The sequence below is a fragment of the ANME-2 cluster archaeon genome, from assembly GCA_019429385.1.
In the GTDB taxonomy this organism is placed as follows: domain Archaea; phylum Halobacteriota; class Methanosarcinia; order Methanosarcinales; family Methanocomedenaceae; genus Methanocomedens_B.
In genome coordinates this window covers 1-50,896 of record JAHYIS010000014.1, presented here as the reverse complement: position 1 = coordinate 50,896, position 50,896 = coordinate 1, and the positions used below count along the sequence as shown (strand labels likewise).

The window sequence follows — 50,896 nt, the reverse complement described above, 5'->3', positions numbered from 1 at the left end:
ATCACCTGTTCTAAGGGCTAGGGGATTGGGCTAAGATATTTAAAATTTATGATTCTTATCTGAGAAATGGACAGAGTGATCGACACTGTTGCACTCGCACTCCTTCAATATTCATATATACCGGCAGAATAAGACACACTTCTATGGCACAACTCGGAGTGGCATTTATCAGAGGGCTGAACATGTTCGGTCGCAACCGCATAACCGTAGAAGAGATGCAAACCCGGCTGATGGATATCGAGGACGACAGCCTGCGCATCATTGACCTGTACAAACCTGACAACATCATCTTCGTGAAGACAGGCATCCACTATGCTGAAGTCGGACTGCGCATCCAGGCAGTACTCCAAGACCTGTTCGGCAAAGAGATGATGGTAACCACCCGCTCGTTCAATACCCTGAACGGCCTGATGAAAAAGATACATGAAAAAGAGTATCAGAACCTGTAGTCGATCCCGAACTCGGGCAACCGCTTCTTTGCAGCCTCACGCTTCTTCTGGTGGTCGACCAGGAACTCTTCCATAAGCCCTGCTGCCCGCTTCTTGCAGGTACCGCACATCAAATCCCCGGCAAGGCACTGCTGTTTGACCTCCAGCACCTCGTTATCGTCCTCCACCAGATGGTAGAGCATCAATTCATACACGGTACACTTATCAGGTTCGCCACCCTGCTCTTTTTGCTCTTCCAGCGTCATGCGCCCGCCGGTCTTGGCACGCATTACCTTCTTGCCAGCAGCCTTAGGCTCCTCGGCCAGGGCAATGATACTGTCAGGTATGCTGCTGCTCATCTTTCCCCCCTGCAACCCGGTCATGAACTTGTGGTACGTTGAGGCAGGGGGTAAGAATGCATAACCTCCAACCAGCAGTTCCACATCCCTGACCGCATCCCGGACATGGCCGATATCGCCTTTCACATCGATATGTCCCTGGAACATTGTTATACCACTGTCATCAAAATCTACGCTAAGACGTTTTGCAAGGGTCTTAAATGCCTTCTCTGGTGCCGATTTGGAATATATCTTAACCAACCCGTCCTTTTGGAACACATGGAACATGTTCACCTTATCGGCCAGACCCCTGGTCAGCCTGATATGGGGGTCCTGGTCCGCACCTACCGGAATAACTACCGGGCGCGGTCCTCCGAACTCCTGAAGTTGAGGGTGCAGGATATCAGCACTCTGCACGGTGGCTGAGACCATGTGTGCGATATTGGTCTCGCCATTGAATCCGTAGATGGCACTCAGCTCAGAAAAGTTCGCCTTCACACCCAGTTCAAAGGCCAGGTCACGGACCTCATGACTGGTGGACTGGGAATAGATACGACCGCCTTCTGGCTCGAATCCCAGGGCGATGAGGCTGAGAATGTATTCCTCTACCCCGATACGTTTGCAATCTTCCCACGAAATACCCCTGACACTGTGTGCCTCCATATCAGCCACGGCCATGAACACGGTCCCGCCCTGCTGCTGGTGCCAGATGATCTCCTCCATCACCATCTTATGGCCCAGGTGGACGCGGCCCGAAGGCATGAATCCGCTCATGGCGCTAAAGGGTTTCCCTGAGTTCATGGCATCCACTATAGAATCGTAACTGCGGTGCCCGAAGATGATACCCCGGCGCATGAAGCGGTGGGGATTCTTGATTAGGGGCAGCAGCTCGTCAAACCGGGATATCCCGAATTCTTCGAACAGTTTCTGGTAGTCGTCAATGGAGGTGGATTTCCAGGGGTTTAGTTCATTCATGTCTGGAGGGAATTAATAGTCGGTTGATAGATAATTGTTTCTGTTACCGGATTAGTATCATGACTCTTATCATTGCAGTACCCTCAATTTACGCATCCTATCATACTCTTGAAAAATAGGTTTAAAATCAAGATACCTGCTGATCACAGAAGTTTCAAACTCGATCCTTTTCTTTTCATCCCTGCAGAACAACAGTTTGCCTTTTAAAACCTGATGAAGAAACCTCAAGGTCCCATTATTCAGTATTCTAACATCTATGTCCCGTTTCGTCTTACAGGCATCTCTTAATTCTCTTGCGATCTGCATGGGATACATTCCACTACCCGACCGGTCATCTGAAAGTAATATCCCAACATCTATATCGCTGTCGTTTCTGGCATATCCTCTCGCATGGGAACCGAATAAATATGCTGCTACAATTTCATCGTGCTGTAAAAGGACATTTTTCAGAACATTTGTAGCAATATCGGTCATTTTCCTGCACCTGGACTAAAGTTATTTTATCTTGGAAACGTAAAAACATGTTGTCTATTCTTATGATTTGAATGCACCGGATGTGCACCCGTTAACTGTACATATCGTAATGGTCTGCGGGTTTAGCAGCCTGCTCCCTGAGGCTTTTCAGGTATTTTTCCACACCTTCAGCTTCCTGATACAATGGCTTGAGGTCTATCTTGATGGTAGGTATCATCTTATCAATTATTTCAACTACCCTTGCAGCAGTCCTGGCATCTGAAGTATCAGGTCCCCGCTGTGCAACGGGTACTATCACATTTAAGTTGCGTAGCCTTCCTTCATTAAGCAAAACACCCGAGATACCTGCGATCATACTATGCACCAGTTGATCCATTTTCATATCTGCCAACTCTTTCCGGGAAGCATCGGTACTCCCTACACCAAGAAGTTTGAATCCGTCATTCTCAATTATCTGGGTCTCAGGAGATAGTATCCGGCTGCACCCCTTATCCTCGGCAAAAGACAACATAAACCTGGCAATATCCCTGGCCATCTCAGGAAGTGGTGTGAACTCTGAAAGGAATACAACCAGTTTTGCCTCCTCATTAGCATATATCCGGGCAGGGAATTTGGGTTTTGAATCATATATCATAGCAATCGGCGGGAACTCATCAGCATCAAGACCACATATCTGGTCCAGGTCCATAGCATTTACCAGGTAACTGGCTACGATAGAGTTCATCAAACTGCTGGAAGGGAAACCATTGATGAGCGTCGCACCTTTCAGGTCCATGTCCTTGTACTTATGCATAGTTATTTCCATTTATTTCACCTTTTTTTTATGTATTGTTATCAACATATTCTATTCAACCACTTAAATGTATCAAAATGATGGTCAAATGTAACAATGTATTGAATCCCATTTTTTTTAGAAAAGACTGCCGAAGTGCAGTCAGTAAAACTGTAATGGTACTTCTTGAACAGGTCCCATGTTTCCCTGAAAAGTGCATCATTTACCTGGAATAATTCAATTTCAGAATCCAGTATGTAGTCACCTAATCTTTCAATCTCAGGTGTATTATTGACCCGGTGCATGCAGGTGGTTATGGTCTCATCGAAAATATGGTCGGTAACCACTGTCGGGCCGTATTTACCCGCGAAAATGTCAGGTGATAGTTCCCTTGAACGCTGGTGGTTCCTGTCGCGGCTGTTGATATATGCTACAAAGTAACTGGTGTCGAGCAGGACTGCCATTTATTCACCATACAGATACTTATCGTGCTCTTCACTGAGATTCTCGGTCCCGGGTCCGAAATCCATTGACTCAAGTTCAAGGAAAGAACGCCCTGGTCTTACCTGTGCACGTTTGCGGTTCAACCACAACCTGATTGCGCTGTTTATGGCTGTGCCTATGTTGATGCCTTCACGAGTGGCTTCGGCTTTTATTTCACGGTATAGCTGGGTGTCAATGTTACGGATGGTTATGTTCATATGTCACCATTGTATGATATGTGTTACAGGGTATTTAGTAATTTTGGATTTGAGTGTTTTTTGTAAGAGAAATAATACTTGACAGAGATTATTTTTCAGTCGGCTTCCATCCCCCGCTCCACAGCATCCCTGATAATATACCCCGCCTCATGCAGAATAGTATCCCCAAGCTCAGTGTCCCGCTCCATACTTCCCGTGCACGGGTAAGCATGGTGAGCCTCTGACACCGTCTCCTTATAACCTGCAACATCAGACCACTTCAACTTCTTTGCAACATACCATGTGCAACCACAGGGGGCATCCCGCAACACCCGTACATGCGTAAAGGTCTGCCCATCGTCGCCGAGACATATTTCCAGTTCAGGCCTGCCGAATCCCATTTCCACAAACTCATCAATAACAGGCTTGCCAGTCTTCGTAAGGGCACAGAACGGCTTGGGAAATTCGCATTCCACACCCATAGATTCCAGCTTTCCACGCAGTTGCTTCTGCAATCCCAGCGGTGCCCATCCCGGCTCTTCCACCGGCACTATCACTGCTTTCGCTCCCGTGGAATTCACCACCACAGGCAGGGCCGCCAGCAGGTCAGGGTGAATTCCCATGGCCAATATCAGGTCACACGCACCCATCTCTGGAAGGAACTCACCCGCATCTTCGATAAATTCAGGCAATCCGGCAGGCAGTTCATGTATCTCATACACCATATCCCCGAAAGACAACCTGCCACCCCTGCACTTATCACACAGGTCACCACAGGATGTGCAAAAACTGCCCGGATTCACCAGGTTACCCACCACTTTAGCTCCGAACTCACCCGTATACAGGATGCAAATCCGCATCTCATACCTCAGCTTTGATGATTGCGATATATTCAGGGTCGATTATCCAGTTAGCCCACACCTTTTCTTCAATGACCACGTTGTCCCGGTAAGGTATATTTATCCACATAGCCTCCCTCTCGTCAAATAACAGGTGAATAGCTATGAACCTGTTACCGTGAACATCTTTTAGGAAATCTTCCTTTGACTTGGCAGTGGGTGTGGTCATAGGGAAGTTCTTGCACCGGGCTTCAAAATTCGGACGTTTTACCAGTATGCGCTTTTTAAGACCAGGATCCATATCCACAATAGGCGGCCCCATTATCTGTACACTCACCGGAACATTTAAAGGTGTACATTTGAACAAACGGTTGAAGGTAGTATCATCGATAGGACCGGTTATCTTCCCGAATATCCCCTGTTTCGTTCTCTCACCCATCTCCTGCAGCTTGCGGATAACATTGTCCAGCCCGCGTACGGTCCACAACTCCTGGCGCAACATTTCCTGGTTATCATCATACACCGGTTCCAGCAATTCGCTGACCAGCCCCACCGATTCATTTACCTTTGAGATAAGCGCATTTCCTGCAGACTCGGCCGCAGTTTTCGGCTGTTTTGCCCGGTACTTCTTAGGACGGTCAGTAGTGGAATCTATCCATCCCTTATTTCTCAAACTCTCTAATGTCCTGTACACTATAGCGTGCTGCACCTGTATGACTTTACTGATATCTTCAGCAGTCATTACTCCCCTGATCACCAGTGCATAATAGGCCTGGGCTTCCTTATGGGTCAGGGCAAGAACAAGGAATGCACTCAATAATTGCTTGTCCACCTGGTGGCGTGAATTTTTTATCATTATTATGTTGATAATTAATGGTTACGTATATAATTAATAGTTAAGTATATATCCTTTTTTGTTCATGTACAATACCAGGGAAGTAGTCAAATTGGATACCAACACGATTATATAATCTGATTGACAAAATCCCTGTTAACAAGTAGTGGAGGTTATTGAAAATGGCAGTAATGGAGAAAGGCGAAAAGTATCGATGCAATATCTGTGGTAATGAAGTGACGGTGACTAAAGTCGGTGGCGGGACCCTGGTCTGCTGTGGCGAGGATATGGAACTCCTGAAATGAACTATATCAACCTGATTGGAGAATTGCCAGAATGACCGAACAAAAGAAGATTATCAAGGATATCGAAAATAAATTGGGTTTTGAACCTCAAGTATTGCACACTATCGGTGATCTTGACCCGGATTTCCTTCAAGCATACCATAAATGTGATAAGAAACTTCTCTCAGACGGTGCCCTTACAGCAAAGGCAAAAGTGTTGATGGCACTGGCGGTAGTAGCGTCCCAGCGTTGTGAATCCTGTACCGTCGCACAGATGAGAAGTGCCCTGAAACAGGGTGCAACAAAAGAAGAGATCATGGAAACTATGGAAGTGGTCTTCCTCACATCAGGCGCTCCAGGCGTGGCTTCATGTAGAGAAGCGCTGAAATTGGTGAAATAACTGAATAAAGTAGGTGAAATTATGACAGAAAAGAATTTTTTTAATGGAATGAACCGACCAGTTGATGCGGCAGATCTGACCGAAGCGGAAAAGAAACATGTCCCTGTGATCGTATCTCCCGGCAGTGTAAAGCCAGGCGAACCATTTGAAGTGAGTGTTACCGTGGGGAGCATACCTCATGTAATGGAACCGGCACATCACATCCAGTGGGTGGAACTTTATGCAGGAGAGGATTTCCTGGCCAGGATTGCGTTTACCCCTGGTTTTACGAAAGCCAGTATTACTTTGACTGTTGTGTTGGAAGCGGCAGGAAGGGCAACATTGAGAGTTATAGAGCGATGTAATATTCACGGATTGTGGGAGAGTACCAGAGATATTACTGTAGGTTAATACATTTGAATTGATTTGAGTGTATTAAGGATCAAACCCTCTAGAGGCAATAATTCGGAAAAGGAGAGTTGTTCAATGAAGTTAAGAAGAATGGTGATACTAGTTTTATCTTTGATATTAGCAATCCAAATCCAGGGTTTGGCCGAAACTGCACCAGGAGAATTCAGTTCAGACCAGTTTGCGGACCCTTTGAAAAAGTGCCAGTCATGCCATGCTGAAATATACAAACAGTGGGATGGTTCCATGCATTCAAAGGCCGTTATAGACCCATACTACCTGGCACTGTCAAAAATGGCAAGTAAAGAAACCGACGGGCTTACCGATACATACTGTGCAAGATGTCACACACCTATCGGGGTCGTCTCAGGGGAAGTGCCGCCAGCGGACGGCTCCAACCTGAGTGAAATAGCCAAAAAGGGTGTACAGTGCGATTTCTGTCACACGGTATCTGAGAGCGACGGCACAGCAAACGCGAAATTTACCGTATCACCAGATGGTATAAAGCGGGGTCCTTTCGCTGACTCAAGGTCGCCAGCCCACGAAACGGAATACTCCGAACTCCATACAAAGGCCGAATTCTGCGGTATGTGTCATGATGTTAACCATCCTATAAACGGGCTCCCTCTTGAAGCCACTTATACAGAATGGAAGAACGGCCCCTATGCAACCGAAGGTATCCAGTGCCAGGATTGTCACATGACTCCGGGTATTACAAAATACCAGGCTAATCCCGGTCCAGCATCCGGATTAAGTGCGAGTCGGGAACATATATGGACCCATTTCGGTGTAGGTGGGAATGTATTCATGACCGAATTCCTGGGTTCCAAGACCCATGCAGACATGTCAGTGGAAAGATTGCAAAGAGCGGCACAGGTAAAAGTGATACCTGGTGGCTCAGTGGTGCCGGGTGAGTCTTATGAGTTCGAGGTTACCATAAAGAATATCGGAGCCGGGCATTATCTGCCAACCGGCCTGACCGAATCAAGGGAAATGTGGCTGGATATAACTATGATCGATGGGCAAGGGAATGAAATTTATCGCTCGGGTGCCCTGGACGACCATGGCAATATTGACCCTGAGGCAATTGTGTACCATACTATAGTAGGCGATGCAAATGGCAATCCTACTCATAAGATATGGGAAGCCGAGAGCATCCTGTCAGACCACAGGATACCACCAAAAGGTGAAGATACCGAAACCCATGGATTTACAATGCCTGAGGATGTGACCTTACCCGTTTCTATCACTGCAGTACTAAAATATCGCTCTGCTCCCCAGGAATTCATCAATGATTTATTGGGAGAAGAGTTCGTGGTGCCTGTAGTCGATATGACACAGGATTCGGAAACACTTGGGGATAACGATACAAGCATGCCCGGGTTCCAGATAACAATTCCGATGACATTGGGGTTCATGCTATTAGTATACATAATGAAAGGGAATAAAAAGTGAACCACACACCAGAAACACATCCATATAAGACACTGGACTGCATAGGTCTGTTCTGTCCTATTCCTGTGTTCAACACTACAGAGGCCATTAATACTATTGAGGTTGGCGAGGTACTGGAAGTGCTTACCGACGACCCGGCCTCGACCCAGGATATTCCCAGATGGGCTAAACGGACCGGACATAAATTGCTGAAATTCGAGGACCAGGGAGACAATTTCCGGTTCCTTATCGAGAGAACTAAATGAACAAGGAGATAGGAAAGATGGCTGACGAAAAATTATTATATGTCCAGACCAGCGGAGTGAACACACCAGAAAGATTGTATTCCCCTCTAGTGCTTGCTCAGACTGCCAAAGCTATGGGTATTGATGCTACCGTGTATTTTTTGGGTATGGGTATCACCGTGGTTAAGAAAGGAGAAGCCGAAAAAGTGCAGGTCGGGATTTTTCCTGACCTAAAACAGGTGCTTGACCAGACCGCAGCTGCCGGGGTTAAGCTATATGTCTGCGAAGCCAGCACCCAGTTGATAGGTCTTGATAGAGGCGAGTTCATACCTGAAGTTGAAATCGTTGGGGCGGCAACCCTTAACGACCTGGTATTGGAAGCTGATGGGACAATGTGGTTTTAGAAAGGTGGCTCGGATTGGACAGAGTATATATGGATAATGCCTCTGGTGCGCCAGTGGACAAACGCGTGGTTGAAGCTATGCTTCCCTATTTTGAGTACAGTGTGGGCAATCCCGCTTCACTTCATGAATCCGGTGCTGAGGCCAGAAAGGCATTAGAAGGTGCCAGGGAGTCAGTAGCCGCTCTTATCGGGGCCCAAAGTAAGGAAATCATCTTCACGTCTGGCGGTACTGAATCGAACAATATTGCCATAAGGGGCGCTGTACAACGTCTGAAGAAAAAAGGAAACCATATCATAATCTCGGCCATCGAGCACATGTCAGTGGTCAATACCTGTAAAGACCTGCAGCGTGAAGGGTTTGAGGTGACCACGGTACCTGTGGATAAAGATGGAGTGGTTGACCCCACCCGCATTGCACAGGAGGTTACTGACCAGACTATCCTGATATCATGCATGTACGCTAATGGTGAGATAGGGACAATCCAGCCTGTACCGGAAATCGGTGCTATGGCCAGGGAGAAGAATATTATATTTCATGTGGATGCTGTGGCAGCTGCCGGTAAGATACCCATTGATGTGCAAAAAGACACTATTGACCTGCTGTCCCTCGCTTCCAATGACCTGTACGGTCCAAAAGGTGTCGGTGCATTGTACATACGGTCGGGTGTGGCGCTGCGGCCTGTCATGACAGGCGGGGGCCAGGAACGCGGATTGCGCTCTGGTTCTGAGAATATTTCCGGTATTGTTGGAATGGGCAAGGCATGCGAACTGGCAAAAGAGGAAATGGAACTTGATGCCAGACAGATGAAAGCACTCAGGGAGAAATTGATCGAAGAAATACTTGGAAAGATAAAGTATTCATATCTTACCGGTCACAGGACAAAGCGGCTTCCCCATATCGCCACGTTCCGGTTCAGTTTCATTGAGGGCGAGAGTATTATCATGAGCCTCAGCGACCTTGGGGTGGAGGCATCCACCGGCTCTGCCTGTTCTGTCAAGACCCTGGAGCCGTCCCATGTGCTTATTGCCATCGGACTGAGGCATGAAGAAGCTCACGGGTCGCTGTTGCTGTCCCTTAACAAGTGGAACACCCAGGAAGAGGTTAACCATGTGCTTGAGAGTTTACCTCAGGTTGTGGAACGGTTGCGTGCTTTGTCACCACTCTATCAGGGAGATTGATCATCATGACAATAGAATATTCGGAAAAAGTAAAGGACCATTTCAGGAATCCCAGGAACGTGGGAACTATCAAGGATGCGGATGCCATTGGCCGGGTAGGAAATCCGGTTTGCGGCGACATGATGGAGATACAGCTTAAGGTTGAGAACAATATCATCAAGGATATCAAGTTCAAGACCTTCGGGTGCGCTTCTGCTATCGCGACCAGTAGCATGGTCACAGAAATCGCGATGGGCAAGACCCTTGAAGCGGCTCTTGAGATTACCAGACAGGATGTGGCAGATGAACTGGAAGGCCTGCCGCCGATTAAAATGCACTGCTCGAACCTGGCTGCGGATGCGCTTCATGCTGCCATTAAAGATTACATGGATAAGCAGGAGAAGGGTATTGCGAAATTGGGCGAGAACGAGTATGAAGTGGCGATAATCGGCGGTGGTGCAGCCGGACTGGCAGCTGCTACCATGTCTTCGTATGTTGGTCTTAAGACTGTGATATTCGATGGCGGGCAGTGGGGTGGCTTGCTCAACAAGCTCTGTCCTGATAAATTGATAGAGAATTATCCGGGTATGACCGATACTATGACCACCCGTGAGGTGACCCGGTCACTGATGGATGATGTAAGCGCACAGGACGCAAAGATGGTCAATGAATACGTGAATGATATTGAGATTGATGGTGATTCCAAGTCTTTGAAAACGGATTCGGGGACATATAAGGCCAGGGTGCTGGTGCTGGCTTCAGGCAGTTCGCCTGCCAAATCCGATATAGAAGGCGTTGAGAAGTTTGTATCGAACGAAGGAGGTATTTATTACCTGACTGCAGACCCTTCAAAACTGACTGGTAAGCGGGTGCTGGTGTATGGCAGGGGGTATAATGCTCTGTCTACGGCCGGCTGTATTGGCGGGATTGCTGACAGTATTACATTGGTGACAGATGAGGCGTCGTTCATGGTCCCGGAGCGGGAGATGGATAAAGTGAAGTGCATCGAGGGGCTCAAGATGCTGACTTCGACCACCCTTATTGAGGTCAAGGGCGGTACAAAAGTTGAGAAAGCAATAATGGAAGACCAGACAGAAGGCGAGAAGCTGGAGATTGTCGTGGATGCTGTGGTGCTGGCTACCGAGATGGTGCCGAATGTTGGTCTTATGGAGAAGCTGGGTGTTGAGATGGATGAATCAGGATTTGTAAAGACTGATAAGTACCAGCGGACTAACCTGGATGGTGTGTATGCTATTGGGAATGTGGCATCAGAGATCGATTTGCTGGTTGTGGCCGAGGCTCAGGGGGCGATTGTGGAGCGTGATGCTTATAAACGGTTGAGGACATAACAAGTTATTGTAATGGATATATTGCAGAAAAATGTGAACATGAGGCTGAGAAATGACAACAGAAAATAATCTTAAAGCGGCATTTGCCGGAGAATCGCAGGCTAACCGGAAATACACGGCCTTTGCCAGGAGAGCTGACCAGAAAGGGTACCACCAGGTAGCAAAACTCTTCAGGGCTGCTGCTGAAGCTGAAACCGTGCACGCCCTGAACCATCTGGAAGCACTGGAAGCCGTTGGTAATACTGAAGAGAACCTGAAGGCGGCTATTGAAGGAGAGATCGAGGAATTCAGGAACATGTATCCTGCTTTTATCAAGGAGGCAAAAGGTGAGTTGCTTCAGGATTCTGCAGTCCTGAGCTTTGAAATTGCAAACAAGGTGGAAGAGATCCATGCCGGCCTGTTCCAAAAAGCTTTGAAGGACCTTGGCAGCAATAAGGAAGTTGACTATTACGTGTGCCAGATATGCGGCAATACGGTGGAGAAGCATCCGCCTGACAGATGCCCGATCTGCAATGCACCAAAAGAAATGTTCAATAAGATAGATTGAGGTATGGGAAATGGCACGACTGGCAATAATATACGGGACAGGATTTGGGAATACCGGGCTGATGGCCCAGGCCATTGAAGAGGGGGCTAAAAGTGCAGGTGTTGAAGTTATCATTAAGAACGTGAAAGAGTCGGGCATTGCTGATGTGGAAGGAGCTGATGCTATAGCCATTGGTTCTGCCACATATAAAGGTGAAGCCATGCCTGCAGTTATTGAGTTCGTGAAAGGGATGGCAGGCCTGTCACTGAAAGGAAAGGTTGGTACTGCGTTTGGTTCCTATGGTTGGAGCGGGGAGGCATCAAAGGTTATCACCGGGATGCTCAAGGGGTATGGCATGGATGTCATGGAACCGCCACTGCGCATTAAACGCCGGCCGGCAGATGCAGGACTGGAAGAGTGCCGGCAGCTTGGGGTACAGATAGCCGGAAAACTGAAGTGACGATGAGCTACTCGGGTACGTTTAGTCGTTGAACGCGGGTATGTGGTCGTACAGGTCTTTGTGTACTTCCAGTATCCCCGGACAACGTCCCTGGTAGAGGTTCGACACCTGGGAGGCCATATTTCATTCAGTACGCATCCGATAATGGATTTAATGGCCATAAGAGTGAATTGCAGGTAAGTATTTAACCATTGGTCAACTTAAAATTATAGGGAAGTGGGTCAATAATTTTGAAGACCGGTTATGCAGGGGGTATTGCATGGAAGTATATGAAGCTATCCAGAAAAGGAAAAGCATCAGGAAATTCAGGTCAGAGCCTGTGCCTGATGAAACTATAACAAAAATCCTTCGGGCAGGCACACAGGCACCCAATGCCTTCAATAAGGAGCAATGGGAATTCATCCTGATAACAGACAGGGCATTGCAGAATGCTATTGCACAAACAAGGGCCAGGATACCACCCCAGAGAATTGCTCTTGAGACTGCACCCCTGATACTGGTCGTATGTTACGAGAATGAACTTGGGGTGGATGGTATGGCTTCAGCGTACACATGTATCGAGAATATCCTGCTGGCTGCTACAGCAGAAGGATTGGGGTCGGTCACATTAACATCAAGGGGCGGTAAGATCAAGGAACTGTTGAACATACCCGAAGGATATGATGTTGCTGCCATAATGCCAATCGGATATCCTGACGAAGAACCTGAAAAACCTGTCAGGGTCCCTGTTGAACGTAAAATACACATTAACAGGTTTTAATAATTGGTCGAAGGGAGGTGAAATACAGGGAATTGAACAAATGTACAGCTGACCGGGTCATCCGGGTAATCCTGGGAATTGTATTGTTATATATTGGAGCTGTATACATGGGACTGACCGGAATAGTGTCCTACATCGTTGTACTGTTAGGACTATTGCTCCTGGTTACCGGTATCATTGGGTTCTGCCCGCTCTATACAATATTTAAGTTCAGTACCTGCAAGGTTAAACCATAATCGTGAAAGCGGTAGAACTGAATCGTGATAGTATTTATGGAACCGGTAATGAAATAATGGAAAGGATAATGGAACGATGATGAAATACGCGAACTGGATTCGTTCCATTTTTTCCTGGTCCCCTGTTGACGATGAACCAAAAACCTGAGAATATAATGAACAGTGTACCTGGATTACGAATCGGTATCAATGCCCATTGCAGTTTTCCCGTATTGCATGTGAATGTACCTGAATGGGGAAAATTTATTTGTTATAGGGAAGATATATTTTAAGGAAGGGGGCTGGAGGTCAGCAACGGTATTGAATTCAGAGGTGATATACATGGCAATAGATCCGATATGCAAGATGGAAGTCGACGAGGCAACTGCAAAATTCAAATCTGAACATAAAGGCAGGAAGTTCTTTTTCTGTGCTCCAGGTTGCAAGAAAGAATTTGATAAAAACCCAGACAAATATGTGTAACAATGATCAAAGGAAAAAAGGTGGTAATAATGGTTGAAGATATAATGCAGGATATTGATAAATTAATCGGGGACTTAAAGACCATTGATGATGCTTTCCGTGTAGCATTGTCAATTGAAAAGCAGGGACGCAATTTCTATCTTGGAAAAATTGAGACTTCGACCAGTATATCAGCTAAGGACCTGTTCGTGTACCTGGCAGCACAGGAGGATAAGCATATTGAATACCTCAATGATTTCATGAACACAGGTCAGGCATCTGAGACAAATGAGAATGTACCACCTGATTTTTCACAGGCTTTTGCCAGTGAATATTCAAGTGACAATCCAGGTGAAATGGATGTGTTGATGAGTGCGCTACGGTTTGAACAGAAGAACGAGAAATTCTACAAGGAACTGGCAGTATGGGCAGATGAACCTGGACAAAAAGCATTCTTTGAAAGACTGGCAGTTTTTGAACACGGGCACATGGAACTCATAGACGGATTTATCGATGATGCATCACAGTTCCGGATGCAGACATAATGTGAGGTGAATAAATGGGGAAAGAAAGGGGGCCGGTAACACTCACAAAAGGAGTGTACTGGGTAGGTGCCATTGACTGGAACATCCGTGACTTCCACGGATATGTAACTCCAATGGGTACTACATACAACGCATATCTCATTGTGGATGAGAAGGTCGCACTTGTGGATACTGTCAAGGCAGAGTTTGCAGGTGAAATGTTAGAACGTATACGTGATATCATAGACCCTGCCAGGATAGATTATGTGGTAGCGAACCACGTGGAAATGGACCATTCAGGTTCCCTGCCCGCTGTCATGGAAGCAATACCCAATGCAAAGATATACGGCACACGGCAGTGTAAGAACGGCCTGTCACAATATTATCATGCACAGGGATGTGACAAATGGGACTTTGAAATTGTTGAGACCGGGACTGAACTGAACCTTGGTACCAAAACATTGATGTTCATCGAAGCAGCGATGCTGCACTGGCCTGACAGCATGCACACCTACATCAAGGAAGATAAAATTCTGCTATCAAACGACGCTTTCGGACAGCACGTGGCAACGTCGAAGCGGTTCAACGATGAGGTGGACGATGTGATGGAAGATGCCGCCGAATATTATGCCAATATCCTGATGCCGTTCGGGAAACAGATATTGAATTATGTCGGGACTGTCGGGGAACTGGGTATCGAAGTCGATATGATTGCACCCTGTCATGGTGTCATATGGCGGCGGGACCCGGGTCAGATAATCCAGGCATACGGGCGCTGGGCACAGGGTGAGAACGCAAAGAAGGTGCTTGTCATCTATGATACCATGTGGGGTAGCACCTATATGATGGCAAAGGCAATCGTTGAAGGGGTGACGTCAGCCGGAGTCGATGTGAAACTGATGGCTATCAGGAAGAATGAGCTGAGCAAGATCATCAAGGAATTACTGGATGCACCTGTGATAGTGATAGGCTCACCCACACTGAACAACGGCATGTTCCCCTCCGTGGGGGGATTCCTGACCTACCTGAAGGGACTGCGACCCGGTGGTAAAAAAGCCGCTGTGTTCGGGTCATTCGGCTGGGGAGGCGGTGCTGTGAAGGCTGTTGAGAAAGAACTTGAGGCCACAGGATTTGAACTTGTAGAGCCGGGGCTGCAGATACGGTACCGGCCTGATAAAGAAGGACTTGAAAAATGCCGGCAGCTGGGTGAACGGATAGCAGGTAAAGTTTAAATTGAATCAAAAGAAAGAATAATCGAGGAGGAGAAAAATGGCACAATTCGATGATATTGAAACCCAAATATATGAATTCGCAAAGCAGAATGCTGAAAAGACCGGCTGTAAACTGAACCCGGATTATGACATTGTTGCAATGGCGATAAAAGGGATAGCCAATAACAAGAAAAAATACGGTGAACAGTATTGCAGCTGCCGGGAGATAACGCGGAATAAAGAGACTGACCGGAAGATCATCTGTCCGTGTGTATATCGTTCCAGGGAATTAGAACAGCGGGGGGCCTGTAAATGTGCCTTGTTCGTTAGATAGCAATTACAATCCACAAAAATCCGATACGAATGGCACATAGAGAATATTAAATACTACAAAGTATCGGGATTTCAGGATAGTGTCAATGCAGTCATTTATCATTGTTATGTTGATAATATTCGGGAATCCTTATATTAATTTTGAATAAACTAGGGAGTGGTGATTTAATGGAAACGGTAAGTGTACATGAATCTATTCGAAAAATGCATAACGTTATGCAGGCAGACGGCGTGGGAAATACCTTCGATCGTTTTGAAGCGCAAGGGAAACGCTGTACTTTTTGCAGCACAGGAGTGAGCTGCCAGCTGTGCAGCAACGGACCCTGCCGCTTGTCAGAGAAAGCACCTCTGGGAGCTTGCGGTATTGATGCGGATGCCATGGCAATGCGCAACCTCCTCCATCTGAACGTGATGGGGACTACGGCATACACGTACCATGCCAAGGAACTGGCAAATACCCTGATAGCCACGGGAAAAGGCCAGACGCCATTTACCATCAAGGATGAAGGAAAACTGCTCATGCTTGCAGGGAAACTGGGTATACAGGAGCAGGATGTCAATACAATGGCCGTGAGTGTGGGCAAGGCCATACTTGATAGCATCCACAGCGATTCTGATGGAGTGCTCAACATGGTCGAACTTTTTGCCCCGGAATCAAGGATTAAGGTATGGAAAGGGCTGGGAATCCTGCCGGGAGGGCCACTGGACGAGTCAATGGACATGCATACCTCCAGCATGACCAATATTGACGGGAATTATGTATCCCTGGCTGTCAAAGCAATGCGGCTGGGTATTTCCACGATCTACGGTTCACAGGTACCTCTTGAACTGGGGCAGGATATCCTGTTCGGCACACCAACGCCGCATGAACATGATGTGGACCTGGGGATCATTGACCCGGAATATATCAATGTGGTGGTAAACGGACATGAGCCGTTTATCGGCGCTGCATTGATAGGGGTTGCACACAAGCCAGAGAACCAGAAAATAGCAAAGACTGCCGGAGCAAAGGGCCTGCGGGTCATAGGTTCCATTGAAACCGGACAGGAACTGCTGCAGCGCTTTGAAAAGGACGAGGTGTTCGTAGGACTTACCGGCAACTGGCTCAGTATTGAAGCCGCACTGGCAACAGGCGGTATCGATGTGTTTGCCATGGATATGAACTGCTCACCACCTGCTCTTGCAGATTTCCAGGACAAGTATCATGTGACCCTGGTCTCGGTGTCCAAGCTCGTATCCATGCCGGGTGTTGACAGGCAGATAGTGTACAAACCTGAAAAGGTTGAAGCCCAGGCACAGGAGCTCGTTGACCTTGCAATTGATAATTTCAAAACGCGAAAGGCTGCCGGGTTCGTCAGGCACGACCTGCCCACACAGAAGACCATTACCGGTTTTTCGACCGAGGCCATCCTGGCGGCACTCGGCGGCACCCTGGACCCGTTCCTGGATGCAGTGAAAGCGGGCAGTATCAAAGGTTGTGCGGCCCTGGTAAGTTGTACCACATTGAACGGCGGCGGGCAGGATGTCAATACTGTTGCAGTTGCTAAGGAACTCATCAAGAGGGACATTTTGGTGTTAAGTGCCGGATGCGGTAATGCAGCCCTGCAGGTGGCAGGACTGACCACTATCGAGGCGCAGGAACTTGCCGGTCCGGGCCTGAAGGCCGTGTGCCAGTCACTGGGTATCCCCCCGGTATTGAGCTTTGGCACCTGCACCGATACCGGTCGGCTGACAATGCTGGCCAATGCCATTGCAGATGCATTGGGCATTGACCCGTCTGCCCTGCCGATTGTGGTGACCGCGCCTGAATATATGGAACAGAAAGCTACTATCGATGCCATATTTGCCCTGGCGAACGGTTGGTATACCCATGTAGCACCCCTGCCGCCCGTGGCAGGAGCTCCAAATCTGGTCAAACTGCTCACACAGGACCTCGAGGGGCTCACAGGCGGAAAGCTGGCTGTTGAGGCTGACCCTGTGGAAGCGGTGGACGGTATGGAAGCACATATAATGAAAAAGCGAAAGGCTTTGGGGATTTAAGGAGCAGGGATTTCCCTGCTCTTTTTTTTGGGGGATAGAGGAGTTTAATTTGTATTATATATCTCTGTGCAGACTTATTTATTGTCCATAAGTACATTGACAACTGCCACTACAATAGCAATTACAGCGAGATAAACACCAACGTCCCCGAAGTTATTCCCGCCCAGGATCTGATATGGCATCCTGTTGACTGAATAGTCAAGTACGAATGATACACCTGCAAGCGCCAGTACAATGGCCAGGTTGTCCAGTGATTTTTTTTTCATACAATATAGATACAGTGAGATGGACATTTATATTTTTCTGTAAATGAGACTCTGATTGAAAAAATAGGATGTACTGTCATTTATCGATCATCCCCTCTTTGTTATTTCATCAGCAATCAATTCCGCCTGTTTGAGCACAGTTTCTGTAGCAAGTGCCTCCATATCCGGAGGATAACCATAGTGTCTTAATGTCCGTTTTACAATCACCTTCAATTTGGCCCTGACACTTTCTTTAATCGTCCAGTCTATCGATGCATTTTGTTTGACTTTTTCGAATAAGACGACAGCTAATTCCCGTAGCTTCTCTTTTTGCATCAATTCTCTTGCACTGTCATTCTCTGCAATTGCAGTGTAAAACGCATATTCAAATTCAGACAATCCCATATCCTGAGGCTCTTTGTCCATTCGCGTTATCTCTTTACTGAGGTCTATCAATTCTTCAATAACTTCAGCTGCAGTGATAACTTTATTATGATATTTCCTGATAGAATCTTCCAGCAGTTCCATTAATGATCTGCTTTGAACCAGGTTTTTCTTTACCCGGGCTTTTATTTCATCGTTGAGCAACTTTTTCAGGACTTCCAGAGCGATATTTTTGTGCTCCATATTCTGGACTTCTAACAGAAAATCTTCTGACAATATGGAAATGTCAGGTTTTTTGATTCCAGCGGCACCAAACACATCTATCACCTGTTCAGTAACAAGGGCTTGATCGATGACTTGCCTGATTGCGGTTTCAATCTCTTCGTCTGTTTTTCCTGTTCCCGTGCTGTCAAATTTAACTAGTCTGGCTTTTATCGCCTGGTAGAACGAGATTTCGTCCTTTACATCCATTGCCTGCTCGTGTGGAATGGCTATGGAAAAAGCTCTTGATAATGCAGTTACTTCATCGATGTATCTTTTTTTACCATTTTCGAGACCCAGAATATGGTCTTCTGCTGCAAGTATTATTGACAGCTTCGCAGAAGTATCCGCTGTACAGTAATGTTCGTAGGAAAATCCATAAAACATCTGGGATACGATCTCCAGTTTTTCGAGCATAAATTGAACTGCCTGCTCCTGAAGGACAGCGGGGTCGCCTTTCCCGCCGCTGTCAGAATAGAACGATAAGGCTTCTTTCAGGTCGGAAGCTATTCCAAGGTAATCAACAACCAGACCACCCGGTTTGTCTTTATAGACTCTGTTCACCCGCGCAATTGCCTGCATAAGGGTATGCCCTTTCATTGGCTTGTCAATGTACATCGTATGCAGACAGGGGACATCAAAACCTGTAAGCCACATATCCCGAACGATGACCAGTTTCAATTCATCTTGCGGGTCTTTCATTCGCTCTGCAAGAGCTCTCCTCTGCTCTTTTGTCGTATGATGGTTTGATATTTTGGGTCCGTCAGAGGATGCAGAGGTCATCACAATCTTGATATCACCTTTTTTACGGTCATCATTATGCCATTGCGGTTTGATCTTAACAATCTCATCGTACAGGTTGGCCGCTATCCTTCGTGACATTGCGACAATGATTCCCTTGCCTTCAAACACTTCCTGTCTTTGGCCGAAATGAGTTACAATATCCTGTGCAATCTGCCTTGTCCGGTCTTCGCTGCCGATCAAGGCTTCCAGTTGTGTCCATTTCGTTTTGGCTTTCTGGGTTTCTGCAAGGTCTTCTTTTTCCAGTTCTTCATCTAATTCTGCGACCAGTTTTTTACCTTCCTTGCTAAGAGTGATCTTTGCCAGCCTGCTCTCGTAATAGATCTTTACTGTGGCGCCGTCCTCAACAGCCTGTGATATGTCGTAAATGTCAACATAATTGCCAAAAACAGCAGGCGTGTTCACGTCTGTTTTTTCTATCGGCGTACCGGTGAATCCCAGATACGTTGCATTGGGCAGGGCGTCGCGAGTGTATTTCGCAAAACCGTACACGATCTTTTGACCGATTACGTTTCCCTTTTCATCTTTTACATCAATGGTTTTGGCCTTGAAGCCGTATTGTGTCCGGTGAGCTTCGTCAGCTATCACAATGATGTTTTTCCGGTCTGATAGTTTCGGGTAAACGTTTCCTTCTTCGGGCTGGAACTTCTGGATGGTGGTAAATACTACGCCACCCGATGCGACGTTTAGCAGTTCTTTCAAATGCCCCCTGTTTTCTGCCTGCACAGGTTCCTGCCTGAGCAGTTGTTTTGAAGCAGCAAAGGTATCAAAAAGCTGGTCGTCTAAATCGTTGCGGTCCGTTATCATCACTATGGTGGGATTATCCATTACCAGGACAATTTTACCTGTGTAAAAAACCATGGAAAGGGACTTCCCGCTTCCCTGCGTGTGCCAGACCACACCGCCTTTTCTGTCTCCGACAGGCTGTTGCTTCACCCCGGGCAGGTCATAACTTTTAGGGTCCTCAACAATCGAAACGGTATCCTGCCAGTCTTCAGTTGCAGCATAACCCGATGCCCTGAGTGTGGATTCTACTGCCCGGTTAACAGCATAGTACTGATGATAGGTTGCGAGCTTCTTTACGGTTTGAATAGTTATAATGCCAGTGTCTTTGTCTTCTTTTTTCGATTTTTCAAATACTATGAAGTGGCGGATAAGGTCTAAGAGCGTTGTTTTATTCAGCATCCCATTAATGAGCGTTTCCAGCTGACCAACTAAAGGTGAAGCCTCAACCTTGCCGTCTGAGCTTTTCCATGCCATAAAACGGCTAAAACCTGCTGATAGGGAACCTGCTTTTGCTTCCAGGCCGTCGGAGATGATTATAAAACCATTATAAGCAAATAAAGACGGGATTGCCTGTTTGTAGGTCTGGAACTGTCTGAATGCAGACCTTACGGTTGCGTTCTCATCGGCAGGGTTTTTCAGCTCGATAACGACCAGGGGCAGGCCGTTAACAAAAAGGATGATGTCTGGGCGTTTGTTCACGTTATTTTCTACAACAGTGAATTGATTGGCGACAAGAAATTCGTTGTTTTCAGGATCGTTAAAATCTATGAGCCAGACCAGGTCGCCCCTGTCGGCTCCATCCTTCTGGTAGCTTACCTTTATGCCTTCGGTAAGCATCCTGTGGAATGCTTCGTTGTTGGCGATAAGTTCGGGCGGATTGAGGCGCTGTATCTGCTTGATGGCATCTTCTCTCGAATCTGGTGGAATATTTGGGTTGATCCGGCTGAGGGCTGTGCGCAGGCGATCAAAAAGGAGAACATCTTCAAATCGGTTCCGTTCCGGTATGTTGCTATCCGGGGCAATGTCGGGAGCATAGATGTACTGGTATCCCTTATGTTCAAGGAGTTCGATGGCGAATTTTTCTATTTCTGATTCGGTGATTAGATTCATTGTTACAAAATGTTAAGCTGTTCCTCTTTAAAAAAAGTCTGCAATAACTTATCTGAGGTAAAAAAAATACATTTCTCATCCCTCAAAGTTAAGGCTGCTGCTAATTGAAGTGAATCCAGGGTTCTCAAACCACGATTGCCATATTTCATCAACAAGTATGAAGCTGATTCGACAATATCAGATTGCAGCATTATCCAATGGAAATTATCACCGTCATTTTGAAAACATTTGATAACTTCGATGGCGGTATTTTCCATTATCTCCTTTTCTCTCATTTTCTTCCATAAGGCAGAACGGAATTCCAAAATTGCAAGCTCTGAAAGGAAAATTTCTCTGATATCGTGGGAAAGAGCATTCATTACAAAATCAGACCCTACCTCCGTGTGGTAGAGCTTAATGAGAGAAGAGGTATCAAGAAATGCTTTCATACAGCGCTCCTGCGCTCTTCAATAATCGCATCGCTTAACGACCCCTCATAGCTTTCCAACAGCTTCCTGGCTTTTTTAAACGAGAATTTGCTCATATCAAGTTTTTCTTCAACCGGTACCTTTACGTCTTCCAAAAATGTTATTATCACATTAACCGGCTTTTCTGTTTTTATCTTCTCCCGAATAATCACTATTCCGTCCTTATAAACGCCTTTAACTGAAAGCATTTTGCACCTCCTGTTTATCAGTCATATTGTACAAGTATATCATAAATGTCATAACCCCAAATACTTTACTCTGACTTTATCGCTCATTAATTTCGGCAGTATGTGCAAAACTTGCACGTACTGAATTATTCTCATTCTGAACTGTCGAGAAATCCTCGGCAGTTGCCAATTCATCGAGTTCCTTCTTCTTGTAGATGTTTTTAAGGTGCAAATAGAGATTATTTGTAGTCATCTTTACCCTCCCTGATACGCCACACCTCTTTGTCAAAATCGGAAATATAATTTTCATCCTGTATTACCCGATATTCGTCATATTCCTGCTCGGCTTTTAGCTTCGCTTGCAGTGCGCTGACTTTACCTTTATCCTGCAATACGGGATAGCTGGATAATTCCAGGAAACTATGGAGAAATTGCCCCCAGTCCTGCATTTTCATAAGAATCTGCCGATGTGCCCGGTTTTCCGCCAGATCGAGATATGCGGAAACGATTTGATTCAATTCCTTGATGTGAGTTTTACCCAGGTAATTTTTAGCAATAGAAACATCGGATTTCATGATCTTCCCGTCCGGTGCCTGCTTCCAGTTTGTCAAACCCATGTGTATCTTTGTTGCATCTGCCGAATCGTAAATTATCTCTGCTGCGGTTTTTCCGGTGATTGCCCAGTGGAGCTTGTTCTGGACGGTTGCGAAAAAATCCTTTGTTGCGGGCGCATTTTTGTCATAATCCGCAGAAAGGGCGTAGATGTCTGTGATCTTTTGATAAAACCGCCGCTCACTTGCGCGGATCTCACGGATGCGCTCAAGGAGTTCTTCGAAATAGTCCTTGCCGAAAACTTTATTTCCCTGCTTGAGTCTTTCATCATCCAGCACAAATCCTTTGATGATGTATTCTTTCAGGGTTCTGGTTGCCCAGATACGGAACTGGGTGGCCTGGTAGGAGTTTACGCGGTAGCCTACTGAGATGATGGCGTCGAGGTTGTAGAAGTCCAGTTTTCTTGTTACCTGCCTTTCGCCTTCATTTTGAACTACTCGAATTTTTCGAGTGGTTGCTTTTTCATCAAGTTCACCTGACTTGAATATCTCTTTTAAATGATAGGTAATCGTGTGACTTTCAACGCCGAAAAGTAAGCCCATAGCCTTTTGTGTCAGCCAGACGTTTTCATCCTGCACAAAAACATCGATATTTACTTTTCCGTCGTTTCCGGTATAGAGGATAAAATCGGATTGTTGCTTTGCAATTTCATCTTTGCTCATGTGGCTGCCTCCCCTTGAGTTAATTGTATTCTGACTTCACCGCTCATGAGTTTTGGGAAAGGGGGGGTCGCGCAATTTTTCGAGGAGTTCGATGGAGGATTCGGTTATTCTAGTCATACCAATTCTGGTTCTTGTTCTATGGTTTGAGTTACATCTATTTCCAATATTTCTTCAATTTCATTAAAGAACCATTCCCAACGCTCGGCCATAGCTTCCAACGTCCACAATCCATCATTTTTATCAGCTTCATAATCTCTTACTATGGATTGGGTGATTAGGAAAGAAGTAATTTTATCGTTTTTGTTATCGTATTTTCCTTTCCCTTTATAAACTTCCATCTTCACATTGAAAGGATTATTACTCGCTTCAATGTTTTTTGCTCCACTCAATAACGTGATATTACCTGCGCTGTTAAGCCACTTTGAAGCTATTTCATTGGTTATATGGTCCCATTCTGAAAAGTTTTTATATTTTATTGGTAGAACGTGTTCCAGATGCAAATCCTTGTTTAATTCAATGAAAGCCAACTTGCTATTGTCAGTTACATTGTATTCCATCATTAGCAACAAAGGTTTAATCCATGGCTCTGTTGTTATGTTTGCTGATGTGAGATTTCTAATTGCTATACTTTCTATTCCATCATTTTTGAGCTTATTGTTCAGTTCATCTTCAATATCAGAAATGGGCTTATTTTCCTTCACCCATTTGATTAAATTGAATGATGTCTGTTTTATTTGTGATAATGTTTTTCCAGCAATCCAATACAAGTAATAAAATCTGCGCAATTGTTTTTTCAATTTATCATAATCTGGATACTCCATATGCAATGCGGTTAAGAGAATACTCTTCCAGTACATATTCCAGCGTATGTACCAAAACGAAAACAACATTTTATCCTCTTTCTCGTAGATTTCTTTGAAATAGGTATCTGCTATTTGTTTAATATCACTAATTACTTCGTTAGGTTCTTTATCAGTAAAAGCATTCTGTAATTCGTCGTATAGTGATTTCTTTGGATTTTGGCCAAGAATATGATATTCATATATGATGAATAAATCATTGAGTGAAATATCACACGCTTTGACGCTTTGCTCCATATCCCGCCAATCAGAAATGAATTGTTCTTCTTTCATTTTTGAAGTTTCCTTATCATCTCGACATTTGCTATATAGTTTTTCAAGCAAAAAACTCTTGATCAAATCTGCCGCGGTTAGATCCATTCCACGAGCATTTAATACTTGAAATAGTCTGATTGCAAAATCCCTATTCTTACAATCAATCCTAATGATTTTTACCTGATTGAAAAGGTAATTAATAAATTCTTCAGAACCACCCTCACCAAGTTCTTTTAATTTTTCGCGGAAAATACATGCTGTGTTGATAAACTTATACTTTGGCTCTTCATCACTTCTTATCTGATATTTAAAGGGTTTTTTTACTTCTAAGGTATTTCCTTTTAATATCAGCTCTTCAAAATCGCTCTGGTACTGTCTATGAGTATAAAGTTTTAAACGATTTGTCTTGCCATGCAAAGCTATTGAAGCGTAAATAGTATCGATATCCACTGCAAAAGGATTTTCTTCGATGTTTTTAGCATTTATGTCTGGGCATAAATCACGAACAACACAAAACATAATCATTAGGGTTGTTAATCTTTGCTGTCCATCTACCACATCCACATAAGCAGATTTTTCGTCATCTCTTGGTTTTGCGGTAATGATTGAGCCAAGAAAATAATTTGCTTCTTCATTTTGAAAAGCCTCGTATACGTCATCCCACAGTTGATCAATCTGTTCATCTTCCCATTTGTAAGGCCGCTGGTATTGGGGAATCTTATATAGCGCATCTGCGTTTCCAAACAATTCCCGTATCGACAAGCTCAGAGGTTTAAATGGTTCTTCCATGAAATCATATCTCCTTTATTTATTCTCATTATCTACTCTAACTTTACAGCTAATCTATTTGGGCAACAAGCGTATCCCGTAGTTTTTCGAGGGTGCGGATTTTGATATGTGGTTCACTTAAAATCCATCCCAAGCTTCTCGAAAAATGCCTTATGGCGTTGTTTCACATCAATAATTATCTTATCAAAGGCAATAATTTCGATGTGTGTGTTTAATGTCTGATTATAACGGTAGTATCCTCTCTCCCCATTCAAAGTTGCATAATCACCGTTTTCAACAAATCTTTTTATTTTATCAGTAATATCACAAACAACATAACAATAAAATCGAGTTGTATCATTTACCTCTAATGGTCGTCCATTTTTTAATTTTACCTTATTACCACGAATCGACCTTACATGATCGAACACTTTTTCCGTTGGATTATCATTAAATGATTCTCGCTGTGGTTTTTTTAGTTCAAGTATTGAAACGGCTTTTGCAATTCTATCATCATCCATCTCCGAAAAAATAACCACATCTGGCCGATCTGTGCTCCCAGAAGTTGTTAGATTGTTTATTGGTATGTCAGAAGCAGCAAGTTCATGAAACGTCAACCGTTCATCAATAAGCCATAAATTGTGGTCTTCGTATCGTAATGTATCTGTCGTTGTTTTTCTAGGTATAATAATATCATGTATGATATCTTCATTTGGATATTTACCTTCATCGTTAAATTGAAGTTTTTTGTCAAGCAATTCAATAATCATTTTCCTAAAAACAATATATCCCGCAAGTTGATCTTTTTGGAAAGCCTCCAATTTTTCTACAATTTCTTCATATTTATCTTCGATTTCCGAAATAGAGTCTACCTGAGTTTTTAATAATTTATGGCTCTGCTCCTTAATTTGATATTCTGTTTTTCCTTTGTACTTAAAAAGTACTTCATTTACTTTTTCATCCGATGAATTAGGTTCGATGTCTTCATAAAGTTCTGGACAATATATGGGGATAGCTCTTAGAGAAGGATTTTCTTGTGATATAAATCTATGAACGTTTTCCTTTTTTTGCTCATTAATGATTTCTAGGTATCTCGATAAATACATTCTTGATTTTTCAGTTACTTCCGTCTTAATTTCTTCTATTGAAATTGGAAAATCATCGGCAAATAATGTACCAGGGGTTTCAGGTATCTCAAATTCCATTCTGCTGCTATCTACATGTTTATCGAGGTATGAACTAGAAACGTAAACACAGTATACAAATTTATTACCATCTTCATCGAATTGCAATGATGTCCCTAAAAGTTTTGCTATTTCAAATGATTTTACCTCTCTATTTTTAGCAGTCAATACAATTTTATGCATTTTTGAATGAGTTAAATATAGTTTGAGGTGTGATATTAAAAAATCTTGACCATTTTTTGAGATTATTTCTGTAATAATGCCCTGGTTTATATCGTCAAATTTTTTATTGATTGAATAATTTGCCCCCACATCAACTAAATTTATTTTTAATTTTGTTCCTCCAATAAAGTAAGAAATGCAATGCTCAAGAATGCGCTGGGCGATGGTATCACCTTTTTTGTAAGCACTCTGTAGTTCCCTGTATTCTTTTTTGAATCCAATTAACTTGACAACAGTTTTCTGTTCTCTTTCAGTTCGAAAATTTTCTTTATGATCTATGCCATTTTTCAAAGTAAATTCTATTTTACGGAGATATCTTTCATTTCCTTTTGTATAAACACTTTCTATAGCCACTTTTTCAAAGGCTTTCAACCACGTAAATCGTCCTACACCTTTACCCCCTCTTTCCATTTTATATGTAGTGTCAGCTGTTTGGAATGATTCGTAATTATTATCATTGAAACCAATACCATTGTCTTCTATCTCGAAACCAGTTATCTGTTTTTGAACTTCATCAACCTCCATTCCAGTAAGTGCTTGTTGTTTATCTCGTATTACACGTACCGTTATTTTTCCCTCAGACATGTTACCTCTTTCTTCAATAGCTTCAATGGAATTTGCTATAGCTTCAAATAAAGGCAAGAGAGCTTCAGTTTTGAAATGTTTTAGGTTATTTATTTTTCCAGCAAGATCAGTTTTTAAATATTTGGTCAATTAATCACCCCATCAAAAGTATTCAATATAATCAAGTCTTATTTGTCCAGAAATAAGTTTAGGTAACAGTGTATCCCGCAGTTTTTCGAGGGTGCGGATTTGAGTATGATTGTATTCAATCTTATTCCATGCGTCATCAGCATATTCAGAAAAAGCATCCAACTTTTCCTTAGAAGGCAATTGAAATTCCAAGCCCTCAATATCAGATGGCTTTAAAGACGGGTATGTTGAGGTAGAACCTTCCGCGATTGAATGCAGATATTCGGTCATTTCATCTGTGGTTAAAAGAATGTAGATAAAGTGAGGATTGATTTTATCACAGGTTATGACACAAAATCCAGTAGAAACAATTACATTTTCTGCTGGATTTTTTAATATTCCATAATGCTTTTGATTTGGTCTCACTGTTGATATTAAAATATCATTATTTTTAACAATCCGGCGTGCTCTGCTGGGTGCATCGGCAATATCCAATATTTGATACCCGTCAATTTTGCCTTCTGTAAGTGAACCCGTGTCCAAATATCTAATTGTTTTGAGAGCATTGTCTTTGTTAATGCTTGAAACATTTGTATGAACAAAGTCGCCAACTCTAACAGAATTCCACCCCTCATCCGCCTCCTCCACAAACCACTGCCGGAACAGCGCCTCAGCCATGCCCTCCAGGGTCCTGTTCTGGCGGTGCAGCAGGTCGATCTTGTCATCGAGGCTGGATAGGACTGAGGCGATGGCGCGCTGTTCGGGGAGAGGGGGAAGCAAGATTTCCTGTGAATAAGCAGTATTGCGATTTAATCCAGGGACTGCACTATCCTCATTAAGTTCTGCAAGTCCAATAGTTTTTAATAGATAATATATGAAATTTAAACTATATTTTTCTTTATCTGGCAAAATATAATAAGCAGTATCAATGCAAAAGAAAGGATTCTTTGAATAGTAAATCTTACCAACAGTTCCTTTTCGCCCAATAATTAACCCTTCAGAATTGACTAATGGTTTATTATGATAACCTGTTAGACCAGCAGAGCTATAAACAGGAACATTACCTTCAATTCTTTTTTGTTCAGGCAAACCTTTTCCATAATTTAAAACTACCACATCCCCCAATTTAAATTCCTTCCACTCACTCATCCCGAACCACCCTCCTGATCACAACCGCCTCGAACAATAAAAAAACCGCGGATGAACACAAATGCATGAACTCACATCTGCGTTCATCTGCGTTTATCTGCGGTTCCATCTCATCTGACAACTTACATTCTTCCCACCAATTCAACATTTAGCACCCCTACAATACTCTTTTCCTTTGAAAAGGCCGAATTCCATATTTATAATTTTAACCGCGGATGAACGCAGATAAACGCAGATTTGTTTCATGGGTATCAGATATTATTAACGATTCTTTTTATTTCCACTCTTGGTTTACTGAAATTCAGCAAAAGGCAGAGTTTCAAATCTGTGATTCTAAGATAGTTCAAACATTGTGCAAAATGAACTGTATCGATTTCTTTTACTGCTTTTACTTCAATTATTATCTCATCTTCAACCAGAATATCTGCTATGTAATCACCAACCAATTTATCCTTGTAGAATACTTTCAATGGCGCCTGTTGAAATGTTTTCAATCCTCTGAAATTTAGCTCAGCATTCAGAGCATTTTCATAAACTTTTTCCAGAAAACCATTTCCCAGAACATTACTTACTTCAAAAGCAGCGCCTATTATCTGTTCAGACAATGCATTTAATCTGCGTTCATCTGCGTTTATCTGCGGTTCCATATTATCTGACAACATACACTCCTTCCACTCACACATCCCGAACCACCCGCCTGATTGCCACCGCATCAAACGCACCCTCCTCCCCCTCCTCAGCAACCTGAAATTCACCATCATAGTACGGATTTTCAGGCTCATGCTTCACCTTAACAACAACAGGTTCATAAAAATTCTCAAACCCCCCCTCATACCCGCTGGTCAATACCGGCATCTCCTGAGGCAGGGTCTTTAATAAGTCAACTAACTGGCCGACTGTGGAATGGAATTCTTCTTTTTCACTCATACCAGCTTCACCCGTTTCAAATTCTCAGCAATCAGCACATTAAGCTTCTCTTCCTCTTTTAACTGCTCCTCAAATTCCGCTTTCAGTCTGGTAAACCGCTCATTAAAATCAAAATCATCTTCCTCATCAGGCAAACCCACATACCGCCCCGGTGTCACCACATAATCCAGCTCGCGCACCCGCTCAATTGAGGTCGTATTGCAAAATCCCTTCACATCTTCATAATTTCCATCCGGATTGCGCCAGTTATGGTAGGTGTCCGCAATCGTCTGTATATCTTCAGGTGAGAATTCAAGGGTTCTGCGGTTTATCAAATGCCCCAGGTTCCGGGCATCGATGAACAGTATCTCATCTGTCCTGTCCCGATACTTCCCATTGGTCTTATTCCTGCTCAAGAACCACAGGCAAGCGGGTATCTGGGTATTCAGGAACAATTTTGGCGGCAGGTTCACGATGCAGTCGACCAGTCGGTCCTCCACAAGTCCTTTTCTGATATCTCCCTCACCAGACGATTTGGAGGTCAACGATCCCTTGGCCAGCACAAAACCTGCCTGACCCTCTGGATTTAAATGATAGAGAAAGTGCTGTATCCAGGCATAATTGGCGTTTCCGGCGGGCGGAACACCATATTTCCATCTCCCGTCCTTGCGCAGCATATCACCGCTCCAGTCGCTGTCGTTGAACGGAGGATTGGCTATGACATAATCCGCTTTCAGATCTTTATGGGTATCGTTTAAAAAGGAGCCTTCATTGTTCCATTTGACCTGTGAACTATCTATGCTTCTGATAGCGAGGTTCATTTTTGCCAGCCGCCAGGTGGTCTGGTTGCTCTCCTGCCCGTAGATCGATATGTCGTTCACTTTTCCCTGATGGTCGGCTACAAACTTCTCAGACTGCACAAACATACCGCCTGAACCGCAGCAGGGGTCAAAAACTCTTCCCTTGTAGGGTTCCAGCATTTCCACCAGTAATTGAACAACACTTCTTGGCGTGTAGAACTGTCCTCCCTTTTTGCCTTCTGCCAGGGCGAACTCACCAAGGAAATACTCGAACACATGACCGAGAACATCAGCACTCCGGGCTTTGGCATCGCCAAGAGCAATGTTGCCAACAAGGTCGATCAAACCGCCTAGACTTGTCGGGTCGAGATTGCCCCGTGCAAAGACCTTTGCAGCACACCTTTGAGCAAAGGATTCTCTTTTTCAATGACATCCATCGCGTTATCAACTTCTTTCCCGATATCCGGCTGTTTAGCTTTTGATTGCAGATATGACCAGCGGGCAATTGCAGGGACAAAAAAGATATTTTCCGCTTTGTATTCGTCCCTGTCTTCAGGATCAGCACCGGTATAATCGCCTTCGCCTTGTTGCAGTCTGTTATACATCTCCTCGAAAGCATCAGAGATATATTTTAAAAATATCAAGCCAAGAACTATATGTTTGTATTCAGCAGCGTCAATGTTCTTTCTGAGTTTGTCCGCTGCTTTCCAAAGTTGTTTTTCAAGAGGTTCTTCTTGATTGTTATTATTTTTCTGTACCATTGTATCAATCCCTCTTTATTTTCATTGATGTTCATTCGGGATTATGTGCGTATCGTGTAAACACGTTGATTATATCGTTTCATCACAATCGTTATTGAAGTGTTAATTCCCCATAATTCCTTTGACATTTTGCAGTACATACATTAAAAATGTTATGGTAAAGTTCATATAACAGAAAAACAACCATGCAATCCCACCATCCAACCTTAAATACCTTAAATCTAAACACTCCCCCGGATAAAAATGAACTGACCTCCATAAATGCGGGCTGAACTTCATGGCAGAAAATATCTATTACTATGAGGAGACAAAGGGCAGGATTGACGGGAAGTACAGGTTCCTGTCTAACTTCTACAATGCCAGGATGGTCATACACAAAAAGGAATACGCAACTGCGGAACACTATTTCCAGTCTATGAAGCTTAGCAGTACCGACCTTGAAATGAAGATACGGCTGGCCCCCAAACCCATGGATGCCAAAGAACTTGCATGGACCAGGCCGCTACCTCCCAACTGGGACGGCATAACGGAACGCATCATGCTGCTGGCACTCCGGGCCAAGTTCGGCCAGCACCCGGAACGTGCCAGAAAACTGCTAAACACCGGGGATGCCCACCTGCACGAGGATTCGCCCACAGATCGGTACTGGGGCATAAAGGGGAAGGACAGGATGGGTATACTGCTCATGCAGGTGAGGGATGAACTACGGGAGGCAAACAATGGATGAAAACCAGACAAAGACATCAACCCTCATAGCCGCCACACTGGCATCCTTCCTGACCCCGTTCATGGGCTCATCCGTAGTCATAGCCCTCAAGTACATAGACATCGATTTTACGGTCGATGCTGTGCTGCTGAGCTGGATAGCAACCTCGTATTTACTGGCCGCAGCAGTGTTCCTGGTCCCATTCGGGAGAATTGCAGATATCTATGGAAGGAGAAAAATATTCATATATGGGATAGTGATATTCACCATCTCGTCCTTCCTCTGTGCACTCTCGCCTTCGGTCATGGTCCTTATCATTTTCAGGATAGTGCAGGGAATGGGAAGTGCAATGATATTCGGGACCGCAGTAGCTATAGTCACTTCAGTATTCCCGGTTGGAGAGCGTGGACGGGCCCTCGGTATCAATGTGGCGGCAGTCTATCTGGGACTTACCCTGGGACCATTCCTGGGCGGCTTTTTAACCCAGCATTTCGGGTGGAGGAGTATCTTCCTGGTTAATGTCCCTCTCGGCATAATCGTTCTCTTCTTCACCATCTGGAAAATGAAAGGAGAATGGGCAGATGCAAGGGGTGAGCATTTTGACCTGAGCGGTTCGATTATCTACGGGATTACCCTGGTATCTATAATGTACGGTCTGTCCATGCTGCCCAATATCCTGGGTGGCTGGCTGATATTCTTTGGTATTGCAGGGATAGTGCTGTTCATCTCCTGGGAAAAGAACGTGGAATATCCTGTTGTGAATATGACCATTTTCAGCAATAACAGGACCTTTACCTTCTCCAACCTGGCAGCACTTATCCACTATTCTGCCACTTTTGCGGTCTCGTTCCTGTTGAGCCTTTATCTGCAATATATTAAAGGACTCCCCCCTCAAAGTGCAGGTCTGGTGCTGGTGGCACAGCCTTTTGTGATGACGGTCCTCTCACCCATGGCTGGGAAACTCTCAGACAGGGTCGAGCCGCGGGTAGTGGCTTCATCAGGTATGGTAGTGATGACGATAGGGCTGTTCCTGTTCTCATTACTGGACACTGGAACGACCCTGACATTTATTATACTCAACCTGCTATTACTGGGCTTTGGGTATGCCCTGTTCTCATCTCCCAACACCAATGCCATCATGACCAGTGTGGAAAAAAGATATTATGGCATTGCTTCAGGAACGATGGGCACGATGCGGCTGGTCGGGCAAATGCTGAGTATGGGGATTGCCATGGTATTATTTGCCCTCTTTATCGGCAGGGCCCAGATAACACCCGAATATTATGCTCCTTTTGTTGAGAGCGTAAAGGCTGCTTTCATGATATTTTCGGTTCTGTGTTTTATAGGGATTTTTGCATCGATTGCTAGAGGGCGTGTACGACAATAAATCGGGTTGAATCGCCCTATTCATATTTATACAATGAGCTCGAATTATATTTGTTACGATTAATAGTTGGGGAATAGGTAACTTTCAAGCAATGATCGTTATAATTTTAATTCCGTTGAGTCGTAGCTTTAGGAGGTTTGCAAAATGGCATGGGATGATATAGTATTTGGAGTCCTCACCGGAGGACTGTATAACATTGGGAAGACAGCATATAAAGCCGGAGAAGCAGTTGATTCAGCAGGCGATGCAGCAGAACAGGCAGGCATCGCCCTGGCTGTTATTGGTACGACTATTGAGAGTCTGGGTAAACAGCTGAATTCGGTGTTGGAGGAAGTTGAGGAGTTAATTACGATAAAGCGATTGACACCCAGGGATGAATCCGACCTATGGGAAGAAGAGAAGGAACGCCTGGACGACCTTAAACAGAAAAAGGCAGAGCTAGAGAACCAGTTAAAAAAACTTGGTGTGGACCAGCCAGGTGATTTTAGTTTCGATTTTTGGGACTTTTTAACTAATCCTGCAGAGACATTGAAAAAATTACAGCTTATCAGTGCACTGGTTGCTATTGGGAAAGAAATACATGAAATACTATACCAGGAACCGGGTGTTGTCACTATGGGCATATATAATGCCAAAGAGGCTCTGGAACGGTTTAACACCATCGAACAACCGAAGATCGAAGATATATTGGATTCACTGGATGATAATCTGGAGGTGTCCGAAGAAGTCATAAAAGAGGTAAAAAAACTGTTTGTGATAAAGAAAAAGGTACCCTTGCTTGAGGTTGAGATAAGCCCGGAGATGAAAGATAAACTGAGAATACTTGAGCTTGATAAGAAATATTACAGGGACCTGATAGGCAGGACTGGAACAATAAGCACCCAGTTAGCCAGTGCAATTGAAAAAATACCTGTAACCAAATTTGATATCAGTGAAAAGGGGGTAAAAGTCGCTGGTGTAATTGGTACGATATTTGACAATGCAAATCCTGTTTTTAAGGCTGAACATAGAGATACTGGCAGTATAGTGGAAGTTGAAAAGAATGTATCCGGAGATTCCACTAAAAAATTAAAAAAATCTGACGAATCCGCTACCATGAAGACTATTGGTAGTGACATGAAGAAGCGGGACACATCAGAGTTCAGGACAAATATTTCGGATAAAAGCATTTCAGGAACAAGTTCCGCCCTGGCAAATCGTGACATCCAGAATATTAGCAATTTGACAATGGCTCTTGCCAAAAGCCCGAAGTATTCATTAAGCAATGTTCAGCCGCAGGGTGCGAAATTATCTGCGATCATGAATACCAAGGTTGAAGGTTACGAGAGAACTTACGCTTTTGCAAGGGCTAAGACTGCATTTTATGATAGGGAATTACTTAAGAATGCCAAGAAGATTGACAGGCTAAAATATCGATGGGAAGATGAACCGGGAGTAATACCACAAACACTGGATGAGTTAAAGGAAATTCTGGAAACTTTCAAAACTGAAGAACAGCCTAGGATTGATACTGTACTTGATACCCTCAACAGCAATCTTGAAGAATCAAAGGATATACTTGAACGTTTCAGGACAGAAGAACAGCCCAGGGTGGATACGGTCCTGGATACACTCAATGGCAATCTGGTTGAGTCAAAGGAAACCCTTACCAAGATAAATGATTCATTGGACAGTGCACAGGGTGCAGTGTCGTTTTTCAATAAAAATGCTAAAATGATTAAGCTGGGACTGGGTGTATTCTGTGGCGTGATATTCCTTGACCTGTTGCTAGCTCTGTTCGTACTCATCAGGATGTCATTGGGTTTGTGACGTCGTAGTTTGAATTAGGTATTGGGTAAGTATTGTGTGGATATTGTCTGCACGATACTTTTTTTATGTTTGGTGTTGAATAAGGCATCGAGCAACAGAAAGGATATTAGCTGACTCTGCATCAGAGCTGCCAGTTTTATCAGGTGAACTCAATGAGCATGAATATTACCCAGAAGATAATCTCGTCCCATCTCGTCGAAGGTGAAATGGTAGCCGGAGAAGAGATAGCAATAACAATCGACCAGACCCTGACCCAGGATGCCACCGGCACCATGGCATACCTGCAGTTCGAGGCACTGGATATTCCCCGCGTGAAGGTGCCCCTGGCAGTCAGTTATGTGGACCACAACATGCTGCAGGCAGGGTTTGAAAATGCCGATGACCATCGTTTCCTGCAGACTTTTGCCCACAAGTATGGTATCTATTACTCAAAACCGGGGAACGGCATATGCCACCAGGTGAACCTTGAACGTTTCTCAAAACCGGGGAACACCATGATAGGCTCGGACAGCCATACACCTACCGGGGGCGGGGCAGGCATGCTGGCTATCGGTGTTGGTGGCCTGGACGTGGCAGTGGTCATGGGCGGCGCACCCTATTATGTGAAAATGCCTGAGGTGGTCCGCGTTAAACTGAGCGGCAAGCTCAATCCCTGGGTAAGTGCCAAGGATGTCATCCTGGAGCTGTTGCGCCGGCTTACCGTAAAGGGGGGCGTTGGCAAGGTCTTTGAATACTACGGGCCGGGAGTCGGCACCTTATCAGTACCCGAGCGGGCGACTATCACGAACATGGGGGCAGAACTGGGAGCTACAAGTTCCATCTTCCCCTCGGATGAAGTAACAAAAGAGTTCTTCAGGATGCAGGGCAGGCTTGAGGATTGGCGTGAGATATCTGCGGATGATGATGCAGAATATAGCGAACATATCGAGATTAACCTGGACGAACTGGAACCCATGATGGCAAAACCAGGTTCTCCTGATGCCGTGGTAAAGGTATCAGAAGTAGAAGGCACACCAGTGCAGCAAGTTATAATCGGTTCATGTACCAATTCCAGTTACAAGGACCTGATGACGGTTGCTCATGCAATGAAAGGAAAGAAGGTCAACCCGGATGTGAGCCTTCACATCACACCAGGGTCAAGACAGGTTTTGGAGACCATAATCCGCAACGGAGCACTGGCTGATATGGTTTCTGCGGGTGCGCGTATCATGGAGACCACCTGTGATGGCTGCATCGGGCTGGGTTCATCCCCTCCTTCGGATTCGGTATCAATCAGGTCCTTTAACCGCAACTGGGCCGGGCGCTCCGGCACCATGGATGATAATGTCTACCTGGCCAGCCCCGAAGTTTGTGTGGCTGCGGCCCTGACCGGGAAAATAATCGACCCGCGCAAACTGGGTGCATACCCCGAGGTTGTGTGGCCTGATACTTTTGTGGCAGACGATTCCATGGTGATTGGTCCATCAAATGACCCCGGTTCTGTTGAAGTGATACGGGGTCCGAATATCAAAGCCCTGCCAAAAGCAAAACCGCTGACCTCAGACCTTGAAGGGAAGGTGTTGATCAAGCTGGAGGATGGCATCAGCACGGATTGTATCATGCCTGCAGGTCCGAAGATACTACCCCTGCGCAGTAACATCCCAGCAATCTGTAAATTCGTGTTCTCACAGGTAGACGCGGATTTTCCAGCCCGGGCTAAGGAAATGCAGGGCGGATTTATCGTAGGCGGTGAGAACTACGGCCAGGGTTCCAGCCGGGAACATGCTGCCCTGGCACCTATGTACCTGGGTGTGAAGGCGGTCATTACCAAATCATTTGCCAGGATACATAAGGCCAATCTTATAAACTTCGGCATACTGCCATTGGAATTCGCCAACGCTGCCGGGTATGATGCAATAGAGCAAGGGGATGTCCTAAGGTTTAGCGGTGTCAGGGAATTGGTAAAGGAAGGTGCCACCAGCATACCTGTGCAGGTTGGGTCGAATACCTTTGAGTGCACCCTGGATGCATCAGACAGGCAGCGGGAGATTTTACTGGCGGGCGGGCTGCTGAATTATACGAAGATGATGCATGGTTAAATAAAATTTGGTTTATCGATTGGACCTGATAGTTCAGGTATCTTTTGATGCAAGGTAATATGCATCAATTGCTGCCACTATGGCAATTACCGGGCTCCCCGTCAATCCGGTTATGATACCAACAATAACTGCCAAAATAAATACTCCTATGCCTCTTAACAGGTGACCTGCGTAGAATTGTCCCAGACCGGGTATTATTACTGAGAATATTGCTGCCAATAGTGGACTTGCCATGTTAATGCCTCTTGTTTCGTTTATCCTTTTCTTGAGAGTATAATAATTGTAGTAAAAAAAGTCTTCTATAGGCACCTGCCTTATTTAATAACATCCACCAGTGCCACCCTCTCCAGCACCAGTTCAAGTATATTTCCTTCATCCACAGCATCCAGTTCATCAGGGGTGATGCTGAAAAATTCCATAACCTCGCTCTCCTTCTCACGAGAATAATCCAGCACAATCGGGTCAACAGTATCCAGCCGTTCTGATACATGAACCAGGGCATCATCTATACCGTTCTCTCCCACAAGCACCATCGCAATCCTGTTCTCCCCCATCCTCACACCCAGCCCTAATGCCCGTTCTATCTGGCGTGTGCCTGCTGCATACAGCATTATCTCCATTCCTAAATTGTTGGCGATATTCCTGCCGGAATCAAAAGACCTTATAGCTTTTTCAACAGCGAACATAAGGTGCCTGCTACCCGTTAACAGGTCTGCGTTCACTGCCTGGACCGTGATGTTATGGCCCTCACCGATATCTGCCAGTTGTCTGAGGAACCCGGGCAGGTTGGTGATATTGATGGTGCCGCTGATTATCTGGATGTTCATAATGTTGATAGTGACCTTTCAAATACAAATGGTATGCGATACTTTACTGCAAGACTCGCTAAATGAATACAATAACATCTTTGCATTGGATTAATAGTTTATCTTTGAGCAATTCATCCCATGTAACCGAACATCTGCCCATATTGCAGACCGGTTCCGCCTGCATAGGCGCGGCAACAAGCTTAATGTTCATGCAGCGGACCTGTAAACAATTCGTATTCAGAACAATATAACTTCAACCACAGTACCTGCCCCGTATCCCTCAATGTTGGCCGGCACTACCACATACCCATCTGATTGGGCCACGGAACTCAGTATCCCTGCACCCGAAGCCATTACAGGTTCCACACCTCCGTCTTTGATGCGCACTCGCACATAGGTCTGGTAACCCTGGCGGGATGTTATCTTTTCGTGAAGCGGTAACCGAACAACGGTTTCGGGTCTGGAAGGGATGTGACCCAGCTTTTGCATTGCAGGGATGCCAAATACCAGTAATGCCACCAGGCCTGCAACAGGATAGCCTGGCATGCACAGTACCGGTTTACCACTCACTATACCAAGGGCCGTGGGCTTACCCGGACTGATGGCCACACCGTGTACCAGAACCTCACCCAGAGCCGCTACAGCAGCAGGTACATGGTCACGCTCCCCCACTGACGTACCTCCGCTTATCACTATCATATCAGCATCCGAATTGTCCTGTATAGCATGGCGTATGAGTTCGGGGTCATCGGTCACGATGTCATTGATCCTGGGAAATCCGCCGGCATTATTAACATAACTCGCGGTCATCAGGCTATTGGTCTCCCAGACCTGTCCGGCTTCCAGGGGTTTGCCCCTGGGTACTACTTCCTCACCCGTGGGGATGATAGACACCAGCGGCCTGTGGTATATCTCCACATCACTGATACCGGCAGAGGCAAGCACTGCGAGGTCGGCGGGGCGCAGCAGGTGTCCCGAGGGGAGTAATAATTCACCGGCTTTGACATCTTCACCAATGTCGCCCACATGCTTTCCAGGATGCAACTGCGACAATATCTCCACCATCGAACCTGAAACCCTGGTATCCTCAAGCATCACCACAGCATCAGCACCCTTGGGGATTGCAGAGCCTGTATGCACCCGGTGGAAGGTGCCCGGCTCGACATCGCCTTCGGTCAGCGTGAGCATTACAGGGGACGATGCGGCTGCTCCAAGCGTATCATCAGCCTTGAGGGCATACCCGTCCATAGCTGCACGCCTGTAATGCGGTACGTTGTGTTCGGCTTCAATGTCTGATGAAAGCACTCGACCGTTGGCAGCTTCAAGAGGTACACTCTCTTTGCGCTCTATTGGGCGGATGGCTTCTAAAAATCGCTTCTTTGCCGTATCCACATCCATTCGTGACCTGAACAGCTTGCCCATAAGTCTCCTCACCCGCCAGATACCGGCGGGAATAAAGCTATTTCATCCCCATCATTGAGTATGGTTTCCAGTCCGTCTTTATCCTTGACACTGATACCATTGACCATCACGTGGATGAAAGGATGGAGTCCCTTACTGTCAAATATGAGTGCTCCCAGACCTTCATGTTTTTCAATGAGCCGGTTGAGCACTTCCACGAGGTCATGACCTTCTGCCTCGATCTTTGCCTTACCGGCTTGCTCTCGTAAGTTTGCGAACAGTTTTACTGTGACCGTTGCCATATGACTTTACAAATTGTTGCTGTAGTTATAAATATTTGGTTAACATTCCTTCATTCAAATTAAATCATGACGTTAGCATTTCTGTAAAATCCTGTATAGTCATGAAACTGTTGACTTTTTCATTTCGGAAAAGTCTATATTGCATCATACCATAAAATCAAAGACCATAAAATCATACTGGGTGATTATTCTGCTGGATGCAAAAAACCTGACAAAACAATTTGGCGGCCTCGTGGCTGTATCCGGTGTGGACATCCATGTAGACGAAGGGGAGATAGTAGGTCTGGTAGGACCCAACGGCGCAGGCAAATCAACACTCCTTAACCTGATAAGCGGAATATACCGGCCTGACTCGGGTTCCATCATTTTCAACGGTAAAGACATTACCAGAATGCCTCCGTTCAAGGTGTGCAAACTGGGCATCACCAAGACTTTCCAGCTGATACATTCATTCCCTGAGATGACGGCTCTGGAAAATGTAATGGTAGGGGCACTGTTTGGCGATGAGGACACCGGTAACATGAAAGATGCACGCAACAAAGCCATCGAACTGCTCAGGTTCATAGGATTTTCCAGCGATAAGATACACCTGCCCGTCAAGAACCTCAACCTTATGGAACTCAAGTATATCCAACTGGCCCGTGCCCTGTCCACCAACCCAAAACTTATCCTGCTGGATGAAGTGACCACGGGTCTCAACCCGACAGAGAGCCTCCAGGCTATAGAACTGATAAAAAAGATGCGCGACAATGGCACATCCGTCCTGATGGTTGAACATATAATGCGCGTAATCATGGGAGTATCTGACCGCATAGTCGTGCTGGATTACGGGAAAAAGATAGCCGATGGTACACCTGAGGAAATTGCAAATAACGAGACCGTAATTGAATCATATCTGGGTGAGAAGTACATTTTTTAGAGGTCAAAGAATGCTCAACGTTGAAAATATCAATGTATTCTACGGTTCGGTTAAAATCCTGTGGGATGTGAATTTCCACATCAACAAAGGAGAGATAATTACCATTATCGGTCCAAACGGTGCAGGCAAAACCACCATTGTCAAGACATTGATGGGACTGCTCAAACCCACATCAGGATCAATCGTATTCAATGGAAACCCTATCCACCAGGCACCCACACATCACATTGTTAAAGACGGGATCGCCCTGGTACCGGAAGGAAGGGAACTGTTCCCCAGAATGACCATCCTGGAAAACCTGCAGATGGGAGCGTATACATCAGATTACAGAGAAGATACCCTGAAATGGGTGTTCGACCTGTTCCCAAGGTTAGAAGAACGGCAGAAACAATCAGCCGGTACCATGAGTGGCGGCGAGCAACAGATGCTGGCCATTGCAAGGGGCCTGATGTCGCGTCCTAAATTGCTTATACTGGATGAACCGTCCCTGGGGCTGGCACCGATAATGGTCAAAAAGGTGTTCGAGATCGTCAAGACCCTGAACAGTCAGGGTGTGACCGTACTGCTGGTGGAACAGAACATCCATCATGCTCTGGAAGCTTCAAACCGGGGATATGTACTTGAAACGGGACGCATCACCCTTGAAGGGGCAAGCTGTGAACTGCTTGACAATAACCATGTCAAAGAGGCATATCTCGGGATGTAATACCTGAAACTTTATTCATCAATTTTTTCATCAATGGCATCAGGCCTCGGGGTAGGAACAGTATCTCAATTACCAGAATGAATCCCAGGACAAGCAGGCGGTCAATACTCATACCCCATAGTCCCATCTGTTCCCATACCAGGTTTATGACCAGGGCTCCTATTATCGGGCCTCCGATAGTCCCGATCCCTCCGCTTATTGTCATAATGATCGGCATAAATGAATTGTGTATACTGAATATTTCCGGATTGATGAAATAGTTATACGGAGCGAACAATGCTCCGGCAAATCCTGCCATAAAGGTACTTATCATGAACGCTATCAGTTTATAGCGTGTGATATCCACTCCCATCATGCCGGCCTCTGCCTGGTTCTCCCGTATGGCTGCAAACGCAAAGCCTATCTTTGACCTGATTATTATATGGGATGCCAATATTGTTCCCACCATTGCAAAGAAGAACAGGTAATAATAGTGAGCTCTCGATACAATGTTCGGTGAATAGATTCCCAGGCTGCCGCCGAGCATGTGCGGATCCAGGTTGACGGATAGTCCTAAAGCACCAAGCAAACCGTTCATACCCTCAATAAAGACCGACGATTCATTAACCACTGCAGCCATTATTATAGCAAATCCAAATGTGACAAGTCCCAGGAACCATTCTTTTAACCTGACACATATTATCCCCAGGAACAAACCCACCAGGGATGAAGCCAGTGCGCCAATCAACACGCCAACTACGGATGAGACGCCGTGTATGATAAGGATCGTAGAAGTAAAGCCTCCAATTCCAAGAAAAGCCGCATGTCCCAGGGATGCCTGACCGGAATATGCCAGCAGGTTCCAGCTTGTTGAGAACATGATGAAGAAAAACGTGAGAACCATGATCCTGTTTAAGAAATCATCAGTAATCACCATCGGCAGTGCCAGCCCTATAACTACCAGTAACAGGTAGGTCGGGTAGATGGACATTGCATATTTACGAACGCGTTCTGTGACAGTCATCTCAGCGTTCTCCCCCGAAAAGGCCGGTCGGCTTTATTACCAGCACGATGATCAGGAGGACAAATGCCACTGCTTCTTTCCATGCTCCACCGAAATAGAAGATCGTGAAATTCTGCACCAATCCGAGCATCAGTCCTGCAATAATAGCACCAGGTATGCTGCCGAGACCGCCAATGATGATCACAATGAAAGCCATGATACCGGGTAAAGTACCCATATACGGATTGAAGGGAGATAAAAAACCGGTGACTGTGCCCGCTGCTGCGGCAAGGGCGGCACCGATCCCGAAACTCAGCATATACATGTGGTTGACATTCACACCCATTAACATGGCTGCTTCATGGTTCTGGCTCGTAGCTCTCAGTGCCCGGCCCACATCGGTCCTGGTAAGGAATAAATACAGGCAAATGAGTACCAGTGCAGTAAAAGCAATAGCTATAAGCCTGTCGTATGGTATGTTCAACACTCCCATATCCAGGGTCATTGAACTGAATGGACTGTCGATCTTCCTGATATCATCGGTCCATAATTTCACGGCAGCATTTTGAAGGATATATATTAATCCCAGGCTTAAGAATATCTCGTTGAGTTTTCCCGTACCCATTACTTTCCTGAAACCATAACGTTCTATTATAACCCCAAAAATACCCACAACTACCATTGATAGTAACAGAATAACATAGGGATTAATTCCTGTATAGTAATATAACCAGAAACTGGTAAATGCACCCAGCATCATGATCTCACCGTGCGCAAAGTTCACCACTTTCATAACGCCGAATATCATGTTCAGGCCGACGGCAATGAGCACATAGATACATCCAGCGGTCAGGCCCCATATGGATATCTGTAATAATGTCGTGATATCAGCCATTTTTACTAATATAAAAAAAAAGAAAGTGGGTGGATTATCTATCCACCTATTTCATAGTTCTCAGGCAATACGAAGTCCTGGCTCTTGAGGTTCTCGGGCAGGACAATGACCGGTATGAGTTCTTCAGTCTCCTCGTTCCAGAACATCTGTTCAATGAATATCTTTGGTGAAATTTCATTGTATTCATCAAATACAATGTTCCCGCCCTCCATCAAAATGAGCATCTCTGACTCGTTGGTCTGTTTGATAGCATCTTTGACATCGGTCCTGTCAAGAGTACCTGCACGCTCAATTGCAGACTTTACCAGATAGATACCGTCATAGGTATCAGCGCCCATCATTCCAGGCATCACACCCCATTTTGCAAGGTATGCTTCCTTATAGGGTCCCATCATTTCAGTGTATTCGGGAGCATAAGGTGCGAACTTGCTCTCAAGCAGCTGACCGTCGCCCCATTTACCCAGAAGTTCATAGAACGCAGGGTCCTCGTTACATTCCACTGCCATGTAAACCGTATTAAGCCCTACATCCCTCTGTCCCTGGATATAGATACTGGCTGTGTCTTTCACAAAACCGACCGTGTACAATGCATCTGGTTTGGCATCTGCTATCTTGGTGAGGTACGCATGGAAATCAGTTTCAGATACAGGATACTTTTGCTGGGCTACTAATTCAACAGGCAGGTTGTTCTCCTCAATATATGCCACACTGGAATCAATAACCCCTTTTCCATAAGCATCGTCCCGGTATATAAGGGCCAGTTTCAGGTCCCTGTCTGCTGCTACCAGTGGTTTGAGTTCATCTACAAAGAACTGCAGGATAGGTTGTGAATAATCATCCGTGGTCGAGCAATAATGGAAGAAATAACTGGTATCGACCTCGGTCCTTCTTGTAACCTGTGAACTGGATGCGCCGGTAATGATATATGGCACCTTACCAGCGGCAGGCACCTGGTTGGCCAGGGTAACTCCGCTGGAGAAACCGCCCACCAGCACTACAACATTCTCGTTGGTGATCAATCGCTCCACTGCAGTAACACCTTCGGTCGGAGACGTCAGGGTATCTCCTTCCACCAGTTCCAGCGGGATCTTTACACCGTACTCTGAAACAAACACTCCACCATCTGCGTTAATCTCTTCAACTGCAAGGATCGCAGCCTGTTTCATATCGTTGCCGACATCTGAAGCACCACCCGATAACGGCGCTACCAGACCGATCTTAATTGACCCTGGTACCGTTGCATTTTCAGATGGGCCTGCACAACCTGCAGCGATTAAAGCTGCAAGTATCAATGTGACAATTACTAGTTTCCCATTTACAACTTTCATTATTAGCATTCCTCCTATCAGAACATAGAAAATAATGGATATTAGCCATGGTAAGAGTTAACAATTCACTATATAAATCTTTCGAGTTTTAATACACCGGAAATATTTCACGGGTTGGATATAATTATCGGGGCGCAATGTACTGAAAAACAGATAGTGTACAGAACGATACATTTCTGTATCACTATATGCAGTCGGTTTATGTTCAAAGGCAGCATTAACCGATACATCCAATCCTTTATATCTCATCAAATAGATACGGTTCAATGGTAAATATTCAAGGGAGGAAGCATTATGGAAACGGATATGCCAATAAAAGATATTATGACGAGTGATCCGATATCTGTGGACATAAATACCAAAATATCAGACGCCGCAAAAACGATGGTTGGACTGGATGTTGGCAGTCTTATCGTTACAGAAGATAACAATCCAGTGGGCATATTGACAGAACACGATATGGTCAAGAAGATCATTTCAAAGAACACTATTCCCGATTCAACTACCCTGAAAAACGTAATGACGACCCCGCTCATAACGATTGATGCGGATGAAGATGTACAAAAAGCCAAAGACCTGATGCTTAAAATGCACATCCGGAGGATACCTGTTGTTAAAAACAAGAAACTTGTGGGGTTGGTGACTGACACAGACCTTGTTTCAGTCTCTATCGAGATGGGAAATATTCTGTCTGAGCTTATCAACATGCACAGGGAAAGAAACATTGGTTCACAAGGTGAAATACCAGAAATAATCAGCAGAGGGGTCTGCGAAAACTGTGGTAGGTATTATGATAACCTTGACTACTTAAATGGGGCCCTTATGTGCGAATCGTGCAGAGAAACCGAATGATCCATTGAATGGGGGTGTTTTTTATAAGCTTACACAAAGTCTTGGAAGTAATGGACAATCATCCTGTCTCAATCAATGTCGATGACTATGTGACCCATGCCCGTCAGTTGATGCGTGATCATCATATGACTTTGATTGTGGTCGATGATAACAAAACAGTGCAGGGAATAATATCTGAACAGGACATACTCAATATTACCTCTACAAAGTCAAATATCACTGTGAGTGGATACACCACGCAAATCCCGGTCATAACCGGTGATATGGTAATCAAACAGGCTGCAGCTATCATGATACAATCAAGGATAAGTTTAGCGCCTGTACTTGCATCAGCAGCAGATAGAATACTTTGTGGTGCCCTGACCATAGCTGGTATATTCAAAAATCTGTCCCCGTCAGATGTACCTGACAGGCAGGTGAAGGAACTTTTTACGACAATGGTCCATACCTGCTCAAGCGACGACCATTTAGCAAAGGTTTGGACCAATATGATAGAGAAGGGATATTCAGGTTACCCTGTATTAGACGATCATAATAAGTTAGTGGGTATGGTCACCAGGTATGATATTATCAAATCCGGAGGTGTAAGGATAGAAAGGGAAGATGAACACGGAAGCAGAATGGGAACTTCATCCAGAGTTTCGCGTATCATGAGTACGCCTGTTTATACCATTGCTCCGGAAGCATCGATAAAAGACGCCATTGGAATGATGATAAAACTGGATGTGGGGCGCCTCTGTGTGACAAACCGCGATAAACTGGTTGGTATAATTACCAGATATGATGTCGTAAAGGCATATGTCGATAAGCTCAAATGAACCTGAACCAAAATAACAGAGTGATAAAAACGTCAGGGAATTGATGTTCCGGAATCGTTATCCAAGGAAAAATCAGCGCATGTTTTAAATATGAAGTAATAATTATTGAAAATATTCTTTTAATGAAATTCAAAAATATGGTTATTAACAATTCGGTGGAATTATGAAAAGACAAAACAGCAGCAAACCTGATGTTAGGGGATTGGACAGTTCTGGTGTTATGGACCGGGGAGCAGTTAATTTCAAATCAAGGTTGGCGAACCATGAAGGCGACATCATGGCCATGGCTTCAAAAACCGTCATTACCCTTCCTCCTACGGCCAACATTATGACAACAGCTAAAACGATGGTAAAACATGGATTCAGACGTGTCCCAATAGCAGATGCAGGTACCAACCGGCTGGTGGGTATCGTCACAAGTCTGGATATAGTAGATTTCTTGGGGGGAGGTCTCAGACATAACCTGGTAAAGAACAAGCATAATGGCAACCTTGCTGCTGCGATCAATGAAAATGTGAGAGAGATCATGAGGGAAGATGTGGTCAGCATGAACATTAATGACTCCATTTCCCAGGCTCTTGTCACGATGATTGAAAAAAATATTGGCGGCTTTCCCGTAGTGGATGGTGATAATAACGTAGTAGCAATTATTTCAGAGAGAGACTTTGTCAAGACTATTGCCAATGTCACTACGTTAAAACTCGTTAAAGACTATATGAGTGAAAAGGTAGTCACTGCCGGACCTGACATGCCTGTGCGTGAAGCCACCAGGACTATGATTAAAAAAGGATTCCGGAGGATACCTGTCGTGAAAGAAAATGTTCTTTTGGGTATAATAACCGCTTCAGATATTATGAGATACCTTAGTTCCGGGGATATTTTTCAGAAGCTCATGACAGAGAATGCAGATGATGCATTTAATGTACCGATAAAAAGGATGATAATGCGCGATATTGTGTGGACCAGTTCAAATGTTGATATTGGTAAAATAGCCGGCATAATGCTGGATAAAAAAGTTGGGGCACTTCCTGTAATAGATGATGGTGAGTTATGCGGTATCATAACTGAACGGGATATTGTCAGGGCACTTGCAGATTAATTGAATACCAGAGGAGGTATCAAAATGAAGGTGAAGGATATTATGAGCACATCGGTCTATGTAATCGGAGCAGATGAAACGATATCGCATGCAAGGAACCTGATGATGAAACACAGTATCAGCAGGCTCGTAGTGGTAAATAAACAGCAACCTGAAGTATCAACGTCAAGATCTGTTGAAATGATACCCATAGGAGTTGTAACCAAGACCGACCTGACCCATCGATTGGACCAGGCAGAACCAACATGGCGCCGGCGACCTATTGACAATATTCCTGTCAATATTGTAATGACACCGGGCCCGGTAACCATATATCCTGATGCCTCACTAAAGCAGGCAGCAGAAATTTTACGTGAGAATGACATCAGTGGAATGCCTGTGATTAAGAGTGAATCTGACCCGAGCATGGTAGGGATAGTTACCAAACTGGATCTGATACGGTACTACTCCAACAGTGGAGATACTGCCAATGTGAAAGATATCATGGATGATTATTTCATTACCGTTCACAGACACCATACTATCAGTCATGTCATACATGAGATGAAGAGCAATGAAGTTGATAGAGTTATTGTTGTAGATGATAACAACAATCCTGTGGGGGTCATTACGAAAACGAACCTGGCCCTCGGCAGGATGTTGAATTCAGAAGGTGAATTGCCTGCCAAGGATATCAAGATGGCACGCAAGAACCGGGATGGCGGTGAAAAAATATTCAGATCTGTAAAAGAAGTGTCCATGGTGGCTGAAGATATAATGTCCTGCCCAATTTTTACCCTCAGTGAGAATAGCACTGCTGTGGAAGCTGCCAGGATTATGTATGATGAGCGGATTAACGGAATACCTATTGTAAATGATGAGATTATAGGGATTGTAAATGCAAAGAACATTATTCAGGCAATCATTGAACGCTAAAGGTGATGAAAATGCAAGTAAAAGATATAATGACAGAACCAGTTACTATTGATAAATCGGACAAGCTATCGCACGCACTTGACATAATGGATAAACATCATACCAGAAGGCTTCTTGTAATGCATAACAACCAGATACATGGTATAGTGACCATGCGTTCCATTACCAAACAACTGGGAACAAGAAAAAAGGCAAACCTTCCTGCTTCGGCCCTGCATGTAGCCACGGCGACCACTGATAAGTTCAACAAGGTGTTGCCTGATACATCGGTGAACGATGGTGTGGTTCTTATGGTCAAGAACGATGGGGTATTGCTGGTTGTTGATAACGATGAAGTGCTGGGCTGGGTGACACCCCAGGAAGTTATCGAAAAGTATCCTTTTAATAACTCAATGGTGCGTGAGATTATGCGCCACCCAATTACGATCGGACCTGAGGAACGAGTGATACATGCCAGGAGAATAATGCTTGATAACGATATAGGAAGACTGCCTGTACTCGAGAACGGGGAACTTGTAGGTATTATCACCGAGCACGATATCGCTAACGGTTTGCGGGCTTTCCGGGACCTTGTAGAAGGGAGCAAACAGGATAACAGGATAAAGAACCTTCTGGTTGAAGATATTATGACCAGGGGAGTCGTTTCTGCCCGATTAAATATGATGGCGAAAGAAGCGGTTGCCTTAATGCTTGATAGAAATCTCGGCGGACTACCGGTTTTGAACGAAAAGGAAGCGGTAGCTGGATTAATCACGCGCCGGTGCTTGCTTGAAGCCATTGTTAAAAAAATGTAGATAGATACTTCGCATGAATAGAAGTCAGGAAGTTCAGGATGAAGAATTTATAAGGCTCTCATCAATTGCTCTGAAGATACCGGAATCAAGAGTATCTGGTTTGCTGAAGAGAAGAGTCCTGCAAAAAGTGTCCCGATTCTTTCCTGACTATTACCGTTTTGAAAAGGGTACAGCCGGATTTGAGACCGGGACGGCTCTTTTTAAAACAGGTGAGATTATCGAAACGGTAAGAGGATTCCCAAAGATACAGCGTGCTATGATGCTTGAAGCCGGTATTGTTACCCATTTTGAAGGATTACCGGAAGTAGCTGTTGAAGAAAAAATGAATGGTTACAATGTACGGGTGGCCAGCATTAATGATATGGTCATTGCACTGACCAGAGGAGGGCTGGTGTGCCCGTATACAACTGAAAGGGTACTGGAAAACGGAGGGAAAGAATTTTTCACAGAACACCCCGACCTGGTACTTTGCGGCGAAATGGTGGGGCCCGATAATCCCTATGTTCCAAAGGACCTATATCCCGAAGTTGAAAGCATTTCTTTTTTTGTTTTCGATATACAACAGAAGAATTCAGGTAAATCCCTGACAATAGATGAAAAACACGAACTCTGCAGCCACTATACCATCAAGACCGTGCCATATTTCGGAAAATATTCCCTTGATAAGGCTGCCCCGGGTATTACCGGCATTATCAGGGAACTGGGTGAGAAGGGCAGGGAAGGGGTGGTGATAAAGGACCCTGGAATGAAAATCCCTGCCATCAAATATACCAGTTCCCAGAGTACTGATAGTGACCTCAAATATGCGTTCGGTTTCTACAATGATTATGGACAGGATTTTTTCTTCTCCAGGGTGGTACGGGAAGGATTCCAGGCCGTTGAATGGAATGAAGATGAGGATACTTTGAAGGAAAGATGCTGCCGGCTTGGTGAAAGTATCCTGAAGTCCATGGTCAGCACTATTAGAAAGCGAAAACAGGGTGAACGCATTACAGAAGATGTGCAAATCAGGGTCCGCAACCTTGACACTGCAAACCGGTTTGAGGAACATCTGAGGCAGATGGGTATAGATGCCCATTTCGATGATCCGCTCCTGGTGGATGGATGGTACCTTATTGGTATCAGGAAGTTCAACCAGAGCACAAACGACCGTACAGAAGCTATCCTGAACGGCCAGTTATGGTAGGTATTCAGACAGGTATAGGTTTATGTAACCTGCAGGTCATGTATGGCCTGACAATGGTATCATATAAAAATAATCCGGATGTTGATTATGAAATAATTTTTGTTGGACGCTCAAATGTGGGCAAGTCAACGCTCATTCGTGCCCTTACGGGTAAGAATGTACCTGTCGGGCGACGGCCGGGTGTTACCCTGAGACCATCCCACCTGCAATTCGGGGACCTGGTGGTCACTGATATGCCTGGATTCGGATTTATGCGGGGTATTAAGGAACACAAACAGGATCTGGTTAAGACAGCATTTGTCAGGTATATCGAAAAGCAGAAGGACCGCATTGTCATGGCTGTGCTTGTTGTTGATGGCAAATCTTTTGCTGAGGTTGTAGACCGCTGGGAGAGGCGGGAGGAGATCCCTGTTGAGGTTGAAATGTTCGAGTTCCTCCGTGAACTTGAACTGGATGTCGTGGTAGCTGTCAATAAAATGGATAAGATACAGGATATTGATGGCACTATGGACGGTGTAGCACAACGGTTGGGCATGCTGCCACCCTGGCGCCAGTGGCTGAATGTGCTGGCACCTATCAGCGCGAAGAAAGGAGATGTCAGGGCGCTTACCGGATTGATACGGAACAGAATTCATAACCTGAGCCGGGATGACCTGTTGGCCTGGATACGATGAGAGATCAATCTCTTTTTTTGGCACCTGTCCGGCCAATGTATAAACGCTATCGTCAGGATACATAGTCAGGTGTTTTTTTTATATCCACTAACCTGGTACGTTCATTTACTCTTCAGCGACTGCATCAACCGCTCTCTTGAGCATCGTCTCGATCTCCTCGGCAACTGGTATCAGCTCTGGATTACCTACTTTTCCAAGCTGGACCGTTGGTAATATTGCGCTGACAAATGTTTTCCCATCCTGCCTGTAGACAGACACATTACAGGGGAGCAGGACCCCGATATCCCGTTCTGCAGTCAATGCCCTGTACGCGAACGGCGGATTACATGCTCCCAGGATAATGTGGTCTTCAAAGTCTACATTGAGTTTGGTTTTGAGAGTCTGTTTGACATCGATTTCTGTAAGAACCCCGAAACCCTCATTTTTCAATGCTTCCCTGACTTTCGCAACAGTATCCGCATATCCCTTAGCAATTGTTCGTTTATATGTGTACATTCTATTCACCCCTAATGTTATTCCTGATTAATTCCTCTAACAAATCTTATATTTCCCCTCATTTTCCCCGCAAACAGAGGCCTCTATTGCCTCTTCTCCAGTACCTTCGGCCACAC

General features: G+C 44.9%; 58 protein-coding genes and 1 pseudogene. 31 read left to right on the top strand and 28 right to left on the bottom strand.

Translation table 11 applies throughout. The annotated features are described in order from the left end of the window. Window positions 1-143 precede the first annotated feature (143 nt). A complete protein-coding gene (locus K0A89_06595; protein MBW6518153.1) occupies window positions 144-449 on the top strand; it encodes a hypothetical protein in 306 nt (101 codons plus the stop codon). Here the strand turns inward: K0A89_06595 and K0A89_06590 are convergent. From K0A89_06590 to K0A89_06560, 7 genes are all read right to left on the bottom strand, one after another. Beyond that, on the bottom strand, window positions 437-1,741 hold the full coding sequence (locus tag K0A89_06590) for a tryptophan--tRNA ligase (protein ID MBW6518152.1): 1,305 nt from the start codon (window positions 1,739-1,741) through the stop codon (window positions 437-439). The genes K0A89_06595 and K0A89_06590 overlap by 13 nt on opposite strands. Before the next feature lie 69 nt (window positions 1,742-1,810). After that, the gene (locus K0A89_06585) at window positions 1,811-2,215 is read right to left on the bottom strand and encodes a nucleotidyltransferase domain-containing protein (protein MBW6518151.1); all 405 of its coding nucleotides are present in this window, start codon (window positions 2,213-2,215) and stop codon (window positions 1,811-1,813) included. A gap of 91 nt (window positions 2,216-2,306) precedes the next feature. Continuing rightward, window positions 2,307-3,020: a PAC2 family protein gene (locus tag K0A89_06580; GenBank protein ID MBW6518150.1), complete on the bottom strand. Its 714-nt coding sequence runs from the start codon at window positions 3,018-3,020 to the stop codon at window positions 2,307-2,309. 29 nt (window positions 3,021-3,049) lie between these two features. Continuing rightward, entirely contained in the window at window positions 3,050-3,451 is a 402-nt protein-coding gene (locus K0A89_06575) for a PIN domain-containing protein (GenBank protein ID MBW6518149.1), read from the bottom strand. Further along, window positions 3,452-3,688, bottom strand: coding sequence for a hypothetical protein (locus K0A89_06570; protein ID MBW6518148.1), 237 nt, complete (start codon window positions 3,686-3,688; stop codon window positions 3,452-3,454). Window positions 3,689-3,783: 95 nt separating this feature from the next. Further along, entirely contained in the window at window positions 3,784-4,527 is a 744-nt protein-coding gene (locus K0A89_06565; protein MBW6518147.1) for a DUF166 domain-containing protein, read from the bottom strand. 1 nt (window position 4,528) lies between these two features. Continuing rightward, the gene (locus K0A89_06560; protein MBW6518146.1) at window positions 4,529-5,362 is read right to left on the bottom strand and encodes a hypothetical protein; all 834 of its coding nucleotides are present in this window, start codon (window positions 5,360-5,362) and stop codon (window positions 4,529-4,531) included. Window positions 5,363-5,523: 161 nt separating this feature from the next. Between K0A89_06560 and K0A89_06555 the strand changes: the two genes are divergently transcribed. The 17 genes from K0A89_06555 (at window position 5,524) to cooS (ending at window position 17,532) form a co-directional block, all read left to right on the top strand. Continuing rightward, entirely contained in the window at window positions 5,524-5,646 is a 123-nt protein-coding gene (locus K0A89_06555) for a desulfoferrodoxin FeS4 iron-binding domain-containing protein (GenBank protein MBW6518145.1), read from the top strand. Window positions 5,647-5,677: 31 nt separating this feature from the next. Then, complete coding sequence (locus K0A89_06550; protein ID MBW6518144.1) at window positions 5,678-6,025, top strand: carboxymuconolactone decarboxylase family protein; 348 nt, start codon at window positions 5,678-5,680, stop codon at window positions 6,023-6,025. A 21-nt stretch (window positions 6,026-6,046) separates the two neighbouring features. Continuing rightward, a complete protein-coding gene (locus tag K0A89_06545) occupies window positions 6,047-6,415 on the top strand; it encodes a class II SORL domain-containing protein (protein ID MBW6518143.1) in 369 nt (122 codons plus the stop codon). Window positions 6,416-6,505: 90 nt separating this feature from the next. After that, window positions 6,506-7,867: a cytochrome c family protein gene (locus tag K0A89_06540; protein ID MBW6518142.1), complete on the top strand. Its 1,362-nt coding sequence runs from the start codon at window positions 6,506-6,508 to the stop codon at window positions 7,865-7,867. After that, a complete protein-coding gene (locus K0A89_06535) occupies window positions 7,864-8,112 on the top strand; it encodes a sulfurtransferase TusA family protein (protein ID MBW6518141.1) in 249 nt (82 codons plus the stop codon). Before K0A89_06540 ends, K0A89_06535 begins: the two co-directional genes overlap by 4 nt. 17 nt (window positions 8,113-8,129) lie before the next feature. Beyond that, window positions 8,130-8,495 (top strand): DsrE/DsrF/DrsH-like family protein, encoded by a 366-nt coding sequence (locus K0A89_06530; protein ID MBW6518140.1) that lies wholly within the window; start codon window positions 8,130-8,132, stop codon window positions 8,493-8,495. A gap of 29 nt (window positions 8,496-8,524) precedes the next feature. After that, entirely contained in the window at window positions 8,525-9,673 is a 1,149-nt protein-coding gene (locus K0A89_06525) for a cysteine desulfurase (protein ID MBW6518139.1), read from the top strand. 5 nt (window positions 9,674-9,678) lie between these two features. Next, window positions 9,679-11,001 (top strand): Fe-S cluster assembly scaffold protein NifU, encoded by a 1,323-nt coding sequence (gene nifU / locus K0A89_06520; protein MBW6518138.1) that lies wholly within the window; start codon window positions 9,679-9,681, stop codon window positions 10,999-11,001. Between the two features lie 52 nt (window positions 11,002-11,053). Beyond that, complete coding sequence (locus K0A89_06515) at window positions 11,054-11,548, top strand: rubrerythrin family protein (GenBank protein MBW6518137.1); 495 nt, start codon at window positions 11,054-11,056, stop codon at window positions 11,546-11,548. Between the two features lie 10 nt (window positions 11,549-11,558). After that, window positions 11,559-11,987, top strand: a complete 429-nt coding sequence (locus tag K0A89_06510) for a flavodoxin domain-containing protein (protein ID MBW6518136.1) — start codon at window positions 11,559-11,561, stop codon at window positions 11,985-11,987. 259 nt (window positions 11,988-12,246) lie between these two features. After that, window positions 12,247-12,747, top strand: coding sequence for a nitroreductase family protein (locus tag K0A89_06505; protein MBW6518135.1), 501 nt, complete (start codon window positions 12,247-12,249; stop codon window positions 12,745-12,747). 32 nt (window positions 12,748-12,779) lie between these two features. Next, window positions 12,780-12,983 (top strand): DUF2892 domain-containing protein, encoded by a 204-nt coding sequence (locus K0A89_06500; GenBank protein MBW6518134.1) that lies wholly within the window; start codon window positions 12,780-12,782, stop codon window positions 12,981-12,983. A gap of 321 nt (window positions 12,984-13,304) precedes the next feature. After that, the gene (locus tag K0A89_06495) at window positions 13,305-13,445 is read left to right on the top strand and encodes a YHS domain-containing protein (GenBank protein ID MBW6518133.1); all 141 of its coding nucleotides are present in this window, start codon (window positions 13,305-13,307) and stop codon (window positions 13,443-13,445) included. 29 nt (window positions 13,446-13,474) lie between these two features. Continuing rightward, a complete protein-coding gene (locus tag K0A89_06490; protein MBW6518132.1) occupies window positions 13,475-13,969 on the top strand; it encodes a ferritin family protein in 495 nt (164 codons plus the stop codon). A 14-nt stretch (window positions 13,970-13,983) separates the two neighbouring features. After that, window positions 13,984-15,180 (top strand): FprA family A-type flavoprotein, encoded by a 1,197-nt coding sequence (locus tag K0A89_06485; GenBank protein MBW6518131.1) that lies wholly within the window; start codon window positions 13,984-13,986, stop codon window positions 15,178-15,180. Window positions 15,181-15,217: 37 nt separating this feature from the next. After that, window positions 15,218-15,493, top strand: coding sequence for an FtrB (locus K0A89_06480; protein ID MBW6518130.1), 276 nt, complete (start codon window positions 15,218-15,220; stop codon window positions 15,491-15,493). Window positions 15,494-15,660: 167 nt separating this feature from the next. Next, window positions 15,661-17,532: an anaerobic carbon-monoxide dehydrogenase catalytic subunit gene (cooS, locus tag K0A89_06475; GenBank protein ID MBW6518129.1), complete on the top strand. Its 1,872-nt coding sequence runs from the start codon at window positions 15,661-15,663 to the stop codon at window positions 17,530-17,532. 74 nt (window positions 17,533-17,606) lie between these two features. On the opposite strand, the gene K0A89_06470 is transcribed toward cooS, so the two are convergent. The 13 genes and pseudogenes from K0A89_06470 to K0A89_06410 form a co-directional block, all read right to left on the bottom strand. Beyond that, complete coding sequence (locus K0A89_06470) at window positions 17,607-17,798, bottom strand: hypothetical protein (GenBank protein ID MBW6518128.1); 192 nt, start codon at window positions 17,796-17,798, stop codon at window positions 17,607-17,609. An 87-nt stretch (window positions 17,799-17,885) separates the two neighbouring features. Then, window positions 17,886-21,119, bottom strand: a complete 3,234-nt coding sequence (locus K0A89_06465) for a type I restriction endonuclease subunit R (GenBank protein MBW6518127.1) — start codon at window positions 21,117-21,119, stop codon at window positions 17,886-17,888. Between the two features lie 2 nt (window positions 21,120-21,121). Then, complete coding sequence (locus K0A89_06460; protein ID MBW6518126.1) at window positions 21,122-21,547, bottom strand: type II toxin-antitoxin system VapC family toxin; 426 nt, start codon at window positions 21,545-21,547, stop codon at window positions 21,122-21,124. Continuing rightward, window positions 21,544-21,774 carry a hypothetical protein gene (locus tag K0A89_06455; GenBank protein ID MBW6518125.1) on the bottom strand — a complete coding sequence of 77 codons (231 nt, stop codon included), beginning with the start codon at window positions 21,772-21,774 and terminating at the stop codon, window positions 21,544-21,546. The genes K0A89_06460 and K0A89_06455 overlap by 4 nt, the downstream gene beginning before the upstream one ends. Window positions 21,775-21,850: 76 nt before the next feature. Continuing rightward, on the bottom strand, window positions 21,851-22,006 hold the full coding sequence (locus K0A89_06450) for a hypothetical protein (GenBank protein ID MBW6518124.1): 156 nt from the start codon (window positions 22,004-22,006) through the stop codon (window positions 21,851-21,853). Next, window positions 21,993-23,027, bottom strand: coding sequence for a virulence RhuM family protein (locus tag K0A89_06445; GenBank protein ID MBW6518123.1), 1,035 nt, complete (start codon window positions 23,025-23,027; stop codon window positions 21,993-21,995). The genes K0A89_06450 and K0A89_06445 overlap by 14 nt, the downstream gene beginning before the upstream one ends. A gap of 113 nt (window positions 23,028-23,140) precedes the next feature. Continuing rightward, window positions 23,141-24,931, bottom strand: a complete 1,791-nt coding sequence (locus tag K0A89_06440) for a DUF262 domain-containing HNH endonuclease family protein (GenBank protein ID MBW6518122.1) — start codon at window positions 24,929-24,931, stop codon at window positions 23,141-23,143. A gap of 113 nt (window positions 24,932-25,044) precedes the next feature. Continuing rightward, window positions 25,045-27,030: an ATP-binding protein gene (locus tag K0A89_06435; protein ID MBW6518121.1), complete on the bottom strand. Its 1,986-nt coding sequence runs from the start codon at window positions 27,028-27,030 to the stop codon at window positions 25,045-25,047. A 12-nt stretch (window positions 27,031-27,042) separates the two neighbouring features. Beyond that, window positions 27,043-28,158, bottom strand: a complete 1,116-nt coding sequence (locus K0A89_06430; protein ID MBW6518120.1) for a restriction endonuclease subunit S — start codon at window positions 28,156-28,158, stop codon at window positions 27,043-27,045. Then, entirely contained in the window at window positions 28,151-28,306 is a 156-nt protein-coding gene (locus tag K0A89_06425) for a hypothetical protein (protein MBW6518119.1), read from the bottom strand. The genes K0A89_06430 and K0A89_06425 overlap by 8 nt, the downstream gene beginning before the upstream one ends. Before the next feature lie 103 nt (window positions 28,307-28,409). Beyond that, window positions 28,410-28,841, bottom strand: a complete 432-nt coding sequence (locus tag K0A89_06420; protein MBW6518118.1) for a GxxExxY protein — start codon at window positions 28,839-28,841, stop codon at window positions 28,410-28,412. Continuing rightward, window positions 28,834-29,085: a hypothetical protein gene (locus K0A89_06415; GenBank protein ID MBW6518117.1), complete on the bottom strand. Its 252-nt coding sequence runs from the start codon at window positions 29,083-29,085 to the stop codon at window positions 28,834-28,836. The genes K0A89_06420 and K0A89_06415 overlap by 8 nt, the downstream gene beginning before the upstream one ends. Next, window positions 29,082-30,625 (bottom strand): annotated as a pseudogene (locus K0A89_06410) (type I restriction-modification system subunit M). The gene K0A89_06415 and the pseudogene K0A89_06410 overlap by 4 nt, the downstream one beginning before the upstream one ends. Window positions 30,626-30,902: 277 nt before the next feature. Between K0A89_06410 and K0A89_06405 the strand changes: the two are divergent. From K0A89_06405 to K0A89_06390, 4 genes are all read left to right on the top strand, one after another. Next, window positions 30,903-31,352, top strand: coding sequence for an NADAR family protein (locus K0A89_06405; protein ID MBW6518116.1), 450 nt, complete (start codon window positions 30,903-30,905; stop codon window positions 31,350-31,352). Further along, window positions 31,324-32,718: an MFS transporter gene (locus K0A89_06400; protein ID MBW6518115.1), complete on the top strand. Its 1,395-nt coding sequence runs from the start codon at window positions 31,324-31,326 to the stop codon at window positions 32,716-32,718. Before K0A89_06405 ends, K0A89_06400 begins: the two co-directional genes overlap by 29 nt. A 144-nt stretch (window positions 32,719-32,862) precedes the next feature. After that, window positions 32,863-34,527 (top strand): hypothetical protein, encoded by a 1,665-nt coding sequence (locus K0A89_06395; GenBank protein MBW6518114.1) that lies wholly within the window; start codon window positions 32,863-32,865, stop codon window positions 34,525-34,527. 152 nt (window positions 34,528-34,679) lie between these two features. Further along, the gene (locus K0A89_06390) at window positions 34,680-36,605 is read left to right on the top strand and encodes an aconitate hydratase (protein ID MBW6518113.1); all 1,926 of its coding nucleotides are present in this window, start codon (window positions 34,680-34,682) and stop codon (window positions 36,603-36,605) included. 33 nt (window positions 36,606-36,638) lie between these two features. On the opposite strand, the gene K0A89_06385 is transcribed toward K0A89_06390, so the two are convergent. The 4 genes from K0A89_06385 to K0A89_06370 all read right to left on the bottom strand — a co-directional run bounded on the left by K0A89_06385 (window position 36,639) and on the right by K0A89_06370 (window position 39,117). Then, a complete protein-coding gene (locus tag K0A89_06385; protein MBW6518112.1) occupies window positions 36,639-36,839 on the bottom strand; it encodes a hypothetical protein in 201 nt (66 codons plus the stop codon). An 80-nt stretch (window positions 36,840-36,919) separates the two neighbouring features. Further along, window positions 36,920-37,432 (bottom strand): KEOPS complex subunit Cgi121, encoded by a 513-nt coding sequence (locus K0A89_06380; GenBank protein MBW6518111.1) that lies wholly within the window; start codon window positions 37,430-37,432, stop codon window positions 36,920-36,922. Between the two features lie 219 nt (window positions 37,433-37,651). Beyond that, a complete protein-coding gene (locus K0A89_06375) occupies window positions 37,652-38,836 on the bottom strand; it encodes a molybdopterin molybdotransferase MoeA (GenBank protein ID MBW6518110.1) in 1,185 nt (394 codons plus the stop codon). A gap of 8 nt (window positions 38,837-38,844) precedes the next feature. Next, the gene (locus K0A89_06370; GenBank protein ID MBW6518109.1) at window positions 38,845-39,117 is read right to left on the bottom strand and encodes a MoaD family protein; all 273 of its coding nucleotides are present in this window, start codon (window positions 39,115-39,117) and stop codon (window positions 38,845-38,847) included. Between the two features lie 139 nt (window positions 39,118-39,256). Here K0A89_06370 and K0A89_06365 point away from each other — a divergent pair, with 139 nt between their 5' ends. Together K0A89_06365 and K0A89_06360 are read left to right on the top strand one after the other, a co-directional pair. Continuing rightward, window positions 39,257-40,036 (top strand): ABC transporter ATP-binding protein, encoded by a 780-nt coding sequence (locus tag K0A89_06365; GenBank protein ID MBW6518108.1) that lies wholly within the window; start codon window positions 39,257-39,259, stop codon window positions 40,034-40,036. 10 nt (window positions 40,037-40,046) lie between these two features. Beyond that, complete coding sequence (locus K0A89_06360; GenBank protein ID MBW6518107.1) at window positions 40,047-40,742, top strand: ABC transporter ATP-binding protein; 696 nt, start codon at window positions 40,047-40,049, stop codon at window positions 40,740-40,742. On the opposite strand, the gene K0A89_06355 is transcribed toward K0A89_06360, so the two are convergent. From K0A89_06355 to K0A89_06345, 3 genes are read right to left on the bottom strand one after another with little or no spacing between them, the layout of a single operon-like run. Then, a complete protein-coding gene (locus K0A89_06355; protein MBW6518106.1) occupies window positions 40,717-41,745 on the bottom strand; it encodes a branched-chain amino acid ABC transporter permease in 1,029 nt (342 codons plus the stop codon). The two genes, K0A89_06360 and K0A89_06355, sit on opposite strands and share 26 nt — an antisense overlap. Window position 41,746: 1 nt before the next feature. Beyond that, on the bottom strand, window positions 41,747-42,619 hold the full coding sequence (locus K0A89_06350; protein MBW6518105.1) for a branched-chain amino acid ABC transporter permease: 873 nt from the start codon (window positions 42,617-42,619) through the stop codon (window positions 41,747-41,749). A 38-nt stretch (window positions 42,620-42,657) separates the two neighbouring features. Beyond that, on the bottom strand, window positions 42,658-43,947 hold the full coding sequence (locus tag K0A89_06345; GenBank protein ID MBW6518104.1) for an ABC transporter substrate-binding protein: 1,290 nt from the start codon (window positions 43,945-43,947) through the stop codon (window positions 42,658-42,660). Window positions 43,948-44,241: 294 nt separating this feature from the next. On the opposite strand from K0A89_06345, the gene K0A89_06340 reads away from it, so the two are divergent. The 7 genes from K0A89_06340 to engB all read left to right on the top strand — a co-directional run bounded on the left by K0A89_06340 (window position 44,242) and on the right by engB (window position 50,285). Then, on the top strand, window positions 44,242-44,799 hold the full coding sequence (locus K0A89_06340; protein ID MBW6518103.1) for a CBS domain-containing protein: 558 nt from the start codon (window positions 44,242-44,244) through the stop codon (window positions 44,797-44,799). A 41-nt stretch (window positions 44,800-44,840) separates the two neighbouring features. After that, window positions 44,841-45,617 (top strand): CBS domain-containing protein, encoded by a 777-nt coding sequence (locus tag K0A89_06335; protein MBW6518102.1) that lies wholly within the window; start codon window positions 44,841-44,843, stop codon window positions 45,615-45,617. 163 nt (window positions 45,618-45,780) lie between these two features. Continuing rightward, window positions 45,781-46,716 (top strand): CBS domain-containing protein, encoded by a 936-nt coding sequence (locus K0A89_06330; protein ID MBW6518101.1) that lies wholly within the window; start codon window positions 45,781-45,783, stop codon window positions 46,714-46,716. A 24-nt stretch (window positions 46,717-46,740) separates the two neighbouring features. Next, entirely contained in the window at window positions 46,741-47,631 is an 891-nt protein-coding gene (locus tag K0A89_06325) for a CBS domain-containing protein (protein ID MBW6518100.1), read from the top strand. 11 nt (window positions 47,632-47,642) lie between these two features. Continuing rightward, complete coding sequence (locus K0A89_06320) at window positions 47,643-48,425, top strand: CBS domain-containing protein (protein ID MBW6518099.1); 783 nt, start codon at window positions 47,643-47,645, stop codon at window positions 48,423-48,425. Between the two features lie 13 nt (window positions 48,426-48,438). Beyond that, window positions 48,439-49,611, top strand: coding sequence for an RNA ligase (locus K0A89_06315; GenBank protein MBW6518098.1), 1,173 nt, complete (start codon window positions 48,439-48,441; stop codon window positions 49,609-49,611). A 53-nt stretch (window positions 49,612-49,664) separates the two neighbouring features. Next, window positions 49,665-50,285, top strand: coding sequence for a GTP-binding protein EngB (gene engB, locus K0A89_06310; GenBank protein MBW6518097.1), 621 nt, complete (start codon window positions 49,665-49,667; stop codon window positions 50,283-50,285). Between the two features lie 105 nt (window positions 50,286-50,390). Here engB and K0A89_06305 read toward each other — a convergent pair whose 3' ends face one another. Next, complete coding sequence (locus K0A89_06305) at window positions 50,391-50,780, bottom strand: DUF302 domain-containing protein (GenBank protein ID MBW6518096.1); 390 nt, start codon at window positions 50,778-50,780, stop codon at window positions 50,391-50,393. Between the last annotated feature and the right edge of the window lie 116 nt (window positions 50,781-50,896).

Coding starts and splice junctions, on each gene's coding strand:
- K0A89_06400 (MBW6518115.1), top strand. CDS start 31,324: ATGAACTACGGGAGGCAAACAATGGATGAAAACCAGACAAAGACATCA.
- K0A89_06550 (MBW6518144.1), top strand. CDS start 5,678: ATGACCGAACAAAAGAAGATTATCAAGGATATCGAAAATAAATTGGGT.
- K0A89_06430 (MBW6518120.1), bottom strand. CDS start 28,158: ATGAGTGAGTGGAAGGAATTTAAATTGGGGGATGTGGTAGTTTTAAAT.
- K0A89_06450 (MBW6518124.1), bottom strand. CDS start 22,006: ATGACTACAAATAATCTCTATTTGCACCTTAAAAACATCTACAAGAAG.
- K0A89_06505 (MBW6518135.1), top strand. CDS start 12,247: ATGGAAGTATATGAAGCTATCCAGAAAAGGAAAAGCATCAGGAAATTC.
- K0A89_06445 (MBW6518123.1), bottom strand. CDS start 23,027: ATGAGCAAAGATGAAATTGCAAAGCAACAATCCGATTTTATCCTCTAT.
- K0A89_06585 (MBW6518151.1), bottom strand. CDS start 2,215: ATGACCGATATTGCTACAAATGTTCTGAAAAATGTCCTTTTACAGCAC.
- K0A89_06320 (MBW6518099.1), top strand. CDS start 47,643: ATGCAAGTAAAAGATATAATGACAGAACCAGTTACTATTGATAAATCG.
- K0A89_06530 (MBW6518140.1), top strand. CDS start 8,130: ATGGCTGACGAAAAATTATTATATGTCCAGACCAGCGGAGTGAACACA.
- K0A89_06555 (MBW6518145.1), top strand. CDS start 5,524: ATGGCAGTAATGGAGAAAGGCGAAAAGTATCGATGCAATATCTGTGGT.
- K0A89_06420 (MBW6518118.1), bottom strand. CDS start 28,841: ATGTGTGAGTGGAAGGAGTGTATGTTGTCAGATAATATGGAACCGCAG.
- nifU (MBW6518138.1), top strand. CDS start 9,679: ATGACAATAGAATATTCGGAAAAAGTAAAGGACCATTTCAGGAATCCC.
- K0A89_06370 (MBW6518109.1), bottom strand. CDS start 39,117: ATGGCAACGGTCACAGTAAAACTGTTCGCAAACTTACGAGAGCAAGCC.
- K0A89_06360 (MBW6518107.1), top strand. CDS start 40,047: ATGCTCAACGTTGAAAATATCAATGTATTCTACGGTTCGGTTAAAATC.
- K0A89_06455 (MBW6518125.1), bottom strand. CDS start 21,774: ATGCTTTCAGTTAAAGGCGTTTATAAGGACGGAATAGTGATTATTCGG.
- K0A89_06580 (MBW6518150.1), bottom strand. CDS start 3,020: ATGGAAATAACTATGCATAAGTACAAGGACATGGACCTGAAAGGTGCG.
- K0A89_06440 (MBW6518122.1), bottom strand. CDS start 24,931: ATGGAAGAACCATTTAAACCTCTGAGCTTGTCGATACGGGAATTGTTT.
- K0A89_06510 (MBW6518136.1), top strand. CDS start 11,559: ATGGCACGACTGGCAATAATATACGGGACAGGATTTGGGAATACCGGG.
- K0A89_06375 (MBW6518110.1), bottom strand. CDS start 38,836: ATGGGCAAGCTGTTCAGGTCACGAATGGATGTGGATACGGCAAAGAAG.
- K0A89_06590 (MBW6518152.1), bottom strand. CDS start 1,741: ATGAATGAACTAAACCCCTGGAAATCCACCTCCATTGACGACTACCAG.
- K0A89_06480 (MBW6518130.1), top strand. CDS start 15,218: ATGGCACAATTCGATGATATTGAAACCCAAATATATGAATTCGCAAAG.
- K0A89_06390 (MBW6518113.1), top strand. CDS start 34,680: ATGAGCATGAATATTACCCAGAAGATAATCTCGTCCCATCTCGTCGAA.
- K0A89_06325 (MBW6518100.1), top strand. CDS start 46,741: ATGAAGGTGAAGGATATTATGAGCACATCGGTCTATGTAATCGGAGCA.
- K0A89_06565 (MBW6518147.1), bottom strand. CDS start 4,527: ATGCGGATTTGCATCCTGTATACGGGTGAGTTCGGAGCTAAAGTGGTG.
- K0A89_06415 (MBW6518117.1), bottom strand. CDS start 29,085: ATGAGTGAAAAAGAAGAATTCCATTCCACAGTCGGCCAGTTAGTTGAC.
- K0A89_06560 (MBW6518146.1), bottom strand. CDS start 5,362: ATGATAAAAAATTCACGCCACCAGGTGGACAAGCAATTATTGAGTGCA.
- K0A89_06470 (MBW6518128.1), bottom strand. CDS start 17,798: ATGAAAAAAAAATCACTGGACAACCTGGCCATTGTACTGGCGCTTGCA.
- cooS (MBW6518129.1), top strand. CDS start 15,661: ATGGAAACGGTAAGTGTACATGAATCTATTCGAAAAATGCATAACGTT.
- K0A89_06595 (MBW6518153.1), top strand. CDS start 144: ATGGCACAACTCGGAGTGGCATTTATCAGAGGGCTGAACATGTTCGGT.
- K0A89_06350 (MBW6518105.1), bottom strand. CDS start 42,619: ATGGCTGATATCACGACATTATTACAGATATCCATATGGGGCCTGACC.
- K0A89_06340 (MBW6518103.1), top strand. CDS start 44,242: ATGGAAACGGATATGCCAATAAAAGATATTATGACGAGTGATCCGATA.
- engB (MBW6518097.1), top strand. CDS start 49,665: ATGGTATCATATAAAAATAATCCGGATGTTGATTATGAAATAATTTTT.
- K0A89_06305 (MBW6518096.1), bottom strand. CDS start 50,780: ATGTACACATATAAACGAACAATTGCTAAGGGATATGCGGATACTGTT.
- K0A89_06485 (MBW6518131.1), top strand. CDS start 13,984: ATGGGGAAAGAAAGGGGGCCGGTAACACTCACAAAAGGAGTGTACTGG.
- K0A89_06355 (MBW6518106.1), bottom strand. CDS start 41,745: ATGACTGTCACAGAACGCGTTCGTAAATATGCAATGTCCATCTACCCG.
- K0A89_06545 (MBW6518143.1), top strand. CDS start 6,047: ATGACAGAAAAGAATTTTTTTAATGGAATGAACCGACCAGTTGATGCG.
- K0A89_06405 (MBW6518116.1), top strand. CDS start 30,903: ATGGCAGAAAATATCTATTACTATGAGGAGACAAAGGGCAGGATTGAC.
- K0A89_06575 (MBW6518149.1), bottom strand. CDS start 3,451: ATGGCAGTCCTGCTCGACACCAGTTACTTTGTAGCATATATCAACAGC.
- K0A89_06385 (MBW6518112.1), bottom strand. CDS start 36,839: ATGGCAAGTCCACTATTGGCAGCAATATTCTCAGTAATAATACCCGGT.
- K0A89_06315 (MBW6518098.1), top strand. CDS start 48,439: ATGAATAGAAGTCAGGAAGTTCAGGATGAAGAATTTATAAGGCTCTCA.
- K0A89_06465 (MBW6518127.1), bottom strand. CDS start 21,119: ATGAATCTAATCACCGAATCAGAAATAGAAAAATTCGCCATCGAACTC.
- K0A89_06495 (MBW6518133.1), top strand. CDS start 13,305: ATGGCAATAGATCCGATATGCAAGATGGAAGTCGACGAGGCAACTGCA.
- K0A89_06490 (MBW6518132.1), top strand. CDS start 13,475: ATGGTTGAAGATATAATGCAGGATATTGATAAATTAATCGGGGACTTA.
- K0A89_06395 (MBW6518114.1), top strand. CDS start 32,863: ATGGCATGGGATGATATAGTATTTGGAGTCCTCACCGGAGGACTGTAT.
- K0A89_06425 (MBW6518119.1), bottom strand. CDS start 28,306: ATGTTGAATTGGTGGGAAGAATGTAAGTTGTCAGATGAGATGGAACCG.
- K0A89_06540 (MBW6518142.1), top strand. CDS start 6,506: ATGGTGATACTAGTTTTATCTTTGATATTAGCAATCCAAATCCAGGGT.
- K0A89_06330 (MBW6518101.1), top strand. CDS start 45,781: ATGAAAAGACAAAACAGCAGCAAACCTGATGTTAGGGGATTGGACAGT.
- K0A89_06570 (MBW6518148.1), bottom strand. CDS start 3,688: ATGAACATAACCATCCGTAACATTGACACCCAGCTATACCGTGAAATA.
- K0A89_06515 (MBW6518137.1), top strand. CDS start 11,054: ATGACAACAGAAAATAATCTTAAAGCGGCATTTGCCGGAGAATCGCAG.
- K0A89_06380 (MBW6518111.1), bottom strand. CDS start 37,432: ATGAACATCCAGATAATCAGCGGCACCATCAATATCACCAACCTGCCC.
- K0A89_06345 (MBW6518104.1), bottom strand. CDS start 43,947: ATGAAAGTTGTAAATGGGAAACTAGTAATTGTCACATTGATACTTGCA.
- K0A89_06460 (MBW6518126.1), bottom strand. CDS start 21,547: ATGAAAGCATTTCTTGATACCTCTTCTCTCATTAAGCTCTACCACACG.
- K0A89_06525 (MBW6518139.1), top strand. CDS start 8,525: ATGGATAATGCCTCTGGTGCGCCAGTGGACAAACGCGTGGTTGAAGCT.